This is a genomic window from Catenuloplanes sp. NPDC051500, assembly GCF_044454585.1.
Taxonomy (GTDB): domain Bacteria; phylum Actinomycetota; class Actinomycetes; order Mycobacteriales; family Micromonosporaceae; genus Catenuloplanes.
On sequence record NZ_JBITDX010000015.1, the window covers coordinates 186,654 to 227,069 of the forward strand.

Sequence of the window (40,416 nt, forward strand, 5' to 3'; positions counted from 1 at the left end):
CCGGGAGCGTTCCGATCGGGGCGGGTGCGGGGCGGTGGGTGACCGTGGCGGCGGAGCGGACGCTTCTCGCGGTGGCGCGGACCGTCACCTCGACCGGGCGGGTGCTCGATGCGGTGCAGCTGCTCCGGGACGATCCGCGGGTGCAGGTGGTGTTCACGGTCAATGACACCTCGCCGTTCAGCGCGGGGGTGTCCGAGCTGCTCCAGCGCGCCGGCGCCCGGGTGATCCCGTGGAACCGGCTGTCGGAGTCGCGGTTCGACGCCGCCGTGACCGCGAGCGAGAACACCGAGCTTCAGGCGATCGAAGCCCCGGTCCTGGTGCTGCAGCACGGCGTCGGCTTCCACAAGGATCTGCCGAACTCGCGCGGGGACGGCCGCCGGCTCGCGGGCACGGTACGCGCGGCCGACCTGCGCGGACGCCGGGTGCTCATCGCGGTAACGCATCCGCAGCAGGCGGCGCAGCTTGCCGAGGCCGATCCGGAGGTGTCGGCGAACGCGGTCCTCATCGCGGATCCGATGGTCGACCGGATGCGGGCCGCCCGCCTGCTCCGGCGCCGATACCGGGCGGCGCTCGGCCTCGGTGACCGGCGACTCGTGGTGGTGAGCTCCACCTGGGGCCGGCAGTCGCTGATCGGGCGCTGGCCGGACCTGCCGGCCCGCCTGCTGGCAGCGCTGAACGCGGACACCCACCGGGTCGCCACGGTTCTGCATCCGAACGTCACGGCCGGGCACGGCGGGCTTCAACTGCGTCTATGGCTTGCGGCGGCTCGGGACGGCGGCCTGCTCATGGTGCCGCCGGACGCGGGCTGGCAGGCGATGCTCGCGGCGGCCGACTGCGTGGTCGGGGACCACTCGTCGATGAGCCTGCTGGCCGCGGCCGCGGGTGTGCCGCTGCTGCTGGCGCCGCTGGCCGACGAGGTGGTGCCCGGCACGCCGATGACGTCGCTGAGCCGGTCGGCCCGGCGGCTGGACGTCAGGTTGCCGCTTGCCGCGCAGGTCGAGGAGGCGATCTCCACCTACCGGCCGGGCCGGTACGCCGAGGCGGTGGAGGGCACGTTCGCCGCGGCGCGTCCACTTCGCGGGGTGCTCTACGAGCTGCTCGGCCTGCCGGAGCCGGACGAGCCCGCGCCGCTCGTCGCGTGGCCCCCACCCGTACCCACGAGGGTTGAGGTGTGTTCTTTTGTGGTGCGCACCCGGGTGCGGGACGACGGGGTCGAGGTGTCGAGGTTCCCCGCGGCAGTGCGCCGTCACGTGGCGGCGCCGGCGGACGGCTGGACCGGCCATCTCAGCGTGGGCGACGACGAGTGGGACCTGCGGATGCTGCAGAACGCCGAGGTGCTGACGCGGGCCGCCACCTCTGCCGAATCCGAGGCCTGGGAGTGGACGTCGACCGTGCTGCGGGAGTTCGCCGGCAGCACGATGGCCTGCGCGGGCACGGTGAACGGGTGCGTCGCCACGTTCCGGGACGGCCGGCGGGTCACCGCGGAGTCCGACAGCCCGGACGTGGTCACGCTTGCGGCCTGCCTCCATGCCCTCGCTCGCGGGCGGCGCCTCGCCAACGGGGACTGGCGGGTGCGCACCGCGCGTGGCGAGGCCCGCGTCGTGGTGCGGCTACGTGGTGAGGCCTGACAGGCGCTGGAGTTCGGCCGCCCGCTCGGTGTGCTGGGCCACCGCGGCCCGGTCGCCGAGCGCGGTCGCGGCGAGGATGAGGCTCTCGCGGACGTCGAGTTCGTAGCGCCACAGTTCGGCCACCGCGAAGTAGGCGGCCGCGGCGGCGAGTTCCTGGTACGCCCGCTGGAAGTGCCCGAGTCGCAGGTGGACCGTGCCGATGGCGGCGTCGGCTCGGGTGGCGTTCCGGTCGTCGCCGGCCGCGTTCAGTCCGGTGCGGGCCTGGTCGAGCTGGTGCAGCGCGTCGTCGGCCCGGCCGGCGGCGTCGAGGAAGATCCCGTAGTAGAGGCGGCCGAGCGCGACGCCGCGGTCCAGGCCCACCGCGAGGTACGTGTTGATCGTCGTGGCGAACGCGGCCTCCGCCTCATCGCGGGCGGCCTGCTGCTCCGCCTCCGGCGCGATCCGGGCGGCCCGGTCGAGGAGCCGGGCGTGGAACTCCCAGACGGTGCCGGCGAGCGTGGGATCGTTCGCGGCCGGGAGCAGCGCGAACGCGGCCTGGATCTCGGCGCGTGCCCGGGGAGGATCACCGGCGTGGGCGCCGGCGAGCGTGCAGCGGATCTGGATCTCGATGTCGTGCCGTCCGAGCCGCCGTGCCGCGGTGATCGCCAGGTCGGACATGGCGATCCAGTCGGCGAGGTGTGGATGGTTGAAGTACAGCGACTGGGCGGCGGTGGCGATGCGGACCACCTGCTCGTCTGCCCCGAGCGCCAGCCCGATCCGCGCGACCCGGAGCAGGTCCTCCCGGCTGTTCTCAAGCGCCTGCAACGCCGCTGCCCGCTGGTTCGGCCCGGCGAACGGGCCGTCGGCTCCGAACGGGCCGTCGGCTCCGGCCGGGCCGCCGATCAGCCTGCGCCGCTCGCCCATGATCGCCCGGTCGGCCGACTCGGCGAGGTCGCAGAGGTACTCGACGGTGTCCGCGACGACCCGCTCGGCCCGGACCGGCCCGTTCTCCTTCGCGAGCTGCGCGCCGTGCGCCCGGATGAGCGGGTGCAGCGTGTACCTGCCGCGGCCGGCGCGTTCCAGCAGCTTGAGACCCAGCAGTTGCTCGATCGCGGCCCGGTGGGCGCGGCGGTCCGACCAGCCGAGGCGGTCCAGGAGCGCGCCGGAGATCTCCGCCACCGGTATCGCACCGAGGTCGCGGTAGAGAAGGCGGCCGTCCTCGGACAGGTGCCGGTAGACGTTGTTGAACAGTGGCTCGACGGCCTGCCCGGGGAGGGCCAGCGCGTCGAGCAGGTAGGGCTCGCCGGCGAGTTCATCGGCGAGCTCGGCGACGGTAAGCGTGCCGTCCAGCCGGAGCCGGCCGCCGACGACGCGCAGCGCGAGCGGGAGATGCCCGCACAGCGCGACAAGTCGCCGGGTCGCGGCCGGGTCGGCGTCGATCCGCTCCGCGCCGCACGCCGCGATCAGCAGTTCCCGCGCGGCCTCGTCGTCGAGCTGCGCGACGTCGATGAAGTGGGCGCCGTCCATCGCCAGACCCCTCACGTCGTGTTGGGTGCTCACCAGCAGCACGCTGCCGGGCGCGGTGGGGATCAGCGGGCTGATCTGCGCAGGCAGCGTGGCGCCGCGGATCAGAACCAGGACCGGCTGTTCCGCGGTACGCGTCCGGTACAGCGCCAGCCGGCCGGCGGCCGTGTCCGGAAGCAGACCGCTCGGCACGCCCAGGGCCAGCAGGAACGCGGTCACGATCGCGTCGGGCGACTCGGGGCCGCCGAGCGCCGGGCCGGGCAGCTCGCGCACGTCGGCGTAGAGCTGGCCGCCGCCGAACCAGTCCTGCCGCCTGTGGCCCCAGCGCAGCGCGAGCGCGGTCTTGCCGGACCCGGGTGCCCCGCGGATGACCACGACGGGCGTCGCCCCGGCCGTGCCGTCGCCCCGGATTCGGTCGAGCACGGCCAGCGGCCCGACCTGGTTGACGAAATCGGGCGGCCCGGCCGGCAGCGACCGCACGGCCGCGCGCGCCGGAAGCGCCGGACTGGGAACTGTCAGCTCGGCCGTGGTCAGCTCCCGCCGGGCCAGTGACTGCATGCGGGCGGCGAACGCCGGGTCCTCGTCCAGGAGGCCGCGGAGCGCCTGCTCCAGCGCGTCCCGGTCACCCGCGTCGATCAGCGCGGCCTTCGGCCCCAGCCGGCCCCGGAGCCGGTCGGTCATCAGCGTCCAGGTGGACTGCGCGGCCAGGCCGATGTCGTCGCCGGCCCGCGTCACCACAGCGGTCATGATGGCGGCGACAAGCGCTTCCCACATGCGTCCCCCACAGTCCAACAACGACGATCGACGGCCGTCAGAGTAACGGTTCGCAGCGGTACGCGCCGCCACCGTGACGGTCCTGGCCTGCGATCAGGGCTCCGGTGCGCTGCGGCGACCGGAGCGGCCTTCGGCGAGGTCGCGACCCGTCCGCCGGGCCGGGTACCGCGGGTGCGCGGCCGCGTTTGTACCGGTCCGGGACGGGTACCCGCGAATTTCCGCGTGGAGGAAGGAGTGTGCACAGTGCAGGACCGGGAGAAGACCAGTGGCTGAGTCGCGCCGCGCGCCGCCACCGCCTGTCGTCAGGGTTCTCCTCCCGGTTTCGGGCGCCGCCCGGTCCGCGCGGGACGTCGTCACCGAGACCTGCGTGCGGTGGGAGCTGCCGCACCTGATCGCGCCGGCCACTCTGATCATCAGCGAGCTGGTCGCGAACGTGGTGGACCACGCTCAAACGATCATGACGGTGCGGATCTCGCTTGAGCCGTCCCGGCTGTTCCTGCTTGTGGAGGACGGCAGCACCGTTCCTCCGGTGCTCCGGCGCGGTGCGGCCCCGGCGGCCGGGCGTGGGCGTGGCCTGGTGCTGATCGAGGCGTTCAGCACCTCGTGGGGGTTCTGGCCCGACGAGTGCGGCAAGACCGTCTGGGCGACCGTCGATCTGGCGACGGCCACCCCTGGCGACCACGAACAAGCGGAGAGCCTCCCGGAACGGCAGCCCGGCCCTGAAGATCTCTGCGCCGCGAGGCATTCAGTGGACGGCCGCGGTGACCAGCCGCTCGGCCAGCTCGGTGATCGGCAGTGACAGTGAGTGCGATGCCGCCGCAAGGAACGCCCGCGCCTCGTCCTCGGGACAACCGCACCGCGCCATGATCAGGCCCGCGGCGCGGTGCAGCAGCGGGTCGCCGTCGGTGACCGGAGCCGGTTTCTGGCGCAGCAGGTGTGCGAGCAGCAGCCCGGCATGCTCGGCGAGCAGGCGCGCGACGGACTCCAGCGAGGTGTCGATGGCGTGGGGCGCGGGCGCGTACATCGTGAGGGTCGCCACGCTGTCGTGGTCGACGTCCAACGGGACGGCCAACACGCTCCGGACCCCATGGCGCAGTGCCTCCCGGCGCCAGGCCGGCCATCGCCCGTCGGTCGTCAGGTCACGGCAGGCGACAGTGTCCCGGAGCTGGATGGCCGTGATGCCGGGTCCGTCGCCGTTCTGGAACTGGATCTCGCTCAGCACGGCGAGGTCACGCGGCCGGGCGGCGATCACGGCCGGATGACTGACACCCCACAGCGCGACGCTGCACGGCACCGACAACGTCTGGTGGACCGTGGTCGCGAGGGCTTCCAGCGCCTGACCAGGATCCTGCGCGCCGAGCAGCGTCGCGGCCAGCTCCCGCATCAGCCCCGCGATCTCCATCGGGTGAGGGGTGTGCCAATCCATGATGATCTCCCAGTGCCGACCGCCTGGCTTCCCGAAGAGGGGGAGGTCAAACGGTCGGGGATCCCACTCCTGCCGGTGGACATGGAACACCTGAGGGCGGGTAAGCGGTCCGTTCCAGCGAGCCGGAAGGAACGGAAGGCAGATGAAACAGATGACCGTGTGGCGACCGGCCTCAGTGACACGGATAGCGGCGGCGACCTGGCCCGGCCGGGGGGCCGCACTGGCCTGGCGCCGTCGTACCGCCGAGGGCCTAGAGGTGCGGATTCTCCGCCGTCGCTGATCTGAAGCGCGCCCTTCGGGTTAGCGACCTGTCGAGCCGCTTGGTCCTTACTTGTGTATATTCGCTATGTACCGTCCGCAATTACAGGCATTTGCCCATGGTTGAGTGGTGAAGACGACCGGCGGGCCACCCGTTCGCGCCACCGTGTGCCGAACGGCCTGCGGGGGCGTACGCTGTGGAAAGTCGCCCGGGACCTAGGTGGCCGCCTATTCGCCGCCGCCGATCCTGATGGCCTCAGCGGTGCTTCCGACATCTCTGCCTCATTGCGGGATCGTCCGGCCTACCGCTATGTGAGGAGCACCGATGACTACCACTCCACGCTTGAGATCCGCCGTGCGCCACCCGTGAGGGTGGCCCTGCTCGGGCCGGTCGCGTGGCGGACACCGCCGCTGCACTACGGCCCGTGGGAGCAGGTGACCGGGCTGCTGGCCGATGGGCTGGCGGCGCGCGGCGTCGACGTGACGCTGTTCGCCACGCTGGATTCGCTCACCGCCGCGACCCTGGACGGGATCGTGCCGCACGGGTACGGGGACGACCCCGGCCTGGACGGGCGCGTGCAGGAGGCGCTGCACGTGGCGTACGCGCTCGGGCGCTCCGGCGAGTTCGACCTGGTGCACAACCATCTCGACTGGCTGCCGCTGGCCTTCGCCGCGCACTGCCGCGCGCCGATGGTGACCACCGTGCACGGCTTCTCCGGCCCGCGCATCCTGCCGGCCTACCGGAGCGCGCGATCCGCGTTCGTGTCGATCTCCGACTCCGACCGGGCCGCGGGGCTCGACTACGTCGCCACGGTCTACCACGGCGTCGACCTGGGCGGGCTGCCGTTCACCGCGACGCCGGGGGAGGGGCTGGTCTCGTTCGGCCGGATCCATCCGGACAAGGGCACGCACACGGCGATCGAGATCGCCCGCCGGGCCGGCCGCCGGCTCACCATCGCGGGCATCGTGCACGACGAGGCCTACTTCGCCGAGACGGTGGCGCCGCACATCGACGGTGAGCGGGTGGTCTTCCTCGGCCCGGTCGGGCCCGCTGACCGCCCGCGGGTGCTCGGCGAGGCGGCGGCGCTGCTGCACCCGATCGCGTTCGACGAGCCGTTCGGGCTGTCCGTGGTCGAGGCGATGGCGTGCGGGACGCCTGTCGTCGCCTACTCCCGCGGCTCGATGCCCGAGGTCGTCGACGACGGCGTGACAGGCGTGCTCGCCGACGACCTGGACGGGGCCGTCGAGGCGGTCGGCCGGGCCGTGACGCTGGACCGGCCGCGGTGCCGGGACCGGGCCCGGGAGCGCTTCGGCGCGGACCGGATGGTCGACGACTACCTCGCCGTCTACGAGCGGCTCCTCACCACTTCCTGACTCAGAGAGGTCACGTCATGCGTACCTATGGATTCCTCAGCACCCATCCGCCGACCCGGTGCGGGCTGGCCACGTTCAACTCCGCGCTTGTCGAGCAGCTCGACGGCGGCGTGGTGCGCGTCGACGACGGCGAGGTCGAACAGCCGGCGCCGCCGCGCGTCGTGCACACCTGGCCGTCGCGCACGCCCGGGGGCTGGCGCGCCGCGGCCGCCGCGCTCGACGGCTTCGACGTGGCGATCATCCAGCACGAGTACGGCATCTACCCGGGCGCGGACGGCGAGGAGGTGCTGCCGCTGCTGCGCCGGCTGACAGTGCCGAGCATCGTGGTGCTGCACACCGTGCTCACCAACCCGTCCGAGCGGCAGCGCTCACTGCTGACCCAGATCGCCGGCGCGGCCGGTGCGGTGGTCACCATGACGAACACGGCCCGGGACCGGCTGCTGGCCGGGTACGCGGTGGACCCGGCCAAGGTCACGGTCATCCCGCACGGCGTCGCCGGCCCGGTCGGCGGCGCGACCGCCCGCCGTGACCGCCCGCACCTGCTCACCTGGGGACTGATCGGGCCCGGGAAGGGCATCGAGTGGACGCTTCGGGCGCTCGCGCTGCTCCAGGACCTGGACCCGGCGCCGACCTACACGGTCGCGGGCCGGACCCACCCGAAGGTCATCGAGCACCAGGGCGAGGCGTACCGGTCCGGGCTCTACCAGCTCGGCGCGGAGCTCGGCATCTCGCACACAGTCGACTACCAGCAGGTCTACCTCGACCAGGACGCGCTCGGCGCGCTGATCAGCTCGGCGGACGTGGTGGTGCTGCCCTACGACTCCCGCGAGCAGGTCACCTCCGGCGTGCTGATCGAGGCGGTCGCGGCCGGGGTGCCGGTGGTGGCGACGCCGTTCCCGCACGCGGTGGAGCTGCTCACCAACGGGCCCGGCCTTCTCGTGCCGCACCGCGACCCCACAGCGCTGGCCGCGGCGATCCGGCGGCTGCTGACCGAGCCCGGCCTGGCCGACAGGCTGTCCCGGCAGTCCGGCGCGGAACTGCGCTGGCCGGCGGTCGCGGCAAGCTACGGCGAGCTGGCGGACCGGCTGGTGGCGGTCCGCGCGGAGGCGGTCGGAGCAGCGGCATGACGGTGACGCTCGGGCCGATGGTGACCACCCCGGCGCCGCCCTTCGCCCATCTGGTCCGGCTCAGCGACGACACCGGCCTGTTCGAGCACGCGCGGCACGGGATCGCCCGCCGCGCGCACGGCTACTGCACCGACGACGTGGCCCGCGGGCTGGTCGTCACCGCCCGCGAGCCGAACCCGTCCGGCGTGGTGGCCGGACTCGCCGAGCGTTACCTCGGATTCCTTACCCACGCCCAGGACGCCGACGGCGCCTTTCACAACCGGCTGGGGTACGACCGGCGCTGGCAGGACGCCCCCGGCCTCGGCGACTGGTGGGGCCGGGGGCTCTGGGGGCTCGGCACTGCCGTGGCCCACAGCCCGTACGCCTGGATCCGGCAGGAGTCGCTTGTCGCGTTCACGCTCGGCGCGTCTCGCAGGTCACCGTCGCCGCACGCGATGGCCTTCGCCGGGCTGGGTGCGGCCGAGGTGCTGCGGGCCCGGCCCGGCGACCCGTCCGCGCGGGCGTTGCTGTCCGACGCCGCGCTCGCGGTGATCGGCGCCACCCCGCCGTACCCGCTGAAGGGTCCTGACTGGTTCTGGCCCGGTGACCGGCTGACCTATGCCAATGCGGCGCTCCCCGAGGTGGTCATGGCGGCCGGCCGGCACCTCGGCGATGCGGCGCTGCTCGACGTCGGCCTCGCCATGCTGACCTGGCTCTACGGGATCCAGACGCGCGGCGACCGGCTGTCCGTGGTGCCTGTGGACGGCTGGGAGCGCGGCGGTCCGCGCCCCCGCCACGACCAGCAGCCGATCGAGGTCGCCGCGCTCGCGGACGCGTTCGCCACGGCGGCCGAGATCACCGGCGACCCGGCCTGGGAGGAGGGGATCCGGCGCTGCGCGGGCTGGTTCCTCGGGGAGAACGACGCCGGCGTCCCGATGTGGGATCCGGCGACAGGTGGCGGCTACGACGGGCTGACCCCGGGCGGGCCGAACCTCAACCAGGGCGCCGAGTCCACGCTCGCGCTCGTAGCCACGTTCCAGCACGCCCGAAGGTGGACATGAACGATGAACTCGTGGTCCGGCTGGACCACACGCTGACCCCGGACCCGAAGCGGGTCATCGCCAAGCTCTTCGTCGCGGGCGAGGACGCGGCCGTGGTCCGGACCCGGGCGCAGTCGCTCATCGACCGGATCGCGCTGCTCGCCGAGCAGGAGAGTGCCCGCCTGCTCGGGCAGGTGATGGAACGCTTCGGCGACCGGCACGAAGGGCTTGAGGACATCTTCCTCCACCACTTCGACCTGGTCCGGCACCGGATCTCCCACTCGCTGGAGCTGTCCCGGACCGCTCGGCTGCTGCTCGGCGCGTACTTCACGCACGAGTACGCGGTGGAGGCCGCCGCGCTGTGCAACCCGTCGATGGTGATCCATCCGGACCAGAGCGGCCTGGCCGCCGGGCAGCTGCGGGCCGCGGTAAGCCTGCGCCAGATCGGCGAGGGCCACCTGTCGTCGATCGGCTTCGTCACCGCGGTCCTCGGGCCGGCCGGGCGGCTCGACCTCGTCGACAGGTCCGGGCCGCTGCTGATCGGGCAGCGGACCGCGGCCGAGTACCGCCGGGACCTGCTAGCCGCCGGGCTCGAGGAGAACGGCTGCGACAACGAGATCTCCGCGACCGTGCTCGGCCTGCTGCCGGAACGCTACGACGACGCCACGTTCGACCGGATCGTCGCGGAGCTGCCGGTGGACCTGACCAGCCGCAGCACCGGCCCGGGCACCGTGGAACTGCTGCGCCGGATCAACTCGGACAGCTACGCCACCGACTTCCCGCCCGGCACCCGGCTGGAGCAGCAGGTGCTCTGGCCGTCCACCCCGCCGGAGAGCAACGGCATGGAGGACGCCCGGTTCGTGCTCTTCACCGGCGAGGACGGGCCGGTCTACCGGGCCACCTACACCGCGTACGACGGGCGGCAGATCGCCGGGCGTGAGCTGGTCAGCACCGACCTGCGGCACTTCGAGATCACGCCGATGCGCGGTCAGGGCGCGCGGAACAAGGGCGTCGCGCTCTTCCCACGCCCGGTCGGCGGGCGCCAGCTCGCGCTCTGCCGCTCCGACGGCGAGACCATCGGGCTGACCACAATGGATCATCTCAACCGCTGGCGGACGCCGGTGCCGCTGCACACGCCGCGGCACACCTGGGAGCTGATCCAGGTCGGCAACTGCGGCTCGCCGATCGAGACCGAGGCCGGCTGGCTCGTGCTCACCCACGGCGTCGGACCCATGCGGCGGTACGCCATCGGCGCGCTCCTGCTCGACCTGGACCACCCGGAGCGGGTCCTCGCCGAGCTGGCCGAGCCGCTGCTCTCGCCGGACAGGATCGAACGCGACGGGTACGTGCCGAACGTCGTCTACTCGTGCGGCGGGCTCATCCACGACGGCGACCTGTGGCTGCCCTACGGCGCCAGCGACGCCCGGGTCGGGTTCGCCACCGTGTCTGTCGACCGGCTGCTCGCCGCGATGACCCCGCCGTCCGTGGTCGGCTGACGGGTCAGAACGCCGGGCGGCGGTGGGTGACGTCGTACGGGAAGTGCAGCCGTACGGAGGTGACGCCGCGGCCGGTGTGGGTGAGCACGATGTCGGCGAGCTGACGTGCCAGCCACAGGCCGCGCGCCGCCTCCGGCCGGTCACCCGGCGGCAGGAACCCGGCGGTCGGTGGCAGCGGGCGCGCGCCGGCGTCGTCGACCTGCACCACAAGGGTCCGGGCCCGCTCCCAGCCGCGTACCCGGACCGGAGCGGCCCCGTGGATCAGCCCGTTCTCCGCGACCTCCGCGACCGCGAGCACCAGGTCCTCGGCCACCGCGCCGAACGAGTGCCCGGTGGCCCAGGACCGCACCATCGCGCGCAGGTCGCGGCTGAGATCCAGGTGGGTGAGCGTGACGTCGAAGCCGGTCACGGCCGGTGGTGGCGGGAGCGGGACGGCGTTGCGGCCGGTCAGATAGACCTGCGGGGTGACGTGCTCGGCGATGACGAGGTCGCCCTCATCGGTGATCTCGTGACTGTGCAGGCTGCGGACGCCCTCGACGACAAGCGTGGGGTGGCGGCGGCTGTCCCAGACGCAGGTGACCGGGCAGCCGAACCCGGCCAGCGTCTCGTTGCAGACCGACTCGTAGGCCAGGTAGGCCGCTGCCCGGTCGGGTTCGAGACCCGCGGTGATGTCCGGTTCGGCGACCACGTGCACGCGGCGACCGCGCGCGTGCTGCGCCGCGAGGTACGTGTGGAACCCCTGGTAGACCAGGCCGAGACGCTCGTCGAAAGCGTCGTGCGCACCCCACTCGATCCGGTCGCCGAAGACGTCACGGACGACCTCGGCGGTGTGCTCGCGGACGATCATGAGGACCGGTTCCCCGCGATCGAGAGACCGGCGTAGAACCGGGACCAGCCTGTCCCGGAGACACTCGTCGGAGTCGATGATCAAAGCAGCGTGGACGAACGTCTCCTCCGGAGGAGCTTCCTGCTCACGGGTCACCGGCCGATGGTGGACGAGCCGCTCAATCCCGTACCCCCTTCTCGGATTGTGTCCGTTCGGACACGGTACCGCGCCTACCGGACAGTCCCCTCAGATGCGGCGGACGTTTCACCGGCCGGAGCGACCCACAGGTGTGGTGGGCATGGCCCGGTCCCTGTCGAAGGGGTACGGTGGAGAAGCCTTCAGCAGCGAGGGGACGCATCGGCCTGCGCTCTGGAGGAATCCATGACATCTCGACGGTCGCCCACCCAGCTCGGTTCACCGCCCTGGCTGAGCATCGAGACCAGCGTGTCCGCCGATCGCCACCTCGCCAGTGTGTGGGTCGACGGCGAGCTCGACCGGGACTCGGCCGGCGAGCTGTTGCAGGTCTTCCGGACCGCGCTCACCGACACCGGGCCACAGACGATCGAAGTCGATCTGTCCGCGGTGACGTTCATCGACGCCGCCGGGATCCGTTCGCTCGTCACCTGCAGGCAGCTCGCCGAGGAGACCGGCGGCACCCTGCACCTCAAGAATCCCCGGCCTCAGGCCCGCTTCGTGCTCGGCATCGCCGAACTCTCCGAGGTCTTCGGCCTGCCGGCCACGCCCGGGGAGAAAGGCGGAAGCCGTCGGCGGTGACGGACCGCCGGCGGTGTGCGGGACTCATGCGGGACGAGGAAAACCTAGGACTCTGCTCATGTCAGAACTGCTCGTCGGCCCGCTTCGCCTGGGCCGGCGTACCCCCGCCGGTGGCGGCGCGCCCAGTCAGTCGATCGTGTGTGTGCTGCCCATGACGGACGGGTTCGGCGCCGAGGTCACCAGATCCGCGGAGCGCGCGGTCCGTGAGCTGTCGCGGGCGTACCGGGTGCTCCCGCCCACCGTGATCGCCGATCTCTGCGACGTCGATGCGATCAACCCGGGCGGCATGCACGCGTTGCTCGCCATCCGGGGCGTCTGCCGGGACGCCGGGCTGGAACTGCGGCTGGTGGCGCTCGCGCCGCTGCGCACCGTGCTGGAGGACGCCGGCGCCGGCTGGCGCGGCTCGGTGTTCCCGAGCGTGCGGCACGCGCTCCCGGGCGGCGGGGTCACCGACACGATCGTCGCCGCGCTCGGTGAGCGTCTGCGCGACCGGGAGCAGCAGCTGGCCAGCCTGCCGGCCATCGAGCAGGCCAAAGGCATGCTCATGCAAGACTTCGGACTCGATCCGGACGAGGCGTTCGAGGTGCTCAAACGGCTCTCGCAGCAGGGCAACGTGAAGGTGCGGGACGTGGCGGCCCGGCTGACCGGCCGCCTGCGCGGCCGGGCGTCCGAACCGGCCACGATGGCGGCTCCGCAGGTCGTCCAGGCTTTGCACGACCAGTTGCTGGCCGACTGACCCGCCGGCTGTCCAGTCCGGCGTTACCCGGGTGGTGTCGTCCACGACCGACCCGGCCAAGCCCAGCCTGCGTCGGACGTGAGCCTTACCCGCGGACGTGAGTCTTACCTGCGGACGTGAGCCTTACCTGCGGATGACCGTCAGTGCGGCAGCCATCAGCAGCGCGGTCAGTGGCAGCAGCGGCACCTCGCCGAGCGCGGCCTGGAGCAGCGCCAGCCCGGCATTGAGTGCGGTGTGGGCGAGCACGGCCGGGAGGATGCCGCCGCCGGCCCGTTCCGTGGCCCAGCCGAGCAGGATTGAGACCGCGACCGCCGTCACCGCGAACACCGCGAACGGGAGTCCCTGCTGAGCGGTGCCCGCGATCATCCACAGCGGAGCGTGCCAGACGGCCCAGATCAGGCCGAGCGTGAGGTGTGCGGCGGCCGGCGGCAGGGCGGACCGCAGGCGCGGGCCGAGAAAGCCCCGCCAGCCCAGTTCCTCGTTACCGCCGCCGACCAGCGCGATCATGGCGATCATCACGGGCAGCGCGGGGAGCGCGGCCAGCAGCGCGCCGGTGTCGAGCGTGCCGCCGGTGAGTAGCGCGCCGGCCGCGGTGAGCGCGGCGGCAAGCAGGATCACCGGCGCCACGAGGTAGGCGCGGGCACTGCCACGCCGGTGCGCGTACTTGCCGAACAGCGCGCGCACGGCCGGCCATCCGCCGCTGTGCCCGGTGACCGCGACCGCCGCGGCCATCGGGCCGAAGCCGCCGAGGAACACAAGCGCGGTGCGGGGCCCGGCCGCGCCGAGCGTCGCGGCGATGCTCCACGGCAACCAGGACAGGACAAACGCGCCGACGAGGTACGCCGTGGTGTGCCCGACGTCCGCGCGGGGGATCGAGATCGACTGTTGCGTCATACGCTGTATGTTAAGACCTACAGTGTAGGACGTCAATCCGCGTTTTAGGATCGGCGGGTGGAATTCGACAGCGTCTTCATGCGTGAACCGCGGCGCGGGCGCTCCCAACCGGCCCTCACCCAGGAGCGGATCGTTGCCGAGACGATCGCGCTGCTCGACGAGAAAGGCGCCGCCGCGCTCACCATGCGCGGCCTCGCGGCCCGGCTCGGCGTGCACGCGACAAGCCTCTACTGGTACGTGGACCGCCGTGAGGACCTGATCGACCTGGCCCTCGACGAGATCGTCCGCCCGGTCGCGGCCGCCGCCCCGCCCGCCGGCGCGTGGGACGCCGTCGTGACCGCGGACGTGACCGCCATGTACACCGCGCTCACCGCCCACCCGTGGGCACCCGCGTTCTTCGGCACCCGGCCGCTGATCGGGCCGAACGCGCTCGCCATGACCGCGCGGCTGCAGGCCGTGCTGACCTCGGCCGGGGCGCCGCCGATCACGGTCGCCACAATCGCCGCGGCCGTCTCGCACCTGGCGATAGGCGCGGCCACCACCGCGGCCGGATTCGCCGCGCTCAACCTCGGCGACGACGACGCGTCCCAGCGCATCGCCGCACACCTGGGCGCGAGCTCGGCCGACGCGGTCGCCTGGCGCCCCGAGTTCGCCGACCAACTGGAGATGCTGCTCGACGGCGTCCGGGCCCGACTCGCCTGATGCCGGTTCCGCGCCCGGCTTCGGTCCGCGCCCGGCTTCGGTCCGCGCCCGGCTTCGGTCCGCGCCCGGCTTCGGTCCGCGCCCGGCTTCGGTCCGCGCCCGGCTTCGGTTCCGCGCCTGGTCGCCGGACGGACGGGCTCGGTGACGCCGGACTCGTACCGTTGAGGTGAAGGCGGGTTGAGGTTTTAGCGTTGCGGCATGAGCGCGTTGACAGTGGCGATCGTCGGTGCGGGGCCGGCCGGCATTCATGCGGCGGGCGCGCTCGGCGAGCTGGCGCCGGGCACCCGGGTGGATCTTCTTGAACGGTTGCCGACGCCCTACGGCCTGGTGCGGTACGGCGTGGCGCCGGATCACCCGCGGATCAAGCGGATGATCGAGCCGCTGCATGCGGTGCTGGCCGGCGGCGAGGCGCGGCTGCTGTGCGGCGTGGAGATCGGGCCGGGGCTCACCGTGGCGGAGTTGCGAGGGCACTACGACGCGGTGATCATCGCGACCGGCGCGCTCCGGGACGTGCCCGCGGATCTGCCTGGATCTTTTGGGGCCGCCGACTTCGTGGCCTGGTACGGCGGCCACCCCGATGCGCCGCCCACCTGGCCGCTCGACGCCGCATCGGTCGCGGTGATCGGCGCGGGAAATGTGGCGCTCGACGTGACCAGGATGCTGATCAAGCGTGCCCACCCGCCGGACCTGCCGCCGCACGTGCGTGACGCGTTCGCGGGCGGTGCGGCCCGTGACGTGCACCTGATCGTGCGGCGAGGGCCCGCCGACGTGCGCTTCTCCCCGGACCAGCTCCGCGAACTCGGCGCCCAGGACGGCGTGGACCTGATCGTAAACCCGGCGGACCTGACTCCGGACCCGCATCTGGAGCGGATGGCCCGTCAGTTCCGCCCGACCCGGCAGGTCCTGGAGATGCTGCGCACCTGGTCGACCCGCACGCCGACCGGCTCCCGCCGCGTTCACCTGCATTTCTACCGGGCTCCGGTGGCGGTGTCGGCCGGTGGGCTGCGCGTCGAGCGGACGCTGCCGGACGGCTACGGCCATGTCGCCGGGTCCGGCGAGTTCGAGGAGCACACGGTCCAGGCTGTCTACCGTGCGATCGGCTATGCCGCCAGCCCGCTGGAGGGAGTGCCGTTCGACCGGGCCACAAACACGATCCCGCATCGGGCGGGTGCGGTGCTCGGCGAGCCGGGGCTGTACGTCACCGGCTGGATCAAGCGCGGCTGTGCGGGCCTGGTCGGCGCGACCGCGTTCGACGCCCGCCAGACCGTGACCACACTGCTCGGCGAGGCACCGCGCGTCGCCGAGACCCGGGCGGGCGCTGCCGGAATCCGGGCTGGTGCAGCGGGAATCCGGGGTGGCGCAGTGGGAACCCGGGGCGGTGCAGCGGGAACCCGGGGCGGTGCAGCCGAGGCCCGGGCGCACGCTGCCGGCACCCGGGCCGGGGTTGATGCGCTGCTGGCCGCGAAGGGCATCAGCCCGATCGACTGGGCTGGCTGGCTGCGCATCGCCGCCGCCGAACTCGATCGCGGCGTCAAAATCACCGACCGCACCGAACTGATCCGCATCGCCCACGCGACGTGACGGGCCGAGCGCGTCACCGGCTGAGGAGCGGGCCACGCGGCTAGCTAACTCAGCTGGGAAGGAGGCTGCGCTCGCCACCATGAGCCGCCAGGACCGCGCCGTTGATGTAGCTGCTGCGGTCCTCGACCAGGAAGAGCACGGCCTCGGCGATCTCGTCGGGCTCGCCCGCCCGGCCGCGGAGGGTGACGCTGTCGAAGGCGTCCATGTTGCCGCCAAACATCAGTTCGGTGCCGTCGGTGCGGATGGCCGCGGGGGAGATGGCGTTGACGCGGACGCCGTGCGGCCCGAACTCGGTGGCCCAGTTGCGGGTCAGCATGTCGAGCGCGGCCTTGGAGGCGCCGTAGACCGCGCCGATCGGGGCGACCCAGGTGGCGGCGGTCGAGGAGATGTTGACGATGGCGCCGCGGCCGCGTTTCGCCATCTCCGGGGCCAGCGCGCCGACCAGCAGGAACGGGGCCCGGGTGTTCACCGCGAGGTGGCGGTCGAACATGTCCGCGCTGGTGGCGGGCGTGGTGGCGAAGTCCCAGACACCCGCGTTGTTGACAAGGATGTCGACCGGGCCGGCCTCGGCGGCGAGCCGGGTGACCTCGGCGGTGACGCTCAGGTCGGCGGCGATGAACCGCGCCCGGCCACCGCCGGCCTCGATCGCGGCGACCAGGTCGGCGCCGCGCCGTGGGTCACGGCCGTGGGCGATGACCTCGGCTCCACGGGCGGCGAGCAGAAGCGCGACGGCCCGGCCGATCCCGGCGGTCGCACCTGTGACCAGCGCCGTGCGCCCGCCCAGCCCGGCAAGTCCAGCCGAGTCAGAAGGCCCGGCCGACCCGGTGGATGCGGTGCTGTCAGACATGAGCAACCCCTTTCTGGGTTCAACGACCCAATTTCTAACAGAGCTTTTTGGGTCGCACAACCCATTCCGCTAGACTCGCTGTCGTGAGTGAGAGACTGACGCGCAAGGGCCAGGCCACGCGGGAGCGGATCGTGCAGGCCGCGGTCGACCTCATCGCCGTCCGGGGTGTCGCCGGCGTCTCCACCGACGACGTGCGCAGGGCGGCCGGCATCAGCGGCTCGCAGCTCTACCACTACTTCGACAGCAAGGCGGCGCTGATCAGGGCCGTCATCACCCGGCAGGCCGACGCGCAGCCGGTGCCGGGCCAGCCGATGATGGGCGCGCTGGACACCCTTGAGGCGTTACACGCCTGGGCGGACGCCGCGGTCGAGCGTCGCGAGGAGACCCTCGCCGGTGGCGGGGAGTGCACGCTCGGCTCGCTCGCCGGTGAGCTCGTCACCGCGGACGAGGAGTCCCGGGCCGATCTCAGCCGGGGCTTCCTGCGCTGGAAGGATCTGCTCCTCGACGGGCTGGGCGCGATGCGGGACCGCGGCGACCTGCGCCCGGACGCCGACCTGGACGAGCTGTCGCTGGCCCTGCTCACGGCGCTGCACGGCGGCAACCTGCTCGGTCAGACGATGGGCAGCGCGGCGCCGCTGCGGGCCTCTCTCAATGCGGCGCTTGCCTACATCGAGTCGTTCACCGAGGCGGGCGCCCGCATCCGCCAGGCGTCTGTGATCAGCTCGGACAGCCGTTCGGCGGACACCTCAGGCAGCCGCAGCATGACAAGCGGAAAGTCGTCGTAACCCGGCGCGGTGAAGAACAGCGCGGGCTCGCCGAGCAGCAGCGCCTGCTTCTCCGCCTCGTCACCCACGAAGAGCACGGCGACGTCGGTACGGATCCGCCGCGGCTTCCCGGGTGTGCGCTCGGGATAGGACCAGACGAAGCCCTTGCCGCCCACCCGGAAGTCGAAGCCGTCGCTGGGGATCTCGGCCACCTCCGGCAGAGCGAGCGCGATCCGGCGCACGTCGTCGGCATCAGCCATGGTCAGAACCCCGCATGACACGGAGCGTACCGGCTAGATTCGGGTCCATGGCGGCAGGCACATCGCCGGCGATCATGATCGACGCCGGCGACCACGAGGTACGGGTGTCGAACCCGGACCGGGTCTATTTTCCGCAGCTCGGGATCACCAAGCTCGATCTGGTCCACTACTACCTGGCGGTCGGCGACGGGATCGTCCGGGCGTTGCGCGAGCGGCCCTGCATGCTGCACCGCTTCCCGGACGGCCTGGCGGGGGAGAAGGTGCACCAGAAACGGGTGCCGAACGGCGCGCCTCCCTGGCTGGAGACGGTCCGGGTGTTCTTCCCTCGGTACAAGCGGCAGGCGGACGAGGTCTGCGTGACCAAGCTCGCGGACGTGGTCTGGGCGGTGCAGATGTCGACGGTCGAGTTCCACCCGTGGAATTCGAGGCGCGCCGACACCGAGAAGCCGGACGAGTGGCGCATCGACCTGGACCCGATGCCTGACTGCCCGTTCGACCGGGTGCGCCGGGTGGCCGCGGTCGCCCACGAGGTCCTCGACGACCTGGGCATCACCGGCTATCCGAAGACGTCCGGCGGCCGTGGGCTGCACGTCTACGTCCGGATCGCGCCGGAGTGGGGCTTCGCTGACGTGCGCCGGGCCGCGTTGGCGTTCGCGCGTGAGGTGGAGCGGCGCGCGCCGTCCGAGGTGACCACGGCCTGGTGGCGCAAGGACCGCGACCCGGCCGCGCTGTTCGTCGACTACAACCAGAACGCGCGTGACCACACCATCGCCAGTGCGTACTCGGTGCGCGGCGTGCCGGAGGCCACGGTCTCCACGCCTGTGGACTGGTCGGAGATCCCGTCGCTCGAGCCGCGTGACTTCACGGTGCGGACCGTCCCGGAGCGGTTCGCGGCCCGCGGCGACCTGCATGCACGCATCGACGAGGAGGCGTTCTCGCTGGCGCCGCTGCTGGAGTGGGCGGACCGTGACGAGGCGGCCGGTCTGAGCGCGCCGGAGGACTGACTCCGCAGTGGACAACCGCCCCGATCAACGCGCAGTCTGGGGGCGATCTGGGTGATGAACCCTCCTGAATGACGGGGATGACCATTGCACAGGAACAATCGCCTGCTCACCGGCCTCACAGTGCTGACCGTGGGCATAGGTGTCCTCTTCGCGCCGTCCTCGGCGAGCGCGGCGTCGCACACGCCGCCGCTCGACGAGTTTCTCCGGCGTACCCTCGACGGACTAGATTTTGAAGAGGTCCTTGATCTGGCGCCGCCGACGACGGCGCAGGCCCGGGCCTCGGTGGTGACCACCGACAAAGAAGCAGCGCCGGGGGTACGCCGTGCGGCGGTCGCGCCCGCGGCCGCGCCGATCTCGCAGCAGCCGCAGATCGACGCCACAGTGCTGGAGCTGGACTCCGCCGGCCGGATCGTCGACTCCGCGACAGTGCTGATGAGCCCGCAGTACCCGGCCGGCGTGATCGTCGACGTGGACCGGAACCTGCACACCGACGACGTGCGCTGGCGTGAGTGGGACGACGCCGGTTGGTACGCGAATCAGGGGCAGGGCACTGTCGACATCGTGCCCGGCCGCGAGGACGCGCCGCTTGACTTCATGTCGCCCTACCCCGCCTCGGTGCTGAAGCTGATGGTCGCGTTCGGCGTGCTGCGCCTGGTCGACCGCGGCGTGGCCGGCCTGGACGACACCTACGTCTACGAGCCCACGCTGCCCAGCACGCTCTGCGGCCCGGCCTCGTCGAACACGCTTCGCGGATATCTGGACGCGTCGCTTACCGAGTCGTCGAACGAGGCGAGCTGCGCGCTGATCAAGTTCCTCTGGGACAACAACGCGGTCGACGCGCTGAACCAGACGTTCCGGGACCTCGGCCTGGAGACGCTGCGGCTGCAGAACACCCGCCCGGAGAACGGCGGCCGCTGGACCAACGCGCTCACCATGTCCTCACTCGACACCGCGAAGCTGCTGGCGATCGTCAACGGCGGCCCCGGCACGCTGTGGAACGCGCCTGACGGTCACCCGGTCACCCGGAACGAGTTGAGCCGCGGCTCCCGCGAGTTCTTCCTGTCCACGCTGCGCCAGCAGGGGTGGAACTGGATGCTGTCGACCACGAACTACTGCGGCCGCGAGTACCCGGCCGCCGGCATCCCGCAGAAGATCGCGCCGCGCTGGATCGCCGCGGACGGCACCGTGACAGTGGCCGGCAACGCGTTCGGCGAGGACGTGCGGCCGTGCAACCGGGCGGCCGAGGTGACGTTCGCGCACAAGCCCGGCTGGGTGCCGAACAGCGGCGCCGACTCCGGCATCGTGTCGTCGCTGCCCGGCAAGCGGAAGCGCCACTACATCATCTCGGTGTTCTCCAACCTCGGTGACCAGTACACCGATCCGAACCGGCCGCCGACGCCCGAGGGCACGGTCCCGGTCCAGTACACCGAGAAGTTCGCCCAGCTCGGCGCACTGATCGACAGCTACGAGGCGGCCAAGCGCCGCTGACCGGTGAGACGTGAAAGGCCCGGCCGGAGCCGGGCCTTTCACGTGGCTTAGGCGAGGTTGAGCTGCCAGGAGACGCCGAAGCGGTCGTTGGTCCAGCCGAACTTGCGGCTGAAGCCGTGGTCACCGGCCTCCATCAGCGGCGAGCCGCCCTCGGAGAGCGCTGCGTAGAGGCGGTCGAACTCCTCCTCGGTGTCGCAGTGGACGAAGAGCGAGACCGCGGGCGTGAACGTGAACCCGTGCTGCACGAAGCTGTCGATGCACATGTAGGTCTTGCCGGCCAGCTGGAACGAGGCGCGGAGGACCGAGCCCTCCGGCCCGGGTCCCTCCGGGCCGTACCGCTCGATGTCCAGGACCTTGGAGTCGGGGAACAGGCCCACGTAGAAGGTGAGGGCCTCCTCGGCCGCGCCCTCGAACATCAGGAACGTGTCGATCGTCGTCATGCCGCCTATATTAACCGCGGACTTATATATGTAAAGCCCCTGGTGGTCGTGGACCACCAGGGGCTTTACGCCGGTTCTCAGGCGGCGGCGCGGGCCGTCTCCGGCACCGCGGCGGGCTGGGGCGCCTGCAGGCCCAGGCGGCCGCGGGTGGCGATGATCAGGATTACGGCGACGGCGGTGGAGGCGATCAGCTGACCCCACATCGTGTCGCTGGATTCGAGCGTGGGGTAGACCTCGGCCCAGACCAGCGAGTACGTGGTGTTGATGCCGGCGTGCAGCAGCATGACAAGCGGGACGCTCTGGTTGGTGCGGTTGAAGACCCAGGTCATGACCAGACTCAGCGGTACGCATCCGACGATGAAGATCACCGGCAGCCACCAGGTCTTCTCCGGGCCGCCCCACTCGGTCAGGAACAGCGGGAGGTGCCACGCGCCCCACAGCAGGCCGAGGAAGGTGGTGCCGAGCACCGGGCCGAAGCGCTTCTGCATCCGCGGCAGCGCGAAGTCACGCCAGCCCGGCTCCTCGGCTGCGGCGGTGGTGATGATCTGCATGATGAGCAGCGGGACGTACAGCGCCAGGATGATCAGGCTCGGCGTCGTCACGTGGCCCCAGGTCTTCGGCAGCGCGAGCGGCGCCACAAGGATCGCGGCCGGCACGATCAGCAGCACGGCGAAGAACCAGCGCCAGCCCACCCGCCAGTGCGTCAGGCGGTGTGCCCAGTGGCGCAGTCCGGCCCGGCCCTCGGCGAGTGCGGTGACGATGAACGCGGCGCCAAGCGGGCCGAGGTAGGCGCCGGGAAGCATGCCGATCAGCTGGCTGCCGAGCTGCCCACCCGGGATCCTGATGTCCGGCTCCAGGCCGAGTCCGTGGTCGGACAGGATGTAGGGCGTCCACATGAACCAGCTGATCCCGAACGCGAGCGTGAAGAAGCTCAGCACCGGGAATCGTCGTACCAGGGCTCGCAGGCCGTCCATCATGCGCTCCGATCAGGGACTTTCGCCGTTTGTCTGACGGGTTCAAGTCCACCGGATCGGAGGCTCCGGGTCATTGCAGCGAACTGGCCAACCGGGGTACAGCACGCTGTACCCCGGCCGGTAGTCAGGCGACGTCGAACGCCTTCATCTCACACTCGTCGACAAGCTTCATCTTGTCCTCGGAGGGCAGGCTCTCGAACGAGAGGAAGCCTTCGCTCTCGAACGCGTCGATGCCGTGCGAGCGGACACAGGTGATCCAGTCGCGAAGCTTGTCCGCGTAGTGCGGGTCGATGCGCTGGGCGCGTTGCCAGGGCGCCTCCGGCTCCAGGTGCGCACAGGCCGCGAGCGCCGCCGGGTCGTCCTCGCCTCCGCGTCCCGCACCCACCGGGCCCGGCTTCGGCGCGGATTCGACGCTTCCGTCCGCCGCCTTCGAGTACCCGGGGACGCCGTGGTCGGTCAGACAGGTCCAGTAGATGTCGTAGAGCCGGTCCTCCTCCTCTTCCGAGGCGTCCGGCCGGACCAGCGGGCGCTCCGCGGATGCGGGGGACGTGGCGGATGCGGCCGGGCTGGCGGGCGCCCCCGTCGTCGCCAACGACGCGACGTCGTCGGTGTTCTCCGCGGCTTCTCCGCCACCGCAGGCGGACAACAGCAGTGCGAGGCCGCCGGCGAGCGTGATTGCGGTGAGGCGGTTCATGCTGATCCCTCCAGGACCTCGGCGAACGCTTTCGTCTGACACTCGGCGACGCGCTCCGCGTCCTCGCCGGCGGGCAGGCTCTCGAAGAAGAGGTTGTCGTCCTCGACGTAGGCGTCGATGCCGTGCGAGCGGATGCAGGTGACCCAGTCGCGCAGCCGGTCGCCGTAGTGCGCCGGGTCGAGGCGCTGGGAGCGCTGGAAGGCGGTCTCCGGCTGCAGATGCCCGCAGATCTTCTCCGCCGCGGCCTTCTGGTTGAGCGTTCCGGAGCCGTCCTTCTGCGGGAACCCGTTCTGTTCCATGCAACCGTCGAACACGGCGTACATGCGGGCGATCTCCTCCTGGGTGGCATCCGGGCGTTCCAGCGGCCGCTCCTGCGCCCCCGAGGACGCGGACGGCGCGGCGGCCCCGGAGGTGGCGGTCAGGGACGCCACGTCTGCCGTACCCTCGGCGGGTTTGTCCTCTCCGCCGCAGGCGGCCAACAGCAGCACCAGGCCGGCCGCGATGGTGACACGGGTGAGCATTCGATGATCCCTTTCCATGACAGGGCTAGGCCGAGGCCAGCGCGACGGTCGGCTGCAGCCGGGCCGCGCGGATGGAGGGGTAGACGCCGGCGATCACGCCGACCACTACCGCGCCGCCGAGCGCGCCCGCGACGGCCGGCGCCGGGACCACCACCGGCAGGTCGTTGTAGAGCGCGTACAGGGCCGTGCCCACGATGCCGATCGCGGTCCCGGCGCCGCCGCCGAGCGCGGACAGCGCTACCGACTCGGTGAGGAACTGGATGCGGATCTGGCCGCGGTTCGCGCCGAGCGCGCGGCGCAGGCCGATCTCGGAACGCCGCTCCAGCACCGAGATGACCATGGTGTTGGCGACGCCGATGCCGCCGACCAGCAGCGCGACCATGGCCAGGCCCACGAACAGCACGGAGAACGTCTGCTCGGTGGCGCGCTTCGCGAACAGCGCGTCGGACGGCAGCGTGACCCGCACCCGGCTCGGCTGCTGCGGGTGCACGGTGGCGGGCAGCACCGCACGCACCGACTCGATCGCCGCCTCCCGGGCCCGCAGGTAGATCACCGTGGGCCGGCCGTCGAAACCAAGCTCTGTCTGCGCGGCCTCCCAGCCGACAAGCACGGCCCGGTCGATTTCCGGGGACAGCGGCGTGGTGGCGAGGATGCCCACCACCGCGAACCAGCTCTTGCCGATGAAGACCTGAGGCGGAGGAGCATCCGAGGGTACGGACGGAATGCCCAGCCGGGACGCCGCGACCGACCCGAGCACCACCGTCGGGACCGCACCGCCGGCCCGGTCCAGAAAGTGCCCGGAGTACATGGTCACCTCAAGCGTGTCGAGCAGGTCGGGGCGGCTGGCCAGCACGGCCAGCCCGGAGCCGTCGCGCGGGTCGGTCAGGTCGGAACGGCGGACAAGCGTGTGCGTGTTCGCGACCGCGGTCACGCTTGTCACCGGCCCGATCCGGCCGGCCATCTCCACCGACTCCGCAGGCAGGCCGAAGTCCTGCTCCGGATTGTCCGCCGCGGTGACCTGCAGCAGGTTCGGGCCGAGCGCGGCCAGCTCGTTCATCAGCGCGCGCTCGTTCGACTCCGGGATCGCGGTGACCGCGACCATTGTGGCGATGCCGACCGCGATGCCGAGCGCGGAGAGGACGGCCCGCATGCGGCGGGTGCGAAGCCCGATCGTGCCGAGCGACAGCACGTCGGCGAAGGCGAGCCGGACCGGCTTGACGTCACCGTTCATCGGGCCCGCACCCGGGCGATCTCCACTGTGGCGTCGGTGATGCCGTTGCCGTTGCCGTTGCCGTCGGCGCCGGGCCTGCCGTCGGCGCCGGGCCTGCTATCGGGGCCGGGCCTGTCGTTGCCGCCGGGTCTGCCGTTGTCGCCGACGATGCGGCCGTCGCGGACCTCGACCCGGCGGGGCAGCCGGGCCGCGATGTCCCGGTCGTGGGTGATCAGCGCGATCGTTGACCCCTCCGCGTGCAGACGGTGGAACAGGTCCAGCACGGCCCGCCCGTTCGCGGTGTCAAGCGCGCCGGTCGGCTCGTCGGCAAGCAGCAGCGCGGGCTCGTTGACTATCGCGCGGGCGATCGCCACCCGCTGCTTCTCGCCGCCGGAGAGCTGATGCGGCTGGTGGGTGATCCGGTGCCCGAGCCCGACGCGCTCGAGCGCGGCCACTGCCATCCCGCGTCGCTGCCGGCGCGGCACGCCCGCGTAGAGCAGGCCGGTCGCCACGTTCTCCACCGCGGACAACCCGTCCGTGAGGTGGAACTGCTGGAACACGAAGCCGAGCCAGCGGCCGCGCAGCGCGGACAGCCGCCTATCGGAGAGCGAGGCCACGTCGTGCCCGGCCAGCTCAACCGTGCCGGACGTCGGCCTGTCGAGCGTGCCCATGATGCTGAGCAGCGTCGACTTGCCGGAGCCGGACGGGCCGAGGATGGCCACCAGCTCGCCGGCGTCGATGTCGAGCGACACGTGGTCGAGCGCGGTGACGCCGCCCGGGTAGAGCTTGCTCGCCGCCCGGACCGAGAGCACGCGGGTCATGACGTCGTCACCACCATCAGGCCCTCGGTCACACCGTCGCCGCTGACCTCGACCAGGCCACCGGAGAACATGCCGATCGTCACCGCGATCCGGCGGCCGTCCTCAAGCTGGATCGCGTAGCCGCCCTCGCGCAGCGCGAGCAGCGCGGTCACCGGCACGGCCAGCACGCCCGCGCGCGTCTCGCCGGCCACCTTCACCTCGACGCCGCCGCCGTCGAGCCGGCCGGCCGCGTTCGGGTCGGTCATCGTGACCGTGACGGTGACCTGCTGCGGCGCGCCGGCGGTGGAGCCGTCCGGCGTCTGCGCGACCGAGGAGATCTCGCCGATCTCGCCCGGCGTCTCCTTGCCGTCCGGCATGCGCAGCGTGACCTTGTCACCTGGTTTGAGCCCGTCCGTCTCGGCGACGGACGCGGACGCGGTGATCGCCTTGGTGGTCTGCGTGACGGACATCAGGTCGCCGGTGGCCGGGTCGCCCACCTGCACGGCGATGGAGTCGACGCGGACCGCGCCGGGGAGCACGGCCAGATCGCCGACCTGGATCACGCCGTCGTCGTCGACGCCGAGGTCCCGCTGCCACTTCTTGATCGCGGCGGTCAGGGCGGAGGTCAGCACGCCCTCGCCTTCGCGTACGGTCACCCACTCGGTGCTGGGCGCCGGTGGGGCCGCGCTCGGGCTCGGGTTCGGTTCGGCGTCGGCCTGCACCGTCTGCTGGACCTGCCGGCCGGCGCGGGGCTGGTCGCCGATGGCGTACCCGAGCGCTTTCAGGTTCTTCGCGACCATCGCGACGTCGCGGCCGGTCAGGTTCGCGCCGGAGATCGTCCGGTAGAGCGGCGGCGCGCCGATGAACAGCGGGACCGGCTCATCGTTGACCTGGTAGAGCGTCTGCCCGCGATCGACCGTCTTCCCGCCGTCCGGCAGCCCGGTCACCACGCCCTCGCGTCCGCTCTTGACCACGCGTGGTGTGCCGTAGCCGAGGGTCCCGTCCAGGGACCTGCTTGTCGACAGGTCGGTACGGACGATCGCCACCGACGACACGGTGATCGTCTCGGCGGGCTTCTCGTCTGCCGCCCGCACGCCACGCGTCCACACCAGCACCGCGGCGGTGACTGCCAGCACGGACCCGGCCGCGACGATGCCGGACACGATGCGATTCCGCCGCCGATGAGAATGCGGCCGGTCTTCGTCCAGAGACATGGCGATGATCCTGGCGAATTATTTTCAGGAAGTTGTGAGGGTTCCGCCTATTGTCAGAAATAACCCGCAAGCTGCTGAAACATCCTTTCAGGTATCTATAGTCGGCGTCGTGTCCGCACATCTGCTGATAGCCGAGGACGACCGTAAACACGCTGAGATATTGCGTCGTTACCTTGAGTCGGCCGGTTATCGGACCACGATTACGCACGACGGCCGCACCGCGCTCGACCAGGCGCGCCGGCTGCGTCCCGATCTGCTGCTGCTCGACGTGATGATGCCGGAGATGGACGGGCTCGACCTGTGCGCCGTAATCCGCCGTGAATCGGACGTACCGGTGCTGATGCTTACCGCGCGGACAAGCGAGGACGACCTGCTGCTCGGCCTCGACCGGGGCGCCGACGACTACCTCACCAAGCCGTACCGGCCGCGTGAGCTGCTCGCCCGGATCAAGACGCTGCTCCGCCGCGCGGACCGGGTCGTGAGCCGCGACGTGCTGCGGGCCGGGCCGATCACGATCGATCTGACCCGGCGGGTGGTCACGGTGGCGGACCGGGAGATCGACTGCACGCCCGACGAGTTCGCGATCCTGGCCGCGCTCGCAGACCGGCCGGAACGCGTGTTCACCCGCGCCCAGCTGCTCGAACAGACCCGGGGGTACGGCCGGGACTCCACCGAGCGCGCGATCGACACCCACATGTCGAACCTCCGCCGCAAGATCGAGCCGAACCCGCGCCGCCCCACGCTGCTGCTGACCGTCTACGGCGTCGGCTACAAGCTGGCCGGCGCCTGATGGGCCGCGCCGTCCCACTGCACCGCAGCCTGCTGGTCCGGCTGCTGGCCACGTCCATGCTGATCGCGGTCTGCGCGATCGCCGCGACCGCATGGCTGACCGTGCAGCTCACCACGCGCGCGGTCACCCAGGAGCAGAGCCGCACGCTCGCGTCCGACACCGACGTCTACAACGCGATCATCGGGTACGCGGCCGGCCACGACAGCTGGGCCGGCGCCGAAGAACTGGTGCGGCGGCAGGCCGACCTGACCGGCACCCGGATCGCGCTGACCACGCCGGACCGGGGCCTGATCGCGGCGTCGTCCCCGGACGCGGCGGAGGCGGTCGCCGCCTCGGACGTGCCCACCGCCACTGTCGACCCGCTCGCGCTGGACCGGGGCATCGTGCGGGACACAGGTGAGCGGATCCACCCGGACGCGGTCGGGCCGTACCGCCTCACCGACCCGGAACGCCAGCGGCTGCACCGGCTCGCCGACCTGGAGGTCGACTGCCTGCGCAAGCAGAACCTCGCGGCCGAGGTGGTCGAGCTGCCCAGCGGCCGGCCGACAGTCCGTGCGATCGGCGGTGGATCCCCGCCGATCACGCCCTGCACGCTCAACGGACGACTCGACCCGGTCGAGACGGAACGGGCCCCGCTGGCCGCGCTCGCCGGCCTCACCCACAGGTGCAACAGCGGGAACGTCGACGAGGCCGACTACACCATCACACCCGAGTTCACGCCCCGGTACGACGGCGACCCACCCACCTCCGAACTGGACAGCCGCGTCCGGGACTGCATCGACGAAGCGCGCCGCGCCCAGTTGCGGCCCTACGTGGCGGCGCCGGCGCTGCTCTTCGTCACAGGCCTCGCCGCGCCGGTACCCACTGTCACGCTCTCCACCGCGAACACGCTCCGGATCGCCGGTACCGCGCTTGTCATCCTGCTGCTCACGCTTGCCGCGACGATCGTGGTCGGGCGCCGGCTGGTCCGGCCGCTGCGCGCGCTCACCGACGCCGCCCGTGCGCCCGCGGACCGGCAGACGCCGGTGCCGGTGACCACGCACGACGAGATCGGCTACCTGGCGACCGCGTTCAACGACCTGTCGGCCCGGCGGCAGGCGCTGGAGCGGCAGCGTACCGCCATGGTCAACGACATCGCGCACGAGCTGCGGACGCCGCTGACGAACATCCGTACCTGGCTGGAGACCGCGCGGGACGGTGCGGTCGAGGTCGACCAGGAGGTACTTGACCTGCTTGTCGACGAGTCCGTGCTGCTCCACCACGTGGTCGACGACCTGCGCGACATCGCCGCGCTCGAGGCCGGCAGCCTACGCGTGCACCCGGAACCGACCTACGTGCGCGACCTGCTGGAACAGTTGCTCGACGCGCACCGCGGCAGCGGCGCGGTCCCGCTCCGGCTGGAGACCACGGACGACCCCGAGGTCATCGTGGACCCGGTGCGGCTGCGCCAGATCGTCGGCAACCTGGTCTCCAACGCGATCCGGCACAGCCCGCCCGGCGGCGCGGTCACCGTGCGCCTCTCGATGCGCCCCGGCCGCATGGTGATCGCCGTGTCCGACACCGGCCCCGGCATCGCCCCCGCCGACCTGCCGAAGGTCTTCGACCGCTTCTGGCGCGCGGACGGCTCCCGCTCCCGGACCACCGGCGGCAGCGGGCTCGGCCTCCCCATCGCCCGCCAGCTGGCCCGCGCCCACGGCGGCGACGTCACCGCCACCAGCACACCCGGCCACGGTGCCACCTTCACAGTCCTCCTCCCGACCGGATAGCGCCCCGTCGCACGAGCCGTGACGACGCCGCGGAACCGGCACCGGCGGGGCTCCCCGGCCACGGCGGAACCGGCTCCGATGCGAAGGGCAAAGCGGAGCGCCAGCGGAGTCTTTGCCCGAAGCGAGGTTGGCCCGCGGGAGCATGCGGGCTGCGCCACGCCGGAAGCGGGAAGATCTGGTTCGGGGTCTGGGATCGTTCCCGGGTGAGTCCGGCACGCGGCCGGACCCGGCCGATACGAGAAAGGCCGGCGCCGGTGTCGATCCGGGGCCGGGCCGTTCGACCTGGGAGTGTCAGGGGCCGAGAAGCGGACCGTGCGGGTACGAGGAGAGCGATCATGGCGAAGTACATGCTGATCATGCGGAACACCGACGAGTCGCTGGCCACGATGGTCAACACTCCGTTCGACGAGATGCTTGAGTCGGTGGGCCGCTTCAACGACGAGCTGATCCAGGCCGGCGTGCTTGTCGCGGCCGAGGGCCTGGAGGACGCCGCGAACAGCGTGGTGGTCGACTACAGCGGGGAGGTCCCGGTGGTCACGGACGGCCCCTACGGCGAGACGAAGGAGCTGTTCGGCGGCTTCTACCTCCTCGATGTGGCCACCAAGGAGGAGGCCGTCGAGTGGGCGAAGCGGATGCCCGCGATCCCCGGTTCGAAGGCCGAAATCCGCCGGGTGCCGAGCATCGACGAGTTCCCGCAGGACAACAAGTGGGTCGTCATTGAGCGGGCCTGGCGCGAGCGCACCGGCCAGCTGTAATGCCGGTCTCCGGGGAGTCGGCGCGGCGGGCGGTCGAGGCGGTCTGGCGGATCGAGTCCGCGCGGATCGTCAGCGCGCTCGCCCGCTACACCGGCGACTTCGCGCTCGCGGAGGACGTGGCCCAGGAGGCGCTGGCCGAGGCGCTCGTCTCCTGGGACCGGGACGGCACCCCGGCGAACCCGGCCGGCTGGCTGCTGGCCACGGCCCGGCGGCGGGCGATCGACGGATTCCGCCGCCGGAGCGCGCTGGAGAAGCGGTATCCGCTGCTGGCCGGCCCCGCTTCCGAGGACGAGCCGTCCTGGGACCCGGACCGGATCGACGACGACGTGCTCGCGCTGATCTTCACCGCCTGCCATCCGGTGCTCGCGCCCGAGGCCCGGGTGGCGCTGACGTTGCGCGCGGTCGGCGGCCTGACAAGCGAGGAGATCGCCCGCGCGTTCCTGATCCCGGTCCCGACCCTGCAGGCCCGGATCACCCGGGCGAAGAAGACGATCGCAGCGGCCCGGATCTCGTTCGCGCTGCCCGCCGCCGACGAACGGCGGGCCCGCCTCGGCACCGTGCTGAGCGTGCTCTACGTGATCTTCACCGAGGGCGCGACCGCGACGACCGGCGCCGACCTGTTCCGCCCCGACCTGGCCCGCGAGGCGATCCGGCTGGCCCGCATGCTCGTCGCACTACTGCCGGACGAGCCGGAGGCGCACGGGCTGCTCGCGCTCTGCGAACTGACCTCCGCGCGCTTCCCCGCCCGCACCGGCCCGGACGGCGAGCCGATCCTGCTTGAGGACCAGGACCGCCGGCGATGGGACCGATCCGCGATCCGGCGGGGGCTTGCGGCGCTGGACCGGGCCTCGGCGCGCGGGCTCGGCCCGTACGGCCTGCAGGCCGCCATCGCCGCCTGCCACGACACGGCCCCGTCCGTCGCGGACACCGACTGGGAGCGGATCGTGCTGCTCTACGAGGCGCTCGGCCGCGTCGCACCGTCCCCGATCGTGGAGCTGAACCGGGCGGTGGCGGTGTCCATGGCCTACGGTCCGGAACACGGCCTGCTGATCGTGGACAAACTGGACGGCCTGTCCGGGTCGTACCTGCTGCCGAGCGTGCGCGGCGAGCTGCTGTCCCGGCTCGGGCGGCGAGAGGAGGCCCGCGCCGAATTGGAGCGTGCCGCCGCGCTGTGCGGCAACGACCGCGAACGCTCAGTCCTTCTCCGCAAGGCCGCCGACCAGGGCTGAGACCTCTCCATGTCACGGCCGGCTCGACCTGTGCTGAAGGGCCGGGACGTCCCGGCCCTTCAGCTATGTCAGGCGAACGCCTTCATTCCGCGCCAGTCCGCCCAGATCACGTCGCCGATCGGGGCACCGATCGCGGTCTTGCTCGGGTGGTAGACCGCCATCCAGCCGTTGCTCCCGGCGCGTACCCAGAGGTCCGGGATCTTGTCACCGTTGGTGTCCGGGAGGCCGATCATTGCGGAGGCTGCGGCCTGGGTGAAGCCGGTGCCCACGCTGACGTCGCCGGAGCGTGAGCCGGAGGCCTTACCGATCGATTCCAGCGTGACACTGCCGGCGACGGCGCCCGGCTTTCCGTGCCGCACCGACACCACGCCGGAGTTCACATCCCGCCACAGCAGGTCCGGCGTGCCATCGAGGTCCATGTCCGCGACATTGATGATGTCCCGGTTGTCCCAGCCCGCGTTGTCCAGCTCCACTGCCTGGGTGAAGCTGCCGCCGGTGTAGCCGGTCAACGCCCAGAACGACGTTCCCGCGCGTAGGAACAGGTCCGGGTACCGGTCGCCGGTGATGTCGCCGACCGCCTTGATCTGGGTCCAGCTGGACGGCGCCGGTGCGTTCGCCGGGAGCAGCACCCGGAGGCGCTGATCGACGTTGAAGCTTCCGTACCCGTCACCCGGGTAGATCCAGAAACCGCCGTCGGGGGTACGGGCGAACAGGTCGGTGATGCCGTCGCCCGGGTAGGCGTCGTTGTGTTTCGCGATCAGCGCGGCCTTACCGGTCCCCCAGTCGTAGAAATGCCCCTCGGGGTTCATCGTGCCGTCGGTGATGTACGAGGCGGCCAGCGACTGGTCCAGCTCACCCCCGGTGTCGCCGGGGTACGTGCGGAGCTGCGCGTTCGCATCGATCACGACCAGGTCGACGAGCCCATCGCCGGTGACGTCGTTCGGGCCGTCCGCGCCGGACCGCGGCGTGACGTAGAACGTGTAGGTGGTTGCCTCGCTCTGGTTACCGGCCGCGTCATAGGAACGGACCACGAGGCTTGTCGGCCCGGCATGCCGCGGCTTGAGATCCGGCACGGTAAGCGTGCTGTTGCTGTTGGTGAAGACCGGGTTGACGCCGTCGAGCGCGTACGAGAACCGGCTGGCGCCCTCCGCGGTGAACGTGAAGCTACCGCCGGTGCCGAATGGGGCCTTGGACCAGGTGCGTCCGTCGGCGGTAGCGGCGGGGAAGTCGGCGCTGACGACCGTGGGCGCTGGCGGAGCGGAGGCGTCGATGGTGATTCGGCAGGCCCAGTCGGTGTTCGGCGGATAGTTCGTGGAGTACGCGCCCATCTGGTCCTCGCTGGTGACCTCCCAGTTGTAGGTGGCCTTGTCCTCGAGGGCGGTGCTGGGGATGGTGACGCTGACCCGCTGGCCGTTCGACGCCGGGATCTCCGTGCCGTTCGGCCAGCCCTCGCCGACCTTCCAGAAGCGGAAGCGCAGGCCGCGAAGGTTGTCGTCCGGGTCGTAGCCGACGGCGCTGAGCACGACGACCTGCCGGTCTCGCTCGGCGTGCCGGACGGCGGGAACCCGGCCGATCTGGCCGGTAGCTGGAAGGTCGATCTGGCCGCGCCGGAGGCGTCCCAGGACGCCGGCGTGTCCGGTCTGATCATGAAGGTCACGCCGCCCGCCACCACGAACCCGGACGCCTCGGTTGCGCTGAGCGTCGACTACACCACCTTCGCCGACCTGTACGGGCCGCAGGCCGCGGACCGTTTCGGCCTGATGCTGCTGCCGGACTGCGTCTACGACAACCCGACCGGCGGTGACTGCGCGTCCGAGCCCGCTCCGCCTGCTGAGGTCCGGAGCGACGTCGAGGTGATCCCGGCTCCGGCCAACGCGCGCAGCGCCCAGGGCGAGCGCCGGGTGGTCACCGGCACGGTGCCGCTGTCCGGGCTGCTGAACCCGGCCGCGGCGAACGCGCGTGCGGCGGCCGGTGGGTCCGGCGTGGTCGGCGCGCTGGACACCGGCGCGTCCTCGTCGGGCGACTTCACCGCCACGCCGCTGCTGTCCTCCGGTTCCTGGGCCGCCGGCCAGTCGTCCGGCGCGTTCACGTACTCGTACCAGGTGCACGTGCCGGAGACCGCGGGTGGCCTGAACCCGAAGGTCGCGCTGGGCTACTCCTCGCAGACCGTCGATGGGCGCACCTCCGCCTCGAACAACCAGGCGTCATGGATCGGCGACGGCTGGGACTACAGCGCCGGATCGATCACCCGCACCTACACCAGTTGTGCGCAGGACTCGAAGGTCGGGACGCCGAACAACAAGGACCATCGCTCCGGCGACATGTGCTGGGGCTCGAACAACGCGACGCTGTCGCTGGGCGGATCGACCACCGAGCTGGTCTGGGCGGGCGGTAAGTGGACGACCGCGAACGGCGACGGCTCCGTGATCACGCAGAACACGAGCGGCGCGAGCGGCAACGGCGCTCTGAACGGCGAGTACTGGGTCGTCACCACCCGGGACGGCACGAAGTACCACTTCGGCATGAACCGGTTGCCGGGCTGGACGTCCGGCAAGCCGGAGACGAACTCCGTGCTCAACGTGCCGGTCTTCGGCAACCACGCGGACGAGCCGTGCTACCAGGCGAAGTTCGCGGACTCCTCCTGCTACCAGGGGTGGCGCTGGTCGCTCGACTACGTCGAGGACGTGCACGGCAACGCGATGAGCTTCTGGTGGGAGAAGGAGCAGGGCTACTACGCGCGCAACTTCGGCTGGAACAAGCCGGTCGCGTACGACCGTGGCGGCTACCTGACCCGTATCGACTACGGGCAGCGCCGGGACACGCTGTTCTCCGCGCCGGTGATCGCGAGCGTCGCGTTCTCGGTGGCCGAGCGGTGCTTCGCCGAGGACGGCGTGACCTGCACGGATGCGAACTTCGCGTCGAAGGACCCGGGCAAGTACCGGATCTGGTACGACACGCCGGCCGACCTGAACTGTGCGGCCGGTAAGCAGTGCTGGAACGCGAACCCGTCGTTCTACTCCCGCAAGCGGCTGGAGAAGATCACCACCTCCGCGCAGCGGTGCGAGCACTCGACCGCGCGCCAGACCGTCGACGAGTACCAGCTGCGTCAGTCGTTCCCGGTGCTGAAGACCGGTCCGAACACGGCGCTGTGGCTGGAGTCAATCCTGCGCACCGGCTACGACCGCAACGGCGCCGCCGGCCAGAAGATCACCCTCAATCCGGTCCGCTTCGAGTCCAACGCGGAGGACATGCCGAACCGGGTCAAGGACGACAACCGTCCCGGCTTCTCCCGGCTGCGCATCGCCCGCGTGATCAACGAGTACGGCGGCGAGACCATCGTCCGCTACGCGGCCCCGACCGGCCAGTGCGCCACCGGTACGGGCCTGCCCGGCAAGAACGACACCGCGGCGCTGAAGGCCAACAACCGGCTCTGCTACCCGTCGTACTGGCATCCGGACCCGGCGGTCGAGGACATCGACTGGTTCCACAAGTACGTGGTCGAGACCGTGCAGGAGCTGCCGAACGTTCTCGGCGCGCCCCCGACGGTGACGAACTACAGCTACGCGGGTGCGCGGTGGCGGCTTGCGGAGGCCGAGTTCAGCAAGAAGTCCACGCGGACGTACGCGAATTTCGCGGGCTTTGCGCAGACGACTGTGCTGTCCGGGGCGGACGACGCGAGCATCGGCAGCCGCCGGACGAAGGCGGTCACCCGGTACTTCCAGGGACTCGGCGACGACGTCTCGGTCAAGGACAGCGCGGGGCAGGAGATCGCGAAGGACCGCGAGCCGTTCGCCGGGCGGGTCGCGGAGGAGCTGACCTATGCGTCGGCGTCCGTGGCGGACTCGGACTGGTTGACGCGCTCCGTGACGTACCCACAGGCGGTGGAACTTGCCTCTCGTCCTCGGGGCGATGACCTGCCGCCGCTGAAGGCGTGGCGGATCCTCGAGCCGCGGCAGAAGTCGTGGGCAAAGTCCTCCGGCACCGGCGACGACAAGCGCACGATCCGGTCGATCGAGACCAGGACCACGTTCGACGATGTGTACGGGCTGCCTGTCTACATCGAGTCGCTGGGTGACGACGGCAAGACCGGCGACGAGTCGTGCACGTGGACGACGTACTACCACCGGGCCGACCGGAACATGATCGGTCTGACCAAGGAGATGCTGGCCAGCCCGACTCTGTGCGCGGACGCGACGTGGTCGGATCTGACCTCGCTGGCCGGTGGCGGGCGGACGTCGTACGACGGCAAGGGTTTCGGTGTCGCGCCGGAGGCCGGCACGCGTGGTCTGGTGACGGAGACGTTCTCGCTGAAGGCGGACGGGACCGGCTTCCAGTCCGGCGGGACGACGGCGTTCGACGCGATCGGCCGGGTCGAGTCGAGCACGGACGTGGACGGCAAGGTCTCCAAGATCTCGTATGAGCCGTCGGTCGGACAGGCGTTCCGGACCACCACGACGAACTCGCTGGGGCACAAGCAGACCCAGGAGGTGGAGCCGGGCCGTGCGGTCACGCTGAAGACCACCGATCTGAACGGACAGGTCAGCGAGGCGCGGTTCGACGCGCTGGGCCGGTTGGCCGAGGCGTGGTCGCCGGGGCGGACGCCGACCGCGACGACGCTGCCGGACTTCAAGGCCGTCTACACCACGCCGGTCGGGGCGCCGCCGTACATCACCACCTACGCGCGCGGGCACGAGAACAAGTCGCAGGAGTCGGTCACGCTGTACGACGGGCTCGGTCGCGAGCGGCAGTCGCAGGAGGAGGCGGTCGGCGGCGGCCGGCTGATCACCGACACGCTGTACAACAGCTCCGGCGAGGTGTGGCAGTCGAACAACGCCTACTTCGCGACCGGCAAGCCGTCCTCCTCGCTTTTCACGCCGCTGGCCGATACCGCGATTCCGAACATGACGCGGTACGTCTACGACGGCATGGGCCGGGTGCTGACCGAGATGCCGGTGCTCAACGGTGCCGACAAGCCGGAGCGGGCCACCCGGTACGAGTACGGCCTGGACAACTCCACCGTGATCAACCCGGCCGGGTCCAGCTCCTACCGGATCTGGTCCGACGCCAACGGCCGCTCGACGCGGATCGACACGTTCACGGACGCGGCGCGAACCGCGTTCACCAGCATGCGGTACGAGTACGACGCGCGTGGTCAGATGGTCAAGGCCCGGCACTCCGAGGACCCGGACCGGCCGTGGTCGTGGGGCTTCGACCAGCGCGGCCGGATGACCGTCTCGACGGATCCGGACACCGGTACCTCGACGACGACCTACGACCACCGGGACCGCCCGGTCACCACGACGAACGCGCGCGGTGTGACGACGTGGACCGGGTATGACGAGCTGTCCCGGCCGGTCGCGCAGCGGCTCAACTCCAGCACGGGTGCGCTGCTGGCCGGGTACACCTACGACACGGCGCCGGGCGGCGTGGGTCTGCCGGCGTCGGTGACCCGCTACACCGGCGGTGAGGCGTACACCCAGACCGTCGGCGGTTACACGAACGACTACCAGCCGACGTCGACGACGCTGACGCTGCCGCAATCGGTGTCGGACACGTGGGGCTTCAAGACCTCGTACACGTACTCGTACTCCTACACGGACACCGGGCTGCCGGAGTCGTCGGTGCTTCCCGCGGTGGGCAGTCTGCCGAGCGAGAAGCTGCTGGTCCGGTACTCGAACGACGGTCTGCCGCTGTCGGTGTCCGGTAACGACTGGTACGGGACGGAGACGGTCTAACTCGCCGTACGGGCAGGTGGTCCGGTCGACGTTGGGCTCCCAGCCGTACCGTGTCTGGGCCCTGGCTGATTACGACGAGGCCAGCGGTGAGCTGAAGCAGAGCCGGGTGTACCGCGAGCAGACCGGGAACAAGCTGCTGGTCTCGGGCAATCTGGTGTCGCAGCGCAACTACTCCTACGACGCGGCCGGGAACATCACCGATATCCGGGAGGACAGCGCCGGGATCGATGAGCGGCAGTGCTTTACGTATGACGCGCGTGGTCAGCTGACGAAGGCGTGGACGGCGAAGAGCCAGTTCACGTGTGCGCCGGGTCCGGTCGGCACGGATGGCACGGTGCTGGCCGATGCGGGTGTGGACAAGACGGGTTACTGGCAGGAGTACGAGTACGACCTGCTCGGTAACCGTAAGAAGCTTGTCGAGAAGGACCTGACCGGGAACGCCGCCAAGGACGCGACGTCGACGTATTCATATGGTGCGGCGGACGGTTCGCAGCCGCGGACGCTGACGAAGGTCGGTAAGAAGTACACAACGCCGGCTGGCGCGCAGGTGACGGCGGAGGCGACCCGGCTGTACGAGGTGACCGGCGAGACGAAGTCGGTCACCTCGATCCAGAACGGCGACAAGCAGGAGCTGACCTGGACGTACGACGGCCAGATCGAGACCATCTCCGGTCAGGGCGGGACGGGCAAGACCGAGTATGTGGGTCTGGCCGCGAAGTGTCTCGACCTCAAGGCAGGCGTACCAACGGCGGGTGTGCCGTTGCAGTCCACGGCTTGCAACGGCACGGCCGCGCAAAAGTTCTCCTTCAACCCGGCGCCGAACCAGTCGAACCCGAATCTGGGCACGCTGTCGATCCTCCAGGACTGGTGCGTCGTTCCGGCCGGCTCCACGGCCGGATCCGCGGTGCAGGTCCAGAAGTGTGACGGCTCCGCGAACCAGCAGGCGACGCGCGACGCCTCCGGCCGGCTGAGCCACCAGGCTTCCGGTCTGTGCATCGCGGTGCAGAACACCAGCGGTGCGAACGGCACGCCGATCGTGCTCGCCACGTGCGGTACCGGCGGTGAGCAGAAGTGGGAGGCGCAGAACCAGACCCGGCACATTTACGGGCCGGGTGGCTCGCGTCTGATTACGGTGCAGGGGCGTCAGGCGACGCTGATGCTGGGCGAGACCACGCTGACGGTGCAGACCGGTGGCGTACAGGTGTCGGTGCAGCGCTCGTATGCCGCGCCTGGCGGCGGGGTGATGCGTTACACGAACGCTTCCGGCTCCGGCATGGTCGCGGTGGCCTCGGACCCGCAGGGCACACCTTCCGCGGAGATCATGCTCGCGGACGGCATGGAGACACGGATCCGCAAGCAGGACCCGTTCGGCAACCAGCGCGGCGTGTCCACGCTCGGCGCGAAGATGGAGACGAAGGCCGGCTACCTCGGCGCGACGCCGGATGATGCTTCGGGTTATGTGCCTCTGGGCGCGCGTCTTTACGACCCGGTCGCAGGTCGCTTCCTATCGGCAGACCCGCTGCTCGACCTCGCCGATCCGGTCCAGAACAACGGCTACTCCTACGCACACAACAACCCGATGACCCTGTCGGACCCGTCGGGTCTGTCGGTCTCCGGTCTGTCGGCGACGGAAATGGACGCCGCTTACCGAGGTGCGGGCCTGTCGAGTGCGCAGGTGGCGCAGGCGCAGGCGGCGATGAACAGCTCGCTGGTCTCGGTCATCCTCGGGGCCGCGTGGAACATTCTGGCCGAGTTCCTGGGCATCAACGATGCGATCAACTGCTTCGGCGGTGACATGTGGGCCTGCGGCAGCCTGATCATCGGCGCAGTCCCTTGGGGCAAGATCGCCAAAATCCCGAAAATCGCCAAGGCGATCGACCTGACGATCTCGGCGATCAAGGCGTGGCAGACCGCCCGGAAGATTGCCGAGCGGGTCATGTCCGCCGCCAAGGCTGCGGAGGCGGCGTTCCTGGCCGCCAAGAAGCTGGCTGCCGAGAAGGCGAAGAAGGCTGCGCAGGCGGCGGCGAAGAAGGCTGCCGATCTGGCGAAGACCGCCAGCGCCAAGGCAACCGATCTGACTAAGAAGACCGGTGCACCCGTCCAGAAACAGGCCCAGGCGAAGGCCAACCCGGGTGGTTCATCGGCAGCCAGCAACGGCGGTGGCAAGAAGCAGGCGCCTACCAAGGCCGATAACGTCGGCGGAGGTGGCCGCAGCGATGGTGGCAGCAGCGGCGGTGAGTCGTGTCCCACGGACGGCAATAGCTTTGTCCCGGGTACCCGGGTGCTGATGGCCGACGGCACTACCAAGCCGATCGAGGACGTCCAGACCGGCGACGCCGTCCAAGCCACCGACGCCGAGACCGGTGAGACCGAGTCGAAGACAGTTACCGCAACCATCACCGGTCACGGTGTCAAACACCTGGTCGAGATTGTCATCGACACCGACGGCGAGCACGGCACGGATACCGCGGCGATCACCGCGACCGACGGTCACCCCTTCTGGGCGCCTGAGCTGGACAAGTGGCTAGACGCCACCGATCTCCAGCTCAACCAATGGCTACAGACGAGCAGTGGAACTTGGGTCCAGATCACAGCGATCAATCGCTGGACCACCCAGGCCGCCACCATCCACAACATAACCGTCAGCGACATCCACACGTATTACGTGATAGCCAACGACGAATCGGTGCTCGTTCATAATTGTGGCGGCGGTCAGGGTGGACACTCGACGACATGTCAATGTGAATCTGGCGGTCAGGTGCGTTGGGATAACGGCAAGTTTGGTAATGGAAATGGCGGCGGGCAGGTTGGCGCGGATGATGAGGTCCATGTATGGGACCAGCTGGAGCTCGAAGGGTTCGAAGTAATTCGACAAGAGGTTGAGGTCTGGTCCGTCCCGATCAACAAGGCCCGCAAATGCGATGGATTGGTCAAGGTGGAGGGTGAGTGGTTCGGTATTGAAACGAAGGGTGGCGGCGCGAAAAAGGATCCGCATCAAAAATTCTTTGATGACAATCTGAATAGAAAGGGTGTGACGGCGGTGGGTAGAGGAGGTGTGACGGTTCACGGCGTTCTGGATGTATGGTGGGACAGATGATATAGATTTCGACGATTTGGAAGTTCTTGGAGGTGGACGGTGAGCTTCAGTCTGGCTGTGTGGCGTCATTTGGGAGTGCCGACAGGGGAAGAGGCCTTCGATGTCTATGATCGCTTGTCGGATGGAGAGGTCGGTGTCGTTGAAGGTGGACCAAAAGTATCGAAGTTTCTGAATTCTTTGTTGGAGTTTTATCCGGACGATAACGGGCTTGCGGCGCCTTGGGCATCAGAGGTTTATTTCAACAACGAGTGCGTTCTGATGCAGATCTCCTGGTCGCGAGCGCAGGAGGTGTCGGCCGTTGTTAGAGTTCTGGCTGCTGAGAATGGACTGATCGTTTACGACCCGCAATCTAGGGAAGTCCTGCGGTGATCCGGTGGGATTTGGCAAAGTCCTTAAGCGAGTCCGAGTAGTTCCCGCGGGCTGGTGCTATCATGGCGTAGTTGCGGTTCACGGCGGCGATATTGGTGATGAAAGAATCAGTGCCTCTCTGATGGAATCAGGGTCGAAGCAGAGTCGGTTAGCTATCGACTGGAGGCATTGAGTAGTGCTCGGATGGGCATTGAGCCTTTCCATCCTGCATGGCGGTTGGTTTCGATGTGGTGCATGATGAGGATTGAGGCTTATTCAGCGGCCATCCGGTGAAAGTGGAGCCCAATTACGCAATCGATGGTTTCTTTGAACGTGCTCAGCGGCCTTCGATAGTCGGTGTG

At 70.6% G+C, this 40,416-nt stretch carries 31 protein-coding genes and 2 pseudogenes; 19 read left to right on the forward strand and 14 right to left on the reverse strand.

All coding sequences use genetic code 11. The features are described from left to right. Window positions 1-1,628: hypothetical protein (locus ACIA8K_RS27630; RefSeq protein WP_396064243.1), on the forward strand; the 1,628-nt coding region annotated here is incomplete at its 5' end. Here the strand turns inward: ACIA8K_RS27630 and ACIA8K_RS27635 are convergent. Further along, on the reverse strand, window positions 1,611-3,905 hold the full coding sequence (locus tag ACIA8K_RS27635; RefSeq protein ID WP_396064245.1) for a hypothetical protein: 2,295 nt from the start codon (window positions 3,903-3,905) through the stop codon (window positions 1,611-1,613). The two genes, ACIA8K_RS27630 and ACIA8K_RS27635, sit on opposite strands and share 18 nt — an antisense overlap. Window positions 3,906-4,170: 265 nt before the next feature. On the opposite strand from ACIA8K_RS27635, the gene ACIA8K_RS27640 reads away from it, so the two are divergent. Then, window positions 4,171-4,704: an ATP-binding protein gene (locus ACIA8K_RS27640; RefSeq protein WP_396064247.1), complete on the forward strand. Its 534-nt coding sequence runs from the start codon at window positions 4,171-4,173 to the stop codon at window positions 4,702-4,704. Here the strand turns inward: ACIA8K_RS27640 and ACIA8K_RS27645 are convergent. Further along, a complete protein-coding gene (locus ACIA8K_RS27645; RefSeq protein ID WP_396064249.1) occupies window positions 4,651-5,331 on the reverse strand; it encodes a GAF and ANTAR domain-containing protein in 681 nt (226 codons plus the stop codon). The genes ACIA8K_RS27640 and ACIA8K_RS27645 overlap by 54 nt on opposite strands. A gap of 624 nt (window positions 5,332-5,955) precedes the next feature. Here ACIA8K_RS27645 and ACIA8K_RS27650 point away from each other — a divergent pair. The 4 genes from ACIA8K_RS27650 to ACIA8K_RS27665 are packed head-to-tail and all read left to right on the forward strand — an operon-like array spanning window position 5,956 to window position 10,605. Further along, the gene (locus ACIA8K_RS27650) at window positions 5,956-6,963 is read left to right on the forward strand and encodes a glycosyltransferase family 4 protein (protein WP_396064320.1); all 1,008 of its coding nucleotides are present in this window, start codon (window positions 5,956-5,958) and stop codon (window positions 6,961-6,963) included. Between the two features lie 17 nt (window positions 6,964-6,980). Further along, window positions 6,981-8,090 (forward strand): glycosyltransferase, encoded by a 1,110-nt coding sequence (locus tag ACIA8K_RS27655; protein WP_396064252.1) that lies wholly within the window; start codon window positions 6,981-6,983, stop codon window positions 8,088-8,090. Continuing rightward, window positions 8,087-9,130, forward strand: coding sequence for a glycosyltransferase (locus ACIA8K_RS27660; protein WP_396064254.1), 1,044 nt, complete (start codon window positions 8,087-8,089; stop codon window positions 9,128-9,130). The genes ACIA8K_RS27655 and ACIA8K_RS27660 overlap by 4 nt, the downstream gene beginning before the upstream one ends. After that, window positions 9,127-10,605, forward strand: a complete 1,479-nt coding sequence (locus tag ACIA8K_RS27665) for a glycoside hydrolase family 130 protein (RefSeq protein WP_396064257.1) — start codon at window positions 9,127-9,129, stop codon at window positions 10,603-10,605. Before ACIA8K_RS27660 ends, ACIA8K_RS27665 begins: the two co-directional genes overlap by 4 nt. A gap of 4 nt (window positions 10,606-10,609) precedes the next feature. On the opposite strand, the gene ACIA8K_RS27670 is transcribed toward ACIA8K_RS27665, so the two are convergent. Then, the gene (locus tag ACIA8K_RS27670) at window positions 10,610-11,587 is read right to left on the reverse strand and encodes an MEDS domain-containing protein (protein ID WP_396064259.1); all 978 of its coding nucleotides are present in this window, start codon (window positions 11,585-11,587) and stop codon (window positions 10,610-10,612) included. A 225-nt stretch (window positions 11,588-11,812) separates the two neighbouring features. On the opposite strand from ACIA8K_RS27670, the gene ACIA8K_RS27675 reads away from it, so the two are divergent. Together ACIA8K_RS27675 and ACIA8K_RS27680 are read left to right on the forward strand one after the other, a co-directional pair. Continuing rightward, on the forward strand, window positions 11,813-12,205 hold the full coding sequence (locus tag ACIA8K_RS27675) for an STAS domain-containing protein (RefSeq protein ID WP_396064261.1): 393 nt from the start codon (window positions 11,813-11,815) through the stop codon (window positions 12,203-12,205). 58 nt (window positions 12,206-12,263) lie between these two features. Beyond that, complete coding sequence (locus ACIA8K_RS27680) at window positions 12,264-12,941, forward strand: ANTAR domain-containing protein (RefSeq protein ID WP_396064264.1); 678 nt, start codon at window positions 12,264-12,266, stop codon at window positions 12,939-12,941. A gap of 123 nt (window positions 12,942-13,064) precedes the next feature. On the opposite strand, the gene ACIA8K_RS27685 is transcribed toward ACIA8K_RS27680, so the two are convergent. Then, entirely contained in the window at window positions 13,065-13,835 is a 771-nt protein-coding gene (locus ACIA8K_RS27685; RefSeq protein WP_396064266.1) for a CPBP family intramembrane glutamic endopeptidase, read from the reverse strand. Window positions 13,836-13,892: 57 nt separating this feature from the next. Between ACIA8K_RS27685 and ACIA8K_RS27690 the strand changes: the two genes are divergently transcribed. Together ACIA8K_RS27690 and ACIA8K_RS27695 are read left to right on the forward strand one after the other, a co-directional pair. Further along, complete coding sequence (locus ACIA8K_RS27690; RefSeq protein WP_396064268.1) at window positions 13,893-14,537, forward strand: TetR/AcrR family transcriptional regulator; 645 nt, start codon at window positions 13,893-13,895, stop codon at window positions 14,535-14,537. A gap of 198 nt (window positions 14,538-14,735) precedes the next feature. After that, on the forward strand, window positions 14,736-16,118 hold the full coding sequence (locus ACIA8K_RS27695) for an FAD-dependent oxidoreductase (RefSeq protein WP_396064270.1): 1,383 nt from the start codon (window positions 14,736-14,738) through the stop codon (window positions 16,116-16,118). Between the two features lie 49 nt (window positions 16,119-16,167). Here ACIA8K_RS27695 and ACIA8K_RS27700 read toward each other — a convergent pair whose 3' ends face one another. Then, complete coding sequence (locus tag ACIA8K_RS27700) at window positions 16,168-16,965, reverse strand: SDR family NAD(P)-dependent oxidoreductase (RefSeq protein WP_396064273.1); 798 nt, start codon at window positions 16,963-16,965, stop codon at window positions 16,168-16,170. 131 nt (window positions 16,966-17,096) lie between these two features. Here ACIA8K_RS27700 and ACIA8K_RS27705 point away from each other — a divergent pair. Then, a pseudogene (locus ACIA8K_RS27705) lies at window positions 17,097-17,606 on the forward strand (TetR/AcrR family transcriptional regulator); the annotation flags it as partial. A 23-nt stretch (window positions 17,607-17,629) separates the two neighbouring features. Here the strand turns inward: ACIA8K_RS27705 and ACIA8K_RS27710 are convergent. Next, window positions 17,630-17,989 (reverse strand): MmcQ/YjbR family DNA-binding protein, encoded by a 360-nt coding sequence (locus ACIA8K_RS27710; protein ID WP_396064276.1) that lies wholly within the window; start codon window positions 17,987-17,989, stop codon window positions 17,630-17,632. A gap of 47 nt (window positions 17,990-18,036) precedes the next feature. On the opposite strand from ACIA8K_RS27710, the gene ligD reads away from it, so the two are divergent. Together ligD and ACIA8K_RS27720 are read left to right on the forward strand one after the other, a co-directional pair. Continuing rightward, window positions 18,037-18,993 (forward strand): non-homologous end-joining DNA ligase, encoded by a 957-nt coding sequence (ligD, locus tag ACIA8K_RS27715; RefSeq protein ID WP_396064278.1) that lies wholly within the window; start codon window positions 18,037-18,039, stop codon window positions 18,991-18,993. 84 nt (window positions 18,994-19,077) lie between these two features. Further along, window positions 19,078-20,481 carry a serine hydrolase gene (locus ACIA8K_RS27720; RefSeq protein WP_396064280.1) on the forward strand — a complete coding sequence of 468 codons (1,404 nt, stop codon included), beginning with the start codon at window positions 19,078-19,080 and terminating at the stop codon, window positions 20,479-20,481. 47 nt (window positions 20,482-20,528) lie between these two features. On the opposite strand, the gene ACIA8K_RS27725 is transcribed toward ACIA8K_RS27720, so the two are convergent. The 7 genes from ACIA8K_RS27725 to ACIA8K_RS27755 form a co-directional block, all read right to left on the reverse strand. After that, window positions 20,529-20,921: a VOC family protein gene (locus ACIA8K_RS27725; RefSeq protein ID WP_396064282.1), complete on the reverse strand. Its 393-nt coding sequence runs from the start codon at window positions 20,919-20,921 to the stop codon at window positions 20,529-20,531. Between the two features lie 77 nt (window positions 20,922-20,998). Continuing rightward, window positions 20,999-21,895, reverse strand: a complete 897-nt coding sequence (locus ACIA8K_RS27730; protein WP_396064284.1) for a CPBP family intramembrane glutamic endopeptidase — start codon at window positions 21,893-21,895, stop codon at window positions 20,999-21,001. 124 nt (window positions 21,896-22,019) lie between these two features. Further along, window positions 22,020-22,589 (reverse strand): hypothetical protein, encoded by a 570-nt coding sequence (locus tag ACIA8K_RS27735; protein WP_396064286.1) that lies wholly within the window; start codon window positions 22,587-22,589, stop codon window positions 22,020-22,022. Next, on the reverse strand, window positions 22,586-23,110 hold the full coding sequence (locus ACIA8K_RS27740; protein ID WP_396064288.1) for a hypothetical protein: 525 nt from the start codon (window positions 23,108-23,110) through the stop codon (window positions 22,586-22,588). The genes ACIA8K_RS27735 and ACIA8K_RS27740 overlap by 4 nt, the downstream gene beginning before the upstream one ends. A 25-nt stretch (window positions 23,111-23,135) precedes the next feature. Beyond that, window positions 23,136-24,341, reverse strand: coding sequence for an ABC transporter permease (locus ACIA8K_RS27745; RefSeq protein ID WP_396064290.1), 1,206 nt, complete (start codon window positions 24,339-24,341; stop codon window positions 23,136-23,138). Further along, window positions 24,338-25,141: an ABC transporter ATP-binding protein gene (locus ACIA8K_RS27750; protein WP_396064292.1), complete on the reverse strand. Its 804-nt coding sequence runs from the start codon at window positions 25,139-25,141 to the stop codon at window positions 24,338-24,340. Before ACIA8K_RS27750 ends, ACIA8K_RS27745 begins: the two co-directional genes overlap by 4 nt. Next, on the reverse strand, window positions 25,138-26,334 hold the full coding sequence (locus ACIA8K_RS27755; protein WP_396064294.1) for an efflux RND transporter periplasmic adaptor subunit: 1,197 nt from the start codon (window positions 26,332-26,334) through the stop codon (window positions 25,138-25,140). The genes ACIA8K_RS27750 and ACIA8K_RS27755 overlap by 4 nt, the downstream gene beginning before the upstream one ends. A 109-nt stretch (window positions 26,335-26,443) precedes the next feature. Between ACIA8K_RS27755 and ACIA8K_RS27760 the strand changes: the two genes are divergently transcribed. From ACIA8K_RS27760 to ACIA8K_RS27775, 4 genes are all read left to right on the forward strand, one after another. Further along, a complete protein-coding gene (locus tag ACIA8K_RS27760; RefSeq protein ID WP_396064296.1) occupies window positions 26,444-27,124 on the forward strand; it encodes a response regulator in 681 nt (226 codons plus the stop codon). After that, window positions 27,124-28,890 (forward strand): sensor histidine kinase, encoded by a 1,767-nt coding sequence (locus ACIA8K_RS27765; RefSeq protein ID WP_396064298.1) that lies wholly within the window; start codon window positions 27,124-27,126, stop codon window positions 28,888-28,890. Before ACIA8K_RS27760 ends, ACIA8K_RS27765 begins: the two co-directional genes overlap by 1 nt. Window positions 28,891-29,225: 335 nt before the next feature. Next, window positions 29,226-29,645 (forward strand): YciI family protein, encoded by a 420-nt coding sequence (locus ACIA8K_RS27770; protein ID WP_396064300.1) that lies wholly within the window; start codon window positions 29,226-29,228, stop codon window positions 29,643-29,645. Then, window positions 29,645-30,874, forward strand: coding sequence for an RNA polymerase sigma factor (locus tag ACIA8K_RS27775; RefSeq protein WP_396064302.1), 1,230 nt, complete (start codon window positions 29,645-29,647; stop codon window positions 30,872-30,874). Before ACIA8K_RS27770 ends, ACIA8K_RS27775 begins: the two co-directional genes overlap by 1 nt. Before the next feature lie 68 nt (window positions 30,875-30,942). Here ACIA8K_RS27775 and ACIA8K_RS27780 read toward each other — a convergent pair whose 3' ends face one another. Further along, on the reverse strand, window positions 30,943-32,397 hold the full coding sequence (locus ACIA8K_RS27780) for an FG-GAP repeat domain-containing protein (RefSeq protein ID WP_396064322.1): 1,455 nt from the start codon (window positions 32,395-32,397) through the stop codon (window positions 30,943-30,945). On the opposite strand from ACIA8K_RS27780, the pseudogene ACIA8K_RS27785 reads away from it, so the two are divergent. Both ACIA8K_RS27785 and ACIA8K_RS27790 read left to right on the forward strand, forming a co-directional pair. Beyond that, window positions 32,317-39,316, forward strand: a pseudogene (locus ACIA8K_RS27785) (ricin-type beta-trefoil lectin domain protein); the annotation flags it as partial. The gene ACIA8K_RS27780 and the pseudogene ACIA8K_RS27785 overlap by 81 nt on opposite strands. 429 nt (window positions 39,317-39,745) lie before the next feature. After that, entirely contained in the window at window positions 39,746-40,075 is a 330-nt protein-coding gene (locus ACIA8K_RS27790; protein WP_396064304.1) for a hypothetical protein, read from the forward strand. Window positions 40,076-40,416: the final 341 nt, after the last annotated feature.

Excerpts from the sequence above, each read along its gene's own strand:
- ACIA8K_RS27635 (WP_396064245.1), bottom strand. The coding sequence starts at position 3,905 with ATGTGGGAAGCGCTTGTCGCCGCCATCATGACCGCTGTGGTGACGCGG.
- ACIA8K_RS27645 (WP_396064249.1), bottom strand. The coding sequence starts at position 5,331 with ATGGATTGGCACACCCCTCACCCGATGGAGATCGCGGGGCTGATGCGG.
- ACIA8K_RS27655 (WP_396064252.1), top strand. The coding sequence starts at position 6,981 with ATGCGTACCTATGGATTCCTCAGCACCCATCCGCCGACCCGGTGCGGG.
- ACIA8K_RS27660 (WP_396064254.1), top strand. The coding sequence starts at position 8,087 with ATGACGGTGACGCTCGGGCCGATGGTGACCACCCCGGCGCCGCCCTTC.
- ACIA8K_RS27665 (WP_396064257.1), top strand. The coding sequence starts at position 9,127 with ATGAACGATGAACTCGTGGTCCGGCTGGACCACACGCTGACCCCGGAC.
- ACIA8K_RS27675 (WP_396064261.1), top strand. The coding sequence starts at position 11,813 with ATGACATCTCGACGGTCGCCCACCCAGCTCGGTTCACCGCCCTGGCTG.
- ACIA8K_RS27680 (WP_396064264.1), top strand. The coding sequence starts at position 12,264 with ATGTCAGAACTGCTCGTCGGCCCGCTTCGCCTGGGCCGGCGTACCCCC.
- ACIA8K_RS27685 (WP_396064266.1), bottom strand. The coding sequence starts at position 13,835 with ATGACGCAACAGTCGATCTCGATCCCCCGCGCGGACGTCGGGCACACC.
- ACIA8K_RS27695 (WP_396064270.1), top strand. The coding sequence starts at position 14,736 with ATGAGCGCGTTGACAGTGGCGATCGTCGGTGCGGGGCCGGCCGGCATT.
- ACIA8K_RS27700 (WP_396064273.1), bottom strand. The coding sequence starts at position 16,965 with ATGTCTGACAGCACCGCATCCACCGGGTCGGCCGGGCCTTCTGACTCG.
- ACIA8K_RS27710 (WP_396064276.1), bottom strand. The coding sequence starts at position 17,989 with ATGGCTGATGCCGACGACGTGCGCCGGATCGCGCTCGCTCTGCCGGAG.
- ligD (WP_396064278.1), top strand. The coding sequence starts at position 18,037 with ATGGCGGCAGGCACATCGCCGGCGATCATGATCGACGCCGGCGACCAC.
- ACIA8K_RS27725 (WP_396064282.1), bottom strand. The coding sequence starts at position 20,921 with ATGACGACGATCGACACGTTCCTGATGTTCGAGGGCGCGGCCGAGGAG.
- ACIA8K_RS27730 (WP_396064284.1), bottom strand. The coding sequence starts at position 21,895 with ATGGACGGCCTGCGAGCCCTGGTACGACGATTCCCGGTGCTGAGCTTC.
- ACIA8K_RS27735 (WP_396064286.1), bottom strand. The coding sequence starts at position 22,589 with ATGAACCGCCTCACCGCAATCACGCTCGCCGGCGGCCTCGCACTGCTG.
- ACIA8K_RS27740 (WP_396064288.1), bottom strand. The coding sequence starts at position 23,110 with ATGCTCACCCGTGTCACCATCGCGGCCGGCCTGGTGCTGCTGTTGGCC.
- ACIA8K_RS27745 (WP_396064290.1), bottom strand. The coding sequence starts at position 24,341 with ATGAACGGTGACGTCAAGCCGGTCCGGCTCGCCTTCGCCGACGTGCTG.
- ACIA8K_RS27750 (WP_396064292.1), bottom strand. The coding sequence starts at position 25,141 with ATGACCCGCGTGCTCTCGGTCCGGGCGGCGAGCAAGCTCTACCCGGGC.
- ACIA8K_RS27755 (WP_396064294.1), bottom strand. The coding sequence starts at position 26,334 with ATGTCTCTGGACGAAGACCGGCCGCATTCTCATCGGCGGCGGAATCGC.
- ACIA8K_RS27765 (WP_396064298.1), top strand. The coding sequence starts at position 27,124 with ATGGGCCGCGCCGTCCCACTGCACCGCAGCCTGCTGGTCCGGCTGCTG.
- ACIA8K_RS27770 (WP_396064300.1), top strand. The coding sequence starts at position 29,226 with ATGGCGAAGTACATGCTGATCATGCGGAACACCGACGAGTCGCTGGCC.
- ACIA8K_RS27775 (WP_396064302.1), top strand. The coding sequence starts at position 29,645 with ATGCCGGTCTCCGGGGAGTCGGCGCGGCGGGCGGTCGAGGCGGTCTGG.